The organism is Paracoccus sphaerophysae, assembly GCF_000763805.1.
Lineage (GTDB): Bacteria > Pseudomonadota > Alphaproteobacteria > Rhodobacterales > Rhodobacteraceae > Paracoccus > Paracoccus sphaerophysae.
Genome location: NZ_JRKS01000005.1, coordinates 1 through 56969 on the forward strand (window position 1 = coordinate 1; position 56969 = coordinate 56969).

A 56969-nucleotide genomic window follows, 5' to 3' on the forward strand; every position below is an offset into this window, starting at 1 on the left:
GGGCAGGGCCGGCTCAGCGCGGAATCGTGATCTCGGCCCGCAGCCCGCCCAGCCGCGCGCCGTCGCCCAGCCGCAGCTGGCCGCCATGCGCGCGGGCGATGTCGGCGGCGATGGCCAGACCCAGCCCGGTGCCCTGGCCGCGGTCCTGGTTGCGGGCCGCGTCCAGCCGCACGAATGGGCGCAGCGCCTCGTCGCGCCGCTCTGCCGGGATGCCGGGGCCGTCATCCTCGACGGCGATCCGCAGCGCGCGGGCGGTCAGCGCCGCGTCGATCTCGGCGCGGGTGCCATAGCGCACGGCATTGCCGACCAGGTTCTCGACCGCCCGGCGCAGCGCCTGCGGCCGCAGCCAGACGGTGGCGTCGCCGCCGTCCTGGGAAAACGCGGTCAGTTCGACGTCCTGGCCGCCGCGCTGCGCATCGGCGACGATCTCGTCGAGGAAGCCGCGGATATCGACCTGCTCGGCCCCGGCCTCCTGGGTTTCGGCCCGCACGTGGTCCAGGAAGGCGTCGATCATCGCGCCCATCTCGGCCACGTCCCGTTCCATGTCGGCGATCTCGGCGCGCTCGGGGGGCAGGTCGGGCGACAGCATCGACAGCCCCAGGCGCAGCCGGGTCAGCGGCGTCCGCAGGTCGTGGCTGATCCCCGACAGCATCACCTTGCGCTGCTCGTTCTGGCGCTCGATCCGGCCGCGCATCTCGACGAAAGCGCGGCCGGCGCTGCGCACCTCGGTGGCGCCGGCGGGGCGATAGGGCAGGATCTGGCCACGCCCATAGGCCTCGGCCACGTCGGCCAGCCGGCGGATCGGCCGCAGCTGGTTGCGCAGGAAGATCGCGGCGATGGCGGTCATCAGCAGCGAGGTCCCGATCATCAGCACCAGCAGCTGGTGCGGGTTCGAGGCGGTCAGCCGGCCGCGCGGAAAATCCAGCGCAAGGGGCCGCACCCCGCCGACCAGCACCCGCACCCGGCGCAGGTCCTGCAGGTCCACCGCCTGGACCGCCGGCAGCGCCGCGTGCAGTTCGGAAATCACGATCCGCCCCGAGAAATCATAGAACCGCCGGCGTTCGGAGATGTCCCCCGGGGGCGGCATGGTCAGCGTCAGCCCCAGCGGCACGGCAATGTCGCGCCCGGCCTCGAACGCCGCCGCGTCGCTGTCGGGGCTGGCCACGCGGTCCGCGATCAGCGCGATCTCGGCCGAGGCCGAGCGCGCCATCTGCCGGGTCACGTCCTCGAAATGGCGCTGCAGGAACATGACGGTCACGACCAGGGTGACGACCACCACCGGCAGGAACAGGATCAGCGCCGCCCGCCCGTAAAGCCCCCGCGGCATCAGGCGCTTGAGCCAGCCCCATTCCATCTGCGCCGCCCTCCTGCAGCTGCTTGCGTCTCGTCTGAAGCCGGTCCAGCCTAGCCCCATGAACACGGCGGCGAAAGTGCGCGTGATCCGCGCAGACAACCCCTCGGCCCTGACCGGGCCGGGCACGAACAGCTTTCTGATCGGTGAATCCGAGGTCGCCGTCATCGACCCCGGCCCCGACGATCCCGCGCATGTGCAGGCGATCCTGGACGCGGCCGAGGGGCGGATCTCGCATATCCTCGTGACCCATCCGCATCTGGATCACTCGGCCGGCGTACCCCGGCTGGCGGCGGCGACCGGCGCGCCGGTCTTCGGCTTCGGCCCTGCCGATGCCGGGCGGTCCCCGATCATGCGGCGTTTGGCCGAAACCGGGCTGGTCGCCGGCGGCGAGGGCGCCGACCGCGCGTTCATCCCCGACGTCACCCTCGCGGACGGCGACCGGCTGAGCGGCGCGGGCTGGAAGATCGAGGCCCTGCACACCCCTGGCCACATGGGAAGCCACCTGGCCTTTCGGCTGGGCGAGGCGGTGTTCTGCGGCGACCTGGTGATGGGGTGGTCGACCACGCTCATCTCGCCCCCGGACGGCGACCTGGTGGACTATTTCCGCAGCCTCGACCGCCTGGCTGGCCTTGCGCCCGCGGTGCTGTATCCCGCGCATGGCGATCCGATCGACGCGCCCCTGCCGCGCTTGGCCGAGCTTGCCGCCCACCGGCGCCTGCGCAGCACGCAGATCCTGTCGGCGCTGGACGAGGCCCCCGGCACCGCGGCCGAGCTTGCCGCCCGTATCTACGATATCGCCCCGGGGCTGCTGCCCGCTGCGACCCGCAACGTGCTGACACACCTGATCGCGCTGTCCGACCTGGGCGCCGTCGCGCCGCTGGGCGTTCTGTCCGCAGACGCACGCTGGCAGAGGTCGCTGGCACCGCCGGACGTGACGACCGGATGAAATTTTCACCGCCGGCCCTCTGGACGCCCCCGAGATCCGCTGCTACATCGCCCCCGTGTTCCGGCGTAGCTCAGCGGTAGAGCAGTTGACTGTTAATCAATTGGTCGTAGGTTCGATCCCTACCGCCGGAGCCAATATCACCGCATCCTCCTGAAATCGTTGCTGTTGGCCCCCCTGCTGCTGACCGGCTGAGTATCTTCATGGCTGCCGGCGACGATCGTCGCGCGGCGGGGTAGGCTTTGGCCTGACACCGCCCGCCACAGGGCCCGGCGGCTTGCGTCACCGGGGCCTTGCTGCCGCAAGCCCGGCCGGCGCCGCGGACGGCCTCCGCAGCCGCACGACAGCACATGATGTTCTTGAATCGTTCCGGCATTCCCCGTACAGTTGTCCCATGAAACCGGACCTCGCCCGCAAGCTCGCGATTCTGTCGGACGCCGCGAAATATGACGCCTCCTGCGCGTCCAGCGGCACCACCAAGCGCAATGCCGCCAGGGGCGGGATCGGCTCGACCGAAGGCTCGGGCATCTGCCACGCCTATACCCCGGACGGGCGCTGCATCAGCCTGCTCAAGATCCTGATGACCAATTTCTGCATCTTCGACTGCGCCTATTGCGTGAACCGGGTCAGCTCGAATGTCGAGCGGGCTCGGTTCTCGGTCGAGGAGGTCGTCTCGCTGACGCTGGAATTCTATCGCCGCAACTATATCGAGGGGCTCTTCCTCAGCTCGGGCATCATCCGCAGTCCCGATCAGACGATGGGCGACATGGTCCGGATTGCCCGCACGCTGCGGCAGGATCACGGCTTCAAGGGGTATATCCACCTCAAGACCATCCCCGACGCGGCGCCGGAATTGCTGGACGAGGCGGGGCTTTACGCCGACCGGCTGTCGATCAACATCGAACTGCCGCGGGACGACTCGATCCGCCGTCTCGCCCCCGAAAAGCGGCCGGAAACGATCCGCACCGCGATGGCGCGCGTCAGGGGCGCGCGCGAGGCGAGCCGCGATCGCAGCCATACCGGCAAGCGGCCCGCGCGCTTCGCCCCGGCCGGACAGTCGACGCAGATGATCGTCGGCGCGGACGGGGCCAGCGATGCGGCGATCCTGTCGACCTCGGCCCGGCTGTATACGGGCTATGGGCTCAAGCGGGTCTATTACTCGGCGTTCTCGCCGATCCCCGACAGCTCGGCGATGCTGCCCCTGGTCAAGCCGCCGCTGATCCGGGAACACCGGCTGTACCAGGCCGACTGGCTGATGCGGTTCTACGGCTTCGAGGCCGACGAGATCGCCTCGGCCACGCCCGAGGGCATGCTGGATCTGGCCATCGATCCCAAGCTGGCTTGGGCGCTGGGCCATCGCGCGCAGTTTCCCGTCGACGTGAACCGCGCCCCGCGTGAGCTTCTGCTGCGGGTGCCGGGGTTCGGGACACGCACGGTGGACCGGATCCTCGCCGCGCGGCGGCAACGATGCCTCGGCTGGGACGACCTGGTGCGGATCGGGGCGCCGATGGCCAAGGCGCAGCCCTTCGTCACCGTGCCGGGCTGGTCGCCGGGCGCACTGACCGACAGCGCCGACCTGCGCGCCCGCTATGCGCCCCCGCCCGAACAGCTGAGCCTGTTCTGACCATGCACCGCATCGCCCTGCCGGAACGCGGCACGTTCGAGGCCTGGCGCGACGCCGCCCGCACGCTGGCCGGCCACGACATCCCGCCCGAGGCGGTCGAGTGGACCCTGGGCGACGCGGGGGCAGGGCTGTTCGGCAGCGATCCGCTGCCGCCCGGTCCGGGCCACCCGCCGGCGGTGCCGCGGGCGTTCCTGGACCTTGCGGAAACGGTGATCCTGCACCGCGATCCGGAGGCGCCGGCGCTGCTGTATCAGGCGCTGACCGGGCTGCAGCGGCGGCCACGGCTGCTGGCCGACGCCGCCGATCCGCTGGTCCGACGCTTGCGGCTGCTGGAAAAGTCGGTGCGCCGCGACATCCACAAGATGCGCGCCTTCGTCCGGTTCCGCGAATTGCCCTCGGCCGGCGCGCGGCGCCGTTTTGCCGCCTGGTTCGAACCCGAACACCGGATCGTCGAGGCGAATGCCGGCTTCTTCACCCGCCGCTTTGCCGACATGGACTGGGCGATCCACACCCCCGACCTGTCGGCGCTGTGGACCGACGGCGCGCTGAGCTTCGCCCCCGGCGCGCCGCGCCCCGACCTGCCCGACGACGCTGCCGAGGAACTGTGGGCGACCTATTTCGCCAACATCTTCAACCCGGCGCGGATCAAGCTGGGGTCGATGCGCCTGCACATGCCGCGCAAATACTGGAAGAACATGCCCGAGACCGCGCAGATCCCGGCGATGCTCGCCGCCGCCGAAGGCCGGGTCCAGGCGATGGCGGCCGCTGCCGCGACCGAAAGCCCCGCCCGCGCCGCGGCGATCACCGCCCGCTACCGCGCCGCCATGCCGCGCGCGCCCGAGCGCATCGGCTCGCTGGAGGAAGCTCGCGCCGCCTGCGCGCTGTGCACGCGCTGCGGGCTGTGCGAGACGGCGACCCAGGCGGTGTTCGGCGAGGGGCCGGCCCAGGCCGCGCTGATGCTGGTCGGCGAGCAGCCGGGCGATCACGAGGACCTGCAGGGCCGCCCCTTCGTCGGCCCGGCGGGGCAGGTGCTGGACGCCGCGATGGCCGAGGCCGGTGTCGCCCGCGACCGGGTCTGGCTGACCAATGCCGTGAAGCATTTCAAGTTCGTCCCCCGCGGCAAGCGCCGCCTCCACCAGCGCCCGGACCAGCACGAGGTGAGCCATTGCCGCTGGTGGCTGGATCTTGAACGCGAGCTGGTGCGGCCCCGGCTGACCGTGGCGCTGGGGGCGACGGCGGCGCTGGCGCTCACCGGCAGCGGCGCGGACCTGACCCGCCGCCGCGGGCAGGTCGAACAGACCCTGGCGGGGCCGGTCCTGCCCAGCTGGCACCCCTCGGCGATCCTGCGCCAGCCCGACCGCGACCGTGCCGCGATCATGCGCCGGGACCTGGTCGAGGACCTCGCGCTGGCCCTGTCGCTGGCTGCGGCGCCTGCGGGGGGGTAGTCCGCCGGGCCTCGGCAAGGCCGCCCGGGCGGCTGCCGTCGCCACCGTCGCCCTTGACCTGCGCCGTCTCTCGGGCCATCGCGCGCGGCATGAGCGATTTCGATCCCAACCCGACGCACCGCAATTTCTACGGCCGCCGCCACGGCAAGACGCTGCGGCAAAGCCAGAAGGGCTATCTCGCCGACGACCTCGGGACGCTGCGCCCGCGCGGCATCACCGTGCAGGACAACCCCGATCGCACCCCGATCGACCCCGCGGCGATCTTTGGCGATGACCGGCTGATCTGGCTGGAGATCGGCTTTGGCGGCGGCGAGCACATGGTGGCGATGGCGGCGCGCTATCCGCAGATCGGCATCATCGGCTGCGAGCCGTTCATCAACGGCGTCGCCATGCTGCTGGGCAAGATCCGCGCGGCGGGGGTGTCGAACGTCTCGGTCCATCCCGGAGATGCGCGCGATCTGATGGACGTGCTGCCGGACGGCGCGGTGGCAAGGGCGTTCCTCAACTATCCCGATCCGTGGCCCAAGGCCCGCCACCACCGCCGCCGCTTCGTGACGCCGGAACATCTGATCCCGCTGCACCGGGTGATGGCGCCCGGGGCCGAGTTCCGGGTGGCGACCGACATCCCGGACTATATGCGCCAGACGCTCGAGGAGGTCCCCAGGGCGGGCTTCTCGCTTGTCCATGAGGGGCCGGAGGCCTGGGACGACTGGCACTCGACCCGCTATGAGCAGAAGGCGCTGCGCGAGGGGCGGGTGCCGCATTACGCGACGTTTCGCCGATAGGGCCGACGCTGGACCGGCGCGGGCGCGCCGGTGCCTCCGGCGGGGATATTTCCGGCAAAGAAGAACGGGCGTGGCCTTGCTGCGGCGGGCGCGCTAAGCCTGCCGCAAACCAAGGAGTCCGCCATGTCCCATTCCGCCGCGCCCCAGCCGATGACCGCCCGCCGCTCGGGTCCGCTGAGAGGCGAGGCGCGGGTGCCCGGCGACAAGTCGGTCAGCCACCGCGCCCTGATCCTGGGCGCGCTGTCGGTGGGCGAGACCCGGATCACCGGGCTGCTGGAAGGGCAGGATGTGCTGGATACCGGCAAGGCGATGCAGGCGTTTGGCGCCCAGGTGGATCGGGTAGGTGAGGGCGAATGGGTCGTCCACGGCGTCGGCGTCGGCGGCTTTGCCGAGCCGGCGGGGGTGATCGATTGCGGGAACTCGGGGACCGGGGTGCGGCTGATCATGGGGGCGATGGCGACCACCCCCATCACCGCGACCTTCACCGGCGATGCCAGCCTGTCGCGCCGGCCGATGCGGCGGATCACCGATCCGCTGGCCGAGTTTGGCGCCCAGGTCACCGACCGCGAGGGCGGGCTGCTGCCGGTCACCATCCGCGGCGCGGCCGACCCGGTCCCGGTCCGCTACCGCACCCCCGTCGCCAGCGCCCAGATCAAGTCGGCGGTGCTGCTGGCCGGGCTGAACGCCCCCGGCGAGACGGTGGTGATCGAGGCCGAACCGACCCGCGACCATACCGAGCGGATGCTCGCAGGCTTCGGCGCCACGATCCGCACCGACATCACCGACGAGGGCCGCGTCATCACCCTGCAGGGCCGCCCCGAGCTGCAGGCGCAGCCGGTGGCGGTGCCGCGCGATCCGTCCTCGGCCGCGTTCCCGGTCGCCGCGGCGCTGCTGGTGCCGGGGTCCGAGATCACCGTGCCCGGCGTCAGCCGCAACCCGACCCGCGACGGGTTCTACGTCACCCTGGCCGATATGGGCGCCGACCTGACCTGGACCAACGACCGTATCGAGGGCGGCGAGCCGGTGGCCGACCTGACCGTCCGCCACGGCCCGCTGCGCGGCGTGACCGTCCCGGCCGAGCGCGCGGCCAGCATGATCGACGAGTTCCCGATCCTGTCGGTGGTTGCAGCGCTGGCCGAGGGCCCCACGGTGATGAACGGGGTCGCCGAGCTGCGGGTCAAGGAAAGCGACCGCATTGCCGCGATGGCCGACGGCCTGCGCGCCAATGGCGTGACGGTCGAGGACACCCGCGACAGCATGACCGTCCACGGCATGGCCTCGGTCCCGGGCGGCGCGACGGTTGCCACCCATTTGGACCACCGGATTGCGATGAGCTTTCTCGTGCTCGGGCTGGTGTCCGAGGCGCCGGTCGACGTCGATGATGGCGGGCCGATCGCCACCAGCTTCCCGGACTTCCTGCCGCTGATGCGGGGGCTGGGCGCGCAGATCGGCTAGCGGGTCGCCGTGGCCATCCACAGATCGGTGCGGCTGCCCGGGATCGCGCGGCGTTCGGTGATCTCGACCAGCCGCAGGCCCTGCGCCTCGATCTCCGCGCGCAGATCGGCGGTGGTGCCGTGGGCGGCATCGGGATCGACCGCGCGGCCCTCGGCCAGCGGCCACAGGTCGTCGCTGCCGGGCACGACATCGACCGTCAGCAGCAGCGTCCCGCCCGGCCGCAGCAGCCTGGCGATCCGGGCCAGAGCCGCGCGGCGCGCCGCGGCCGGGATATGTTCGACGACGCTGACAGAATAGATCGCGTCGAACCCCTCCTGGTCCTCGACCGCCTCGACCGGCAGGTTCAGCGAGGCGATCCGCGGGTCCAGTGCCGCGTAGTCCAGAAATCCCCATTCGTTCCAGCCGCTGCGGTGGGCCGGATCGCGGATCATGTCGTGGGGATCGCAGGTCACCACCTGCGCGCCCTGCTCGGCCAGCCACAGCGGCATGACCGACACGCCCGCCCCCACGTCCAGCACCCGGCGGCCGGCGAAACCGCGCATCCGCGTCGCCATCCAGGGGTATTCCAGCGTGCGGATGATGGTCTGCGGAAAGAACCCCAGCTGCCGGCGGCTGAGCGTCACCAGCTCGGCCAGCAGCCTCGGGGTCGCGCAGTGGGCCATGCCCCAGGCCAGCCCCGCGGCGCCGATGTCGCTGGGGTTGCGGCCGGCGGCGGGACGGCGCTCGGCCAGGAACAGGTCGACGTCGCGCCAGCTGCCCAGATGGTTCACCCGCGCGATGTCGGGATGCGCGGCCAGCGTCTGCGACAGCTTGTCGTGGAAGAAGACGATGCCCTCGCCCTCGGGCGGGCGCTCATACCCGCTGACCAGCACCGCATCGCGAGACGCCGCCACGACGCCGTCGATCAGGGCGCGATAGGACGCCGCATCGGGCTGGTGGATCGCGACGTCGAGGCAGATCGCCAGGTCCGCCATGCCGGGCTGGGCCGCCGCCGCGTCGCCGTGGACGAAGCGCCAGTCCGGCCGCTTGCCGCGCGCGATCTCCAGCGCCGCGGCAGAGCCGTCGATGCCGGTGACGTCGCTCAGGTCAAAGCCCCGCAGCGTTTCCAGGTCGCCGCAGCCGATATCGACCACCGGGCGGTCGCGATAGCCTGCCAGCACCGGGGCCAGCAGCGCCTGCTTCATCGCCAGCACCTCGCCCCGCGACCCCAGCCCCGAGCCGAGTTCCGGGTTCGTCGCATAGCGATTGTCCCAGAAGGCGCGGTTGTCGAAGCCGCCGCGGCGCAGCGACCTGAGCCGGGCCACCGCCGGGACCAGCGCCCGGTCGATCCACGCCACCCGCGTCGGCGCCGGCATGCCGTCCGCGGCGACATGGCCATGGTAATGCAGGACCTGCGGCTCGACCGGCGCGATCAGCGCATAGCTGGCCGGGTCGCGGTGGGTGGGCAGGTTCTGCCCGGCCGCAAGCGGCGACAGCGCCAGCCCGGTCTCCTGCATGGCGAGCGCGAAGCCCAGCTGGTCGGCATGCATCGCCCAGCGGTCGAGCAGCGCCGCGCGATCCAGGCAGAACCGGGTCCAGCGCGCCCAGGGCTCGGCCAGTGTCGCGGCCGCGCCGTGCTGGAACAGGTACAGCCCGCCATTGCAGTTCGCCGGATGGGTCCGGTCGTCCGGAAAGAACGGCATCGGCACCAGGTCGGGCAGGGCCATCCCGGCCGCATCCCACAGCGCGCGCAGGATCGGTTCCGGCGGGTTCGGCCCGTCGACGATCCGCGCCCGCACCGGCGCCGCGTCGAAGAAGCCGCGCGGATCGGCCAGCATCAGCAGGTCGGCGTCGCAGAGGATCACCCGGTCCGCGGCCAGCAGATCGGGGTTTTCCAGCTGCCGCAGCTTGTTGGACCACGCCGCCGGCCCGTCGCCGAAGGGGGCGATGTGGGCGATTTCGGCCCCCAGCGCCCGCAGGACGTCAAAGCGGGGGTCGGCGGGGTCCTGGCCTGCGGCATGGACGACGATCCGGGTGTCGGCGTCGGGCCGGACGCCCGCATCCTGCAGCGACAGCAGCAGCGTCCAGGCCTGCATCAGGAATCGGGGGTCGCGGTCGACGACGCAGGACAGGATCAGGGACATGCAGCGCTCCGCTTGGTGGCGAGGCTGTCGTCGCACGAACCGCGCGGGCGGGCAATGCAACCCTGCAGCGACCGGGCGCGGCGGCTTATCCCAGCAGCGGCACCGCGACCAGCGCCACCAGCGGGATCAGGGCGGCGGCGAGCAGCGTTTCCAGCGCGATGATCGAGGCCATCAGCCGCGCGTCGCCGCCCATCTGCCGCGACAGGATATAGCTGGACGAGGCGGTCGGTAGGGCGTGAAACAGCACCGCGACCATCGCCGCCCGGCCCGACAGCCCGGCCGCGAGGCAGCCGGCGAGCGTCACGGCGGGCAGCACGGCGAACTTGATCGCCGCCGCGCGCAGCGCCACGCCGGCGTCGCCGCGCACGGTCCCCAGGTCCAGCGCTGCCCCGACGCACAGCAACCCCAGCGCCAGCGAGGCCTGCCCCAGCGAGCGCAGCGTGCCGGCAAGCGCCGGGTGCAGCCCCAGCCCGCCGGCCTGCAGAAGCCCTCCGATCACGCAGGCCAGCACCAGCGGGTTCGTGGCCACCTGCCGGACCACCCCGGCCCAACTCGGCCGCGCCGCGCCATAGCGCGAGAAGACCAGCACCGACAGGACGTTGACCGTGGGCACGATGGCGGCGTTGGCGACCGCGGCCAGGGCCGTGCCCTCGGCCCCGTAAAGCCCGGTCGCCAGCATCACGCCGACATAGTTGTTGAACCGGATCGCCCCCTGAAAGACCGAGGTGAAGCCGGCGTCGTCCACCGGAAACCACCGCCGCGCGGCGACCGTCAGCGCCGCGGTCAGCATCACCGACCCGATCAGCACGGCGAACATGCCCCCGACCGGCACGGCGCCCAGGTCCGCCGTCGCCAGCCCGTGGATGAACAGCGCCGGCAGCAGGACATGGTAGCTGAGCCACTCGGCCGGGCCCCAGAACGTGTCCGGCAGCATCTGCCGGTGCCGCAGCACCCAGCCCAGGGCGATCAGCAGGGCGGCGGGCGCCAGCGCGACGATCACCTGGGCGGTCATGGACGGTCCTCGGGCTGTCGCGTCCCGACGGGGACGCCACGCCCTCGATAGGGGGCCTCCCACCGGCCCGCAAGCCGGGGCGCGAAACGGAAAGGGCGGGCCAGGTGGCCCGCCCATCCGTCCGGTCCCGCCTGGCTGAGCCCCCCTGCTCAGCCCCCGGCGTAGCCCGAACCCTGCAGCGCCGTGCGGATCTCGTCCAGCACGGCGGCATCCTCGATCGTCGCGGGCATGCGGAAGTCCTCGCCATCGGCGATCTTGACCATCGTCGCGCGCAGGATCTTGCCGGACCGCGTCTTGGGCAGCCGGTCGACCACGACCGCCTCCTTGAAGGCCGCGACCGGGCCGATCCGGTCGCGGACCATCTTGACCACGTCCTTGCGGACCGCCTCTGCCTGGTCCTCCATCCCCTTCTTGAGAACGAGGAAACCCAGCGGCGTCTGCCCTTTCAGGCTGTCGGCCACCCCGATCACCGCGCACTCGGCGACCGCGGGATGGTCGGACAGCACCTCCTCCATCGCGCCGGTGGACAGGCGGTGGCCGGCGACGTTGATGACGTCATCGGTGCGGGCCATGATGTAAAGATAGCCGTCCTCGTCCAGCATCCCGGCGTCGCCGGTCTCGTAATAGCCGGGGAAGGTGGTGAGGTAAGACTTGCGGAACCGGTCCTCGGCGTTCCACAGCGTCGGCAGGGTGCCGGGGGGCAGGGGCAGCTTGACGGTGACCGCGCCCAGCGTGCCGGGCGGGACCGGGTTGCCGCCCTCGTCCAGCACCTGCACGTCATAGCCCGGCATCGGCACCGATGGCGAGCCGTGTTTCACCGGCAGGGTCTCGATCCCGAAGGGGTTGGCGGCGATGGCCCAGCCGGTCTCGGTCTGCCACCAGTGGTCGATCACCGGAACGTTCAGGTGCTGTTCGACCCATTTCACCGTCTCGGGGTCGGCGCGTTCGCCGGCCAGGAACACCGCCTTGAGCGACTTGAGGCTGTAGACGCGGATGTATTCGCACGCCGGGTCCTCGCGCTTGACGGCGCGGATCGCGGTCGGCGCGGTGAAGAACGTCTTGACCTTGTGGTTCTGGATCACCCGTCCGAAGGTGCCGGGGTCGGGGGTGCCGACGGGCTTGCCCTCGAACACGATGGTCGTCGCCCCGGCCAGCAGCGGGCCATAGCAGATATAGCTGTGGCCGACGACCCAGCCCACGTCCGAGGCGGCCCAGAACACCTCGCCGGGGTCGATCCCGTAGATGTTCTTCATCGTCCAGTTCAGCGCGACGATGTGGCCCGCGGTATGGCGCACGACGCCCTTGGGCTGGCCGGTGGTGCCCGAGGTATACAGGATATAGTGCGGGTGGTTGCCCTCGACCGGGACGCATTCGGCCGGCTCGACCCCGTACTGGAAGGTGTGCCAGGCCACGTCGCGGCCCTCGATCAGCTTGGCAACCTCCTGTTCGCGCTGGAAGATCACGCAGAAATCGGGCTTGTGCGAGGCCAGCTCGATGGCCTTGTCCAGCAGCGGCTTGTAATGCACCACCCGCCCGGGTTCGAGCCCGCATGACGCCGCGATGATCGCCTTGGGCTGGCAGTCGTCGATGCGCACGGCGAGTTCGTTCGCCGCAAAGCCGCCGAACACGACCGAATGGATCGCCCCCAGCCGCGAACAGGCCAGCATCGCCTCCAATGCCTCGGGGACCATCGGCATGTAGATGATGACCCGGTCGCCATTCTCGATGCCCTTGGCGCGCAGCGCGCCGGCCAGGCTGGCCACGCGGGTCTGCAGGTCCTTGTAGGTGATGCCGCGATAGGAATGGGTGATGGGGCTGTCGTGGATGATCGCCAGCTGATCGCCGCGGCCGGCCTCGACATGGCGGTCCACGGCGTTCCAGCAGGCGTTGACGATCCCGTCCGAGAACCATTCGTAGAGCGGCGCCCGGTCGTCGAACAGCGCCTTGCTGGGCGGCCTGATCCAGTCGATGCTGCTGGCCGCCTGCATCCAGAACGCCTCGGGGTCGTTCTGCCACGCCGCATACACGTCCTGATAGGTCATTCCGGCCTCCCCTGCCGATGATGGAACGGTGGTAAGCACGGCGCGGACCCGGATCAAGTTTGTTACCGGAAACATCACGGGCCAAGACAGGATATATCGCGGGCCCGTCGGGTTCTGTTTGCAAAGCAATGAAACGGTTTGCCAAATAGCGGCGGCCGACGCGGCCGTTTGCAAAAAGTCTCCCGATGCCGTGCGGAAACAGGGGGTTGCGATTCGCTGCGGTCAGCCGAATGCTTCCACCCGTAGCGCCCCGCGATCTGGCCGCGGCACCGGATGGTCGGTGCGCACCGAAGCAAGCCGCCAGTCGGGCGCGCCCGCCGCTAACTCTCTCCGCCGCAGCGGTCGCCGACCTCAGCCGTAATGCGCGACCGGGGTCCCCGCCAGGGCCGAGATGTTCAGCAGCCCCCGCGTGGTGATCGAGGGCGTCACGATATGGGCCTTGTTGCCCATCCCCATCAGGATCGGCCCGACCTCGAGCCCCCCGGCGCGCGTCTTCAGCACGTTGCGCACCGCCGAGGCCGCGTCGGTCCCGGCAAAGACAAGCACGTTCGCCGGCTCGTCCCCCAGCCGGGACGACGGCAGCAGCCGGGCCCGCACCTCGGGGTCCAGCGCCGCATCGACATGCATCTCGCCGTCAAAGATGAAATCGGCCTCGCGCGCGAACAGCAGGTCCATCGCCTCGCGCATCTTGCGCCCCGAGGGCGTGTCGAGGTTGCCGAACTGCGAATGGCTGCACAGCGCGATGCGCGGGGTCAGGCCAAAGCGGCGCACGTGGCGGGCGCAGCCGACGACGGTCTCATAGACCTCCTCGGGGATCGGGTCGTGGTGGACCTGGGTGTCGGCAATGAACAGCGCGCCCTGGTCCTGGATCAGCATCGACAGCGCCGCGACCGGGTGCAGCCCCCCGCGGGCGAGGATCTCGCGGACATATTTCAGATGCCAGGAATACTGCCCGAAGCAGCCGCAGATCAGGCTGTCGGCCTCGGTCCGGTGGACCATGATGGCGCCGATGGCGGTGGTGTTGGTGCGCATGATCGCCCGCGCGATGTCGGGGGTGACGCCGCGCCGGGCCATCAGCCCGGCATAGGTTTCCCAGTAATCGCGATAGCGGGCGTCGCTTTCGGGGTTCACGATCTCGAAATCGACCTCGGGGCGGATCGGCAGCCCGGCGCGTTCGGCGCGGCGGGCGATCACCTCGGGACGGCCGATCAGGATCGGCACGTCGTCGCCTTCCTCGAGCATCGCGTTGGCGGCGCGCAGCACCCGTTCGTCTTCGCCCTCGGCAAAGACGATCCGGCGGCTGGACAGCTTCGAGGCCTCGAAGACCGGCCGCATGATCAGGGCCGAGCGGAAGACCGACCCGTCCAGCGCCCGCTTGTAGGCGTTGATGTCGTCCAGCGGCCGCGTGGCGACGCCCGATTCCATCGCCGCCTTGGCAACGGCGGTGGCGACGACGCCCATCAGCCGCGGATCGAACGGCTTGGGGATCAGGTATTCCGGGCCAAAGGACAGCCGCTCGCCGCGATAGGCGGCCGCCGCCTCGGCGCTTGATGTGGCGCGGGCCAGCGCGGCGATGCCGTCGATGCAGGCCAACTGCATGGCGTCGTTGATCTCGGTCGCGCCAACGTCCAGCGCGCCGCGGAAGATGAAGGGGAAACACAGGACGTTGTTGACCTGGTTGGGATAATCGCTGCGCCCGGTGGCGATGATCGCGTCGGGGGCGACGGCGCGGACCTCCTCGGGCAGGATCTCGGGCGTCGGGTTGGCCAAGGCGAAGACGATGGGGCGGGCGGCCATGCGGGCGACCATCTCGGGCTTCAGCACGCCGGGCCCCGACAGGCCCAGGAACAGGTCGGCGCCGTCGATCACCTGGTCCAGCGTGCGCAGGTCGGTCGCCTGCGCATAGGCGGCCTTTTGCGGTGTCATGTCCTCGGCCCGCCCCTCGTGGACGAGCCCGTGAATGTCGCACAGCCACACGTTCTCGCGCCGCACGCCCAGCTTCAGCAGCATGTTGAGGCAGGCGATCCCCGCCGCCCCGCCGCCGGTCGAGACGACCTTGATCTCCTCGAACCGCCGCCCGGTGACCCGCAGCGCGTTGGTCGCGGCGGCGCCGACCACGATCGCGGTGCCGTGCTGGTCGTCGTGGAAGACCGGAATGTTCATCCGCTCGCGGCACAGCCTTTCGACGATGAAGCAGTCGGGCGCCTTGATGTCTTCCAGGTTGATCGCGCCGAAGGTCGGTTCCAGCGCGCAGACGATCTGCGCCAGCCGTTCGGGGTCAGGCTCGTTCACCTCGATGTCGAAACAGTCGATATTGGCGAATTTCTTGAACAAGACCGCCTTGCCTTCCATCACCGGCTTGGATGCGGCGGCGCCGATGTTGCCCAGCCCCAGGACGGCGGTGCCGTTCGAGACCACGGCGACAAGGTTCCCCCGCGCCGTATAGCGCGCCGCGGTGGCCGGATCGGCCTTGATTTCCAGGCAGGCCTCGGCCACGCCGGGCGAATAGGCGAGGCTCAGGTCGCGGCCGTTGGCCAGCGGCTTGGTGGCCCGGATCTCGAGCTTACCGGGGCGGGGAAATTCGTGGTAGTTCAGCGCCGCCTGCCGTGCCGTGTCCTGCCGCCGCTCTTCCATCGCACCCTCGCTGACCTGCTCGTCGTCTTGTCCTAGCCCTCGCGACGTGACGTCACAAGCGGCGACGTCGGGGTTTCCGGCTGCCGGGACGGCGGCGCTTGCAGAACCGGCCGGGCGCGGGAATGATGCGGGAAACCGGACCGGAGGAGCCCATGTCCCTCATCGACGCCGCCCGCGCCGTGCGCGAGACCGCCTATGCGCCCTATTCGCACTTCAAGGTCGGCGCCGCCGTCCGCGGTCCCTCGGGGCGCATCCATGTCGGCTGCAACGTGGAAAACGTCGCCTATCCCGAGGGCACCTGCGCCGAGGCCGGCGCCATCGCCGCGATGGTGGCGGCGGGCGAGACCGAGATCACCGAGGTCTGCGTCATCGCCGACAGCACCCAGCCGACGCCACCCTGCGGCGGCTGCCGCCAGAAGCTGGCCGAGTTCGCCCGCCACGACACGCCGGTGCTGCTGGCGACGGTGGACGGGGCGACGCTGGCCACCACGGTGGGCCAGTTGCTGCCCGGCCGCTTCGACGTCGGCCACATGAACCGCGCCGGAGGGGCATGAGGGACCGCGCATGAGCCTCGACCCGCGGCCCATCATCGCCCGCATCCGCGACGGCGGGGGGCTGTCCGATGCCGACGCGACTCTGATCGCCCGCGGCCTCGCCGACGGCTCGGTCAGCGACGCGCAGGCCGGTGCCTTCGCCATGGCGGTGCTGCTGCGCGGCATCGGCGCCGCGGGCCGCCGGGCGCTGACTCGCGCGATGCGCGACAGCGGCAAGGTGCTGGGCTGGGACCTGCCGGGGCCGGCGGTGGACAAGCATTCGACCGGCGGCATCGGCGACGTGACCTCGCTGATCGTGGCGCCGCTGGTGGCGGCCTGCGGGGGCTACGTGCCGATGATCTCGGGCCGCGGCCTCGGCCATACCGGCGGCACCCTCGACAAGCTCGAGGCGATCCCCGGCTTCCGCACCGATCTCGACGAGGATGCCTTCCGCCGGGTCGTGACCGACACAGGCTGCGCCATCGTCGCGGCCTCCGCCGACCTCGCCCCGGCCGACCGCCGGCTCTATGCGATCCGGGACGAGGCGGCGGCGGTCGAGAGCATCGACCTCATCACCCCCTCGATCCTGTCCAAGAAGCTCGCCGCCGGGCTGGACGGGCTGGTGCTGGACGTGAAATCCGGCTCGGGCGCGTTCCTGACCGACCCGCAGGCGGTGCGCGACCTGGCCCGGGCGCTGGTGGATACGGCCACCGCCGCCGGCTGCCGGACCGTGGCGCTGATCACCGACATGGACCAGCCGCTGGCCCGCGCCGCCGGCAACGCGGTCGAGGTCGCCGCCGCGCTGACCGTCCTGCGCAACGAACCGGGCGAGCAGGCCCTGCGCGACCTGTCGCTGGCGCTGGCCGCCGAATGCCTCGCCACCGGCGGCATCGCCGACGCCAAGCCCCGCCTCCGCGCCGCCCTCGCCTCGGGCGCGGCCGCCGAGCGCTTCGCGCGCATGGTCGCCGCACAAGGCGGCCCCGCCGACATCCTGACCGCGCCGCTGCCGCAGGCCCCCGTCATCCGCGACATCCCCGCCCCGCAAGGCGGCGCCCATGTCGCCCGCATCGACGCGACCGCGCTGGGCCGGGCTGTCGTGGCCCTCGGCGGCGGCCGCATCCGCGCCGGCGCGCCGGTGGACCCCGCCGTCGGCCTCACCGACCTGCCGCGCCTGGGCGAGCCCGCCCACACGCTCGGCCGCGTCCACGCCGCCTCCGGGACCGCCGCGGCCGCCGCCATCGCCGCCGTCCAGTCCGCCTACACGCTGGGCCCGCCGCCCGACCCGACGCCGCTCATCAAAGACCGCATCGCATGACGCTTCTTCTTTGCCCAAATATCCTGGGGGAGCCGGCCGCAGGCCGGCGGCGGCAACGCCCCCTGGCGCCGGTGCAACCATGACCCGCGCCTTCCTGATCGTCCTCGACTCGGCCGGCATCGGCGGCGCCCCCGACGCGGGCGGGTTCTTTTCCGGCGGCGTCCCCGACACCGGCGCCAACACAATCGGCCACATCATCCGCGACCGCGGCCTGACCACCCCCACGCTCGATGCGCTCGGCCTGCGGGCGGCCATCGCGCTCGCCAACGGCCAGCCCGTCACCGGCCCCGCGCCGCAAGGACTGTGGGGCGCGGCGACCGAAATATCACCCGGCAAGGACACCCCCTCGGGCCACTGGGAACTGGCCGGCGTCCCCGTCCCCTGGGACTGGCACTATTTCCCCGACACCACCCCCAGCTTTCCGCCCGACCTCACCGCCCGCATCTGCCAGCTGGCGGGCACCGAGGGCATCCTCGGCAACTGCCACGCCTCGGGGACCGAGATCATCGACCGCCTCGGCGCCGATCACCTGCGCACCGGCTGGCCGATCTGTTACAGCTCGGTCGACAGCGTGCTGCAGATCGCCGCGCATGAGGAAGCCTTCGGCCTCGACCGCCTGATCCGCCTCTGCGAGGACCTCGCCCCGCATGTCCACGCGCTGCGCGTCGGCCGGGTCATCGCGCGCCCCTTCACCGGCCCCGAGGGTGCCTTCCAGCGCACCCCCAACCGCCGCGATTTCGCCATCGCGCCGCCCGCCGACACGATCCTCGACCTCGCCGCCGGGGCAGGGCGGGCGACCCACGCGATCGGCAAGATCGGCGACATCTTCAGCCATCGCGGCATCGACCGGCTGCACAAGGGCAAGTCCGACGCCGACCTCGCCGACCACCTGATCCGGCTGGGGGCCGAGGCCGAACCGGGCAGCCTCACCTTTGCCAATTTCGTCGAGTTCGACAGCCTCTACGGCCACCGCCGCGACGTTCAGGGTTATGGCGCGCAGCTGGACTGGTTCGACGGCGTGGCGGCGGCGTTCCTGCGCACCCTGCGCGCCGAGGACCTCGCCATCTTCACCGCCGATCACGGCAACGACCCGACCTGGGCCGGCACCGACCACACGCGCGAACGCGTGCCGGTGCTGGGCTGGGGCTACGGCGCCCACGCCGCGGGGCTGGTCGGCTTCGCCGATGTCGGCGCCTCCGTGGCGGCGCACCTTGGCATCCCCGCTCCGGCCCACGGGACCAGCTTCCTGCCATGACATCCGTCCCCAGGATCGAACTGCACCTGCACTTGGAGGGCGCCGCGCCGCCCGCCTTCATCCGCAGCCTCGCCGCGGAAAAGCGCCGCGACCTGTCCGGCGTGTTCGACGCGGCCGGCAACTATCGCTGGACCGTTTTCCGCGACTTCCTGCGCGTCTACGAGGCCGCGACCTCGGTCCTGGCCGGCCCCGAGGACTACGCCCGCCTGCTGCGCCTCGTGCTGGAATCCTGCGCCGAGCAGGGCGCGATCTATGTGGAAACCTTCGTCTCGCCCGAGTTCTGCGGCGGCGCCGACCTGCCGGCATGGCGCGAGCACGTCGCCGCCTGGTCCGAGGTCGCCGCCGACATGGACCGCCAGGGCATCGCCAGCCGCGGCATCGTCACCCCGATCCGCCATTTCGGCCCCGAGAAAGCCCGCCGCTCGGCCATCTGCGCGGCCGAGACCGCGGGCGGCTGGATCGCGGGCCTCGGCCTCGCCGGCGCCGAAACCGCGGGCAAGCCGCAGGATTTCGCTTGGAGCTTCGATTGCGCGCGCGAGGCCGGCCTCGGCCTCACCTGCCACGCCGGCGAGTGGTGCGGGCCGCAATCGGTCCGCGACGCGCTGGGCCTCGGCGTCACCCGCATCGGCCACGGCGTCCGCGCCATCGATGACCCGGCGCTGGTCCGCGACCTCGCCGAGCAGGGCGTGACGCTGGAAGTCTGCCCCGGATCGAACGTCGCGCTGGGGCTCTATCCCGACTGGCCATCCCACCCGATCGCGCGGCTCGCGGACGCCGGCTGCCGCGTCACCGTCTCGACCGACGACCCGCCGTTCTTCGACACCACCCTGTCGCGCGAATACGACCGCCTCGCCGATGCCTTCGGCTGGGGCGAGCCCGACTTCGCCCGCCTCAACCACTGGGCGCTGGACGCCGCCTTCTGCGACGCCGCGACCCGCGACCGGTTGCGCAAACAGCTTCCGCCGCCCTGATTCCGTACGCATCCCGTATGCATGAACCGTGCATGAACATCAGACGAACGTCGCCCGAACATCAGACGCCCGCATCCCAGCCCAGAGGTCCAGATGACGCCGCAGCATCTCACCATCGTCACCCACCCGCTGGTCCAGCACAAGCTGACCCTGATGCGCGACAAATCGACCTCGACGGCGGGTTTCCGGCGGCTCCTGCGCGAGATCAGCCTGCTGCTCGCCTATGAGGTCACGCGCGAACTGGACCTGACCCAGACTACCATCGAGACCCCGCTCTGCGAGATGCAGGCCCCTGTTCTGGAAGGCAAAAAGCTCGCTCTGATTTCGATCCTGCGGGCCGGGAACGGGCTCTTGGACGGGATCCTCGAGCTGATCCCGGCCGCCCGCGTCGGCTTCATCGGCCTGTATCGCGACCCCGAGACGCTGCAGCCGGTGCAGTATTATTCCAAGGTGCCGGCCGAGCTGGACGCGCGCATGGTGATCGTCGTCGATCCGATGCTGGCGACGGGGAACTCCTCGGCCGCGGCGATCGACCTGCTCAAGGAAAAAGGCGCCAGAAACATACGCTTCCTGTGCCTTCTTGCCGCGCCCGAGGGGGTCGAGCGGATGCGCCAGGCCCATCCGGACGTGCCCATCGTGACCGCGGCGCTGGATGAGCGGCTTAACGATCACGGCTATATCGTCCCCGGCCTCGGCGATGCGGGGGACCGAATGTTCGGGACGAAATAGGCCCCGTTAACCGGGCCTTAGCCCCGAGCGGGTAACCCTTGCCGCATCAGTCGAATCGGCGGCAAGGGGGCGGCCATGGGGATCAGGATCATTCCGGCGATGCTGTCATGGCTAGCCGCGGCGTGGCTGCTGGCGCCACCCGCGCACGCGGCCGGCGCACCGGCCGAGGAACCGCCCCCGGAAACGGCGCAATTGCTGCCCGCCGCGCCTGAACGGGTGCTGGACGTGCCGGCCGACGAGATTTCCGACAGTTTCTCGCCGGCCGAAGCGCCGCCGCCGGATTTCACCGCCGCGCAATATATCGATTCTCAGGGCTGCGTCTTTGTCCGGGTGGCGGAGGGATGGCGCGCGCGCATCGCCCGCGACGGGTCGGCCATCTGCGGCTATCCGCCAACGTTCTCGGCCCGCCGCACGGGCCCCGAGGATGTCGCGGCGCTGTTTGCCGAACCCGAGGAACCGCGCGCCCAGCGGATCGAGCGGGTGCTGACGGAAACCATCCTGCCGAACCTGCAGGAGGGTGAACTGGCCCCGCTGCAGGCAGGTGAGGCCGAGCGCCATGAGCCGGCTCCGGCGAGCCCTCCGGTGACGCACGCCCCGGCGCCCGCTGCCGCTGCGCCCGCTGCCGCGCCCGCAGCCGCCGGACAGACGGCCTCGCCGACCGCAACCGCGGCGCTGGAATCGCCGCCCAAGGCGGCCGACCCGCTGGGCTTTGCAGCGGCAGTCTCGCATGCCTCGGCGATCGCCGCCGCGCAGCCCGAGCGTCAGGACAGGCTGTGCGACCTGATCGGGGCGAAAGCGACGCCGGCGGCGGGGGTAGGGGGCAGCAGCGCCTTGGGCCTGTGCGGGGGGGCGGCCACCGCGTTGCCGACGATCACGACCAGAGCGATGGGCGAGCCGCGGTCTGCGCCTGCCCATGAAGCAGAGGATGACGCCGCCTCGGGACGGGCGCGGGCGTTTGCAGCGGCATCCGACGCGGCGGACCATCCCGACGCCGCCGAGGCGAAAACCGCCAGGAGCCGGCTGGCCGGAACCGGCGGTTCCCGGAAAGCCGAGACTGCCGCCGCCAGCCGGACCAAGGCGACCGCTGGGAAATCGGCCAAGCCGGCCAAGGGGAAGACTGCGCGCCGCGGCGCGGAGACCGCGAAAGCGACCGCCGGCGGGCCGATGATGATCCCGCCGGGGGCCCGCTTCGTGCAGATCGGGGCGTTCCGGGATGCCGGCAACGCTGCCCGGACCGCCACGCGGCTCAGCGGCATGGGCCTGCCCGTCGTGCGTTCGCAACAGCGGGACACGCAGCTCATCATGGTCGGCCCGCTCTCGGGCCGCGAGGCGATCGTCCGCACGATCGACCGGGTCCGCCAGGCCGGCTACCGGGACGCCTATGCGCGGCGCTGAACGCGGCCGACCGCGACCCCGTGAGGCTCGCGGAGTTTAACGCCCCAGCTTGGCGAACCCCCGAGCCCAGACTGCGCGGGAGCCCAGACTCCCGCAGCGACCAAAGCTGCCGCGGGGCGATGCGCGAGCCCGCGCTCAGCGCGCAGATCGGCTGCGGTCCAATGCATGCGCTCAGCGAAGCGCGAGCCCAGACTTTCGCCGGCACCAAATCTGCCGCATGTCAATGCGGCCTCCCACGCCTCAGCGCGCAGCGCGGCTGTGGTCCAGTGCGTGCGCTCAGCGAAGCGCGAGCCCAGACCGCCGCGGGCACCAAATCTGCCGCATGGCGATGCGGCCTCCCACGCAGTGCGTAGCTCGGCTGTGGTGAACGCGACCGCCTGGCGTACCCGCGAGCTCACGCTGCCGCCAGCGCCAGGCTGCTGCGGGGGCGCCCCAGCCACGCCACGCGCTCAACGCGTAGCTCGGCCGGGGTCAACGCCGCCGGATGTCGGACCGGCGAGACCGCGCTGCCGCCAGCGCCAGGCGGCCGCGGGGGCACCCCCCGCGCCCCCGGCGCTCAGCGCGCGCAGATCTGCTGCAACTGCACCCACTCGCCGGCGCTCAGCAACGGCTGCGGCGGGGCGCTCGCGCGGTAGGGGTCGGCCTCGATCAGGGTCAGCACCGTTTCGCCGGTCGGGTCGATCGACCGCGCATAGGGCTGGCTCGAGACCCCGGCCTCGCGCATGCGTTCCAGCAGCGCCTCGTCGTCGGGCCGTGGCGCCGGGCCCAACAGCAGCGCGCTGCCCTGGCCGGCCACGGCCTCGGCCGGCAGGTTGCCCGACACCAGCATCCGCAGCGCGGCCGAGATGCCGGCCCGGCGGACCACCCCCGCCAGCGGATCGGCCGCGGCGGCGGACAGATCGGCGGCCAGGACGTGACCTGCGGCGACCTCCGGTCCCGGCTGGCCGGCGATCATGTCGTCGCCGATGATGACCATCCGGCCGGGCAGGGCCCGCGCGCCGCGGATCGTCGCCGGCAGCACCACGATGCGACCATCGGGCCCCAGCAGCCGCGCCGACAGCCGGTCGAGTACCGCGGCGCCCGAGGCGCGGTCACAGGGGGCGCCGGTGGTCTGCCGCAGATCGCCGAGGATCGCCAGGCCGACCGCGTTGCGCTGCGCGGGCGGAGCGATGCGCGCGGCGTGGCTCATCACCGCACCGGGCAGCCACAGCAGCGCGGCCAGCGCCGCCAGCCCGGCCACCGACCAGATCAGCCCGCCGCGCAGCCGGCCGCGGCGGGGGCGGCTGGCGGCGATGGCGGTGTGGATCTTCTCGATCGCCTGCACCATCAAGCGGTCCTCGATTTCCAGCACCTCGTCCTGCGCCGCGTCGCCGGGGGCAAAGATCGCCGGGGTCTGGCCGGGGTTCAGCCGGGTGACGGCCGGCAGCGACCAGTGCGAGAGCGGCTCGTCCGACCGCGGATCGCGCAGGATCAGCGTCGCGTCGCCAAAGGCGACCACGACATCGCGCAACCGGGCGCCGGGCGCGGGCCGCCAGACGCCGGGGGCCTCGAGTCGGTCGAACTGTGTAAGGGCCGTCACGGTGGCGTTGCGTCTCCGCTGCGGGTTCCGGGCCAGTGTTGGCGATGTTGGGCGGCGCGTCCAGACCTCGCGCGACGGGGGCGGGCCTCCGCGTCGTCGGGCACTTCGAGAGGAACCGCACGGCAGGGCGGCGGGCCGCCGCGCGCGCCATTCCCGCGGGGGACTGTCCATCACTGGAATGGTTCGCTCCCGCCGCTGCGGCCGGCGGTCCGCATGTCCCGGCAAATGCGCCTCCGCGACCCGCGCCCGCGCCATGAGCGAGGGGGACCGACAGCTGCCAGCGCGGCGCGTGAGCACCGGCTGATCGACGACATGGTGGCCAGCGCGCTGACATGGTCGGGCGGCTATGTCTGGGGCTGCAACGACCATGACGGCGACGTGGAATCCGACATTGCGGCGTGGATGGCGATCACCATCAGCTGCGGGACCAGCGGCAACAGCCAGCGCGCGTCAGCCGTTGCCCTGCGGAAACTGTCGGTCAACTGTCCGGAAGGACCACGCCGGGCACGATGTCGGGGATCATCCAACGCTGCAACGCGCCCTGCGTCGGGGGCGGTGTCCATCAAGCGGGCCCAAGCCGATCCGGTGGCTGATGCCGGGCGCGTTCGGCAAGGCGCGCGGCCGGGGTGGGGGCGCGGCTCGCCTCCGAGAGGTCCGAGGCTAAGGCGGCGATGCAAGACGAACGCGCCGCCGCTTTGCGGGACCGGAGCAAGGCGCTGACTGCGGTCCAGTCCGTACCGTCCCGCCTCAGAGGACCAGGCCCGACCGCCGGCGCCCGGCCTTGGCCCACAACTGCGGCCCAGCAGGGGACACTTGCACCCCCCAACCCTGCCTACCTCACCACCACCTCGACAATCCGGAACTGCGTCACGTCGACCAGCCCCAGATCTGAAATCCGCAGTTCGGGGATCACCACCAGCGCCAGCAGCACATGCTGCATGATCGCGTTGTTCATGGTGCAGCCGCAGTCGCGGATCGCGGCGTTGACCGCCTCGGCCGCGGCTGCGATCTCGCTCGCGGGGGCCTCGGACATCAGCCCGGCCACCGGCAGGGCCACATGCGCCAGCTCGGCGCCGTCGCGAAAGACCGTGATGCCGCCCTGCAATCCGTCCAGCCGCGCCACCGCGGCGGCCATGTTGTCGGCGCAGGTGCCGACGACGATCATGTGGTGGCTGTCATGGGCGACCGTCGAGGCGACCGCCATCCGCCCCTGATAGCCGAACCCCGACACGAAGCCGTTGGTCACGCCGCCGGTCCCGCGGTGCCGCTCGACCAGCGCGATCCGCGCCACCTCGCCGTGGGGCTGCACCAACCCCTCGCGCACGGGCAGGCGCGCCGTCAGGGCCCGGGTCGGGGCCTGGTTTTCGATGACGCCGATCACCCGGACCGTCGACTCGAGGCCCTCGGCCGGCACCCGGAAATCCGCCGCCGCCAGGCGCCGCCCGAGATGGACCGAGCTCCGCGCCGCCGCGGGCCATTCGATCCGCGGGCAGTCGACCAGCAGCCGCCCGCCCTCGGCCACCACGCGGCCCTGGGCGATCACCAACTCGACCGGCAGCGCCCGCAGGTCCGAGGTCAGGATCACGTCCGCCCGCCGCCCCGGGGTGATCGAGCCCAGCTCGCGCTCCATCCCGAAATGCCGGGCCGAATTCAGCGTCGCCATGCGGATCGCCACCACCGGATCGCAGCCGCAGTCGATGGCGTGACGCACCACCCGGTCCATGTGCCCCTCGTGGACCAGCGTGCCGGCATGGCAGTCGTCGGTGCACAGCATGAAGCCCGAGGCGTCCAGCCCTGCCTGCGTCACCGCGGTGATCTGCGCCGCCACGTCATGCCACGCCGATCCCAGCCGCAGCATCGCGCCCATCCCTTGGCGGACCCGGGCGATCGCCTGATCCTCGGTCACCGTCTCGTGATCGTCCGCCGGGCCGCCGGCGACATAGGCGGCAAAGGCCCGGCCCAGATCGGGCGAGGCGTAATGCCCGCCCACCGTCTTGCCCGCCGCCCGCGTCGCCGCGATCTCGGCCAGCATCGCCGGGTCGCCCGCTGCCACGGCGGGGAAGTTCATCATCTCGCCCAGCCCCACGATGCCGTCCCAGCCCATCGCCTGCGCGACCTCGCCGGCGGTGATCGGGTGGCCGGTGGTCTCCAGCCCCGGCGCCGAGGGCGCGCAGCTGGGCATCTGGGTCAGCATGGTGATCGGCTGGATCACGCTTTCGTCGCGCATCAGCCTCACGCCGTCCAGCCCCAGCACGTTGGCGATCTCGTGGGGGTCGTGAAAGATCGTGGTCGTGCCGTGCGGGATTACCGCCTCGGCGAAGCGGGCGGGGGTCAGCATCCCGGATTCGACGTGCATGTGCGCGTCGATCAGCCCCGGGACCATATAGCGGCCCGCGGCTTCGATCACCTGTGTCTCCGGGCCGATATTGGCCGCGGCATCGGGCAGCACGCAGGCAACCCGTCCATCGGCGATCGCCACGTCATGGCCGGGCAGCAGCTCGCCGGTGTGGACGTTCACCCACACCCCGCCGCGGATCACCAGATCGGCGGGGGCGCGGCCTGCTGCGACCTCGACCAGCCTCGCCTGCGCCTCGGTCCATGTCTGCATCCGCCGCTCCTGTTCATTTCCGCCGCCGTGGGGCAGCCTAGCCGGGAACGGAGGCGGGATGGAATGGGCAGGCGAGGCGACCGTGATCGCGCGGCGCAAGCATGGGGAAAACGCGGTGATCCTGACCGCCCTGACCCGCGAGGCAGGGCTGATCCGCGGCGTCGTGCCAGGCGGCGCCAGCGTCCGGCGCGCGGCAATGCTGCAGCCGGGCAACCGCGTGGCGCTGCGCTGGCGGGCGCGGCTGGACGACCAGTTGGGCAGCTTTGCCGCCGAGCCCGCCCGGGCGCGGCCGGGGCTGATGGCCGATGCCGATGCGCTGGCCGGGCTGAACGCGGTCGCCGCGCTGCTGCCCTGGGCGCTGCCCGAGCGGGACCCTCACCCGCGGCTTGCCGACGCGACGGAAGCCCTGTTGGACGACATCGACGCGGGCGCGCCCTGGGCCGAGCGCTATCTGCGGTGGGAGCTGGTGCTGCTGGACGAGCTGGGCTTCGGCCTGGCGCTGGACCGCTGCGCGGTCAGCGGGGCGCACGAGGGGCTCGCCTATGTGTCGCCCAAGACCGGCCACGCCGTCACCGCCGCGGCTGCCGGGGACTGGGCGCCGCGGCTCATTCCGCTGCCGGGCCCCCTGGGCGGCACGACCGGCGGCCTGGCCGAGGCGCTGGCCCTGACCAGCCATTTCCTCGACCGCATGGCCGCGGCCCATATCGGCAAGCCGATGCCGGCCGCCCGCGCCCGGCTCAGCCAGCGCCTGACCCGCGGCCTCGGGCGGTCCGAAATATCCCGGGGCCCGGGGTAGCGCCCTGATCCGGCCGCGCCATGAAAAAGGGCCGCCCCCGCAGGGACGGCCCGCAGGACCCGAACCGGACCGATCAGTTGCCCGAGCGTTCGGCAGTGATCCAGCCCAGCGGGCTCTGGATCTTCAGCACGCCGCCTTCCCACTGGACCAGCGTCGCCTGAGTGATCGCGTTGATGAACCGCCCCTCGAAGCCCTTGTGGCCGCAGGGATTGTCGGTCCAGTTCATCGTCGTGACCTGGAAGTTGGGCAGCGCGGCCGCGTTCACGCCGCTGAAGGTGTTGCAGGGGCCGTTGCCCGAAAACGCGTTTTGGGTCAGGCGGATGGTGGCATCGCGGGTCGGCACGGCCTCCTTGCCGAAGCCGACGACGGTGTAGGTGCCGAAGGGGATGCCCCCCTCGAAGCCCGTCCCATCGGTCCCGGCGGCGGGCGCGGTGGGTTCACACGCGGCCAGTGCGGCCAAGGCAGCCGCGGCGGCAGCAACGCGGGCAAGAGTTGTCATGACGAGATTCCCCCAAGGAAACATGGTACTGCGGATCGGCCCGCCCTGCCATTCCACGCCGCCAGAGTCCATGCACGCATGCGCGAGCGGCTTTCCGCCGACCGCCGCCGTGCCATTCCGGCAACGCCCGCGCGGCCGTATTGCCACAAGCCGGCCGGTTCAGCCCAGCAGCCGCCGCGCGATCACCTGCGCCTGGATCTCGGCGGCGCCCTCGAAGATGTTCAGGATGCGCGCGTCGCACAGCACCCGGCTGATCGCGTATTCCAGCGCGAAGCCGTTGCCGCCGTGGATCTGCAGCGCGTTGTCGGCCGCCGACCACGCCACCCGCGCGCCCAGCAGCTTGGCCATCCCGGCCTCGAGGTCGCAGCGCTTGTCGTGGTCCTTCTGCCAAGCCGAATGATAGGTCAGCTGGCGGGCGACCATGATTTCCACCGCCATCAGCGCCAGCTTGTCGGCGACGCGGGGGAACGCGATCAGCGGCTTGCCGAACTGCTTGCGGTCCAGCGCATACTGCATCCCGATCTCGAGCGCCGACTGGGCCACGCCGATGGCGCGGGCGGCGGTCTGGATGCGCGCCGATTCAAAGGTCTGCATCAGCTGCTTGAAGCCCTGGCCGGGCTGCCCGCCCAGCAGGTTGTCCGAGCTGACCTTGAAGCCGTCAAAGCCCAGCTCGTATTCCTTCATGCCGCGATAGCCCAGCACCTCGATCTCGCCGCCGGTCATGCCGGGGGTGGGGAAGGGCTCGGCCTCGGTGCCCGGAGTCTTCTCGGCCAGGAACATCGACAACCCGCGCCAGTCGGTCGTCTCGGGGTCGGTGCGGGCCAGCAGGGTCATCACATGGGTGCGGGCGGCGTGGGTGATCCAGGTCTTGTTGCCGGTGATCTCCCACCCGTCCCCGGTCCTGACCGCGCGGGTCCGCAGCGAGCCGAGGTCCGAGCCGGTGTTGGGTTCGGTGAAGACAGCGGTGGGCAGGATCTCGCCCGAGGCCAGCGCCGGCAGCCATTTCGCCTTCTGTTCCTCGGTGCCGCCGCAGATGATCAGCTCCGCCGCGATCTCGCTGCGGGTGCCCAGGGAGCCTACGCCGATATAGCCGCGCGAGAGTTCCTCGGAGACGACCACCATGGACGCCTTGGACAGGCCCAGCCCGCCGAATTCCTCGGGGATGGTCAGGCCGAAGACGCCCAGCTCGGCCAGTTCGTGGATGATCTCCATCGGGATCAGCTCGTCCCGCAGGTGCCAGCCATGCGCGTTCGGGATCACCTTGTCATCCGCGTAGCGGCGGAACTGGTCGCGGATCATCTCCAGATCCTCGTCGAGCCCGGTGGCGCCAAAGGTCGCGCGGCCGTGGTTGTCCTGCATCAGCAGGACCAGCCGCGCCCGCGCCGCGGGGCTGTTGCCGCCCATCGCCGCGCGCGCCGCGTCCGAGGGCTGCCAGTCCACGCCCAGGTCCGACAGCCGGGCGAACTCGGTCTGGCTCATCGGGATGCCGCCGGCGATCTGGGTCAGGTATTCGCCAAAGGCGATCTGCAGGATCAGCTGCTCGATCTCGCCGAACCCGCCTTCCAGCCGTTCCGCCCAGGCCGCCATCTGCTGCAGCGATTCGACATAGGTGGCCAGCCACGACAGCGCGTGCGCGGCGTGCTGTTCCTCCTCGAGCGCGGCGCCGTCGATCTTGCCGCCGCCGACGCGGGCGCGCAGCGCCTCGGTAGCGCGGGTCAGCAGCGTCTCGAGTTCCGGCAGGACGGCGCGGGCGGCGGCGGGGGTCAGCGGAGCGGCGGCGGTGTCGAGCATGAGGCGAATCCCTTGGCAGGCGGGGCGAAAGCACTGGCAGCGGTCCTAGCCCTTTCGCAGGTGCAGCGCAATGATGCTGCGCCGCAACGCCCCGGCGCGCAGGATAGTTTCGCGCCGGGCTCCGGCAGGCTGGCGCGCCCCCCAAGCCGCCTTGCGGCCGCCACCGCCTCGGCTAGGTTCGCGCGGATGTTCGGTCTCGACCTCCAGCTCGTCGCGCTCGCCGCCGCCGTGACCTTCTTCGCGGGCTTCGTGAAGGGCGCGATCGGCTTTGCCATGCCGATGATCATGATGTCGGCCTTCGGGTCGTTCCTGCCCGCGCCGGTGGCGCTGGCGCTGCTGATCCTGCCGACGCTGGTCACCAACGTGCAGCAGGCGACCCGGCAGGGGTTCGGCGCAGCGTGGGAGTCGGCCCGCCGCTACCAGTGGCACATCGGGATGGTGGTGCTGTTCATCTTCGTCTCGGCCCCCTTCGCCAGGGCGCTGCCGGCCTGGGTGATGTATCTGGCGCTGGGTGTCCCGATCGTGGCCTTCGCGCTGTGGCAGCTGTCCGGCCGGCCGCTGACCCTGCCGATCCACCACCGCCGCCGGGCCGAGATCGTCAGCGGCATCATCGGCGGGCTGTATGGCGGCATCTCGGGGATCTGGGGGCCGCCGCTCATCGTCTATCTGCTGTCGGTCGGGGCGACCAAGCTGGACCAGATCCGGGTGCAAGGGGTGGTGTTCCTGCTGGGTGCGGTAGCGCTGACCGCGGCGCATCTGACCTCGGGCGTGCTGAACGCGCAGACGCTGCCCCTGTCGGCGCTGATGGTGATCCCGGCGCTGGCCGGGATGCAGCTGGGCTTTGCCTTGCAGGACCGCATGGATGTGACGCAGTTTCGGCGCTGGACGCTGATCCTGCTGGTCCTGACCGGGGCCAACCTGATCCGCCGCGCCCTGACCATGGGGCCCTGACACGGGGAAACGACATGACCACCGACGCCGCCGACCTCACCGCCCGCCTGATCCGCTGCCCCTCGGTCACGCCCGAGGACGGCGGCGCGCTGGTTCTGCTGGAAACCCTGCTGTCCCAGGCCGGGTTTACCTGCACCCGCGTGGACCGCGACGGCACCCCGAACCTGTTCGCGCGCTGGGGCGAGAAGGGCGCGGCGCGGTCCTTCGGCTTCAACGGCCACACCGATGTCGTGCCCCCGGGCGACCCGGCCAGCTGGACCCATCCGCCATTTTCGGGCGCCGAGATCGACGGCGTGATCTGGGGCCGAGGCGCCACCGACATGAAATCCGGCGTCGCGGCCTTCGTCGCCGCCGCCATCGACTTCGTCCACGACACCCCGCCCGACGGCGCCGTGATCCTGACCATCACCGGCGACGAAGAGGGCACTTCGCGCGACGGCACCATCGCGCTGCTGGACTGGATGCGCGAGACCGGCGAGACGATGCAGGTCTGCATCGTGGGCGAGCCCTCGAACCCCGAGATCATGGGCGAGATGATCAAGATCGGCCGCCGCGGCAGCCTGACCGCGACGATCACCGCGACCGGCAAGCAGGGCCACGCCGCCTATCCGCACCGCGCCAACAACCCGCTGCACGCGCTGGTGCGGCTGCTGGCCGGGCTGACCGCCGCGCCGCTGGATCGGGGGACGGAACATTTCGACCCCTCGGGCCTGCAGATCACCACCATCGACTGCGGCAACCCCGCGTCCAACGTGATCCCGGAAAAGGCCACCGCGGTGGTCAACATCCGCTTCAACGACGCCCATTCCGGCGACAGCCTGACCGCGATGTTGCGCGAACGCGCCGCCGCCCTCGAGGCCGAAACCGGCGTCAGGTTCGGCGTCGAGGTCTTCGTGTCCGGCGAAAGTTTCCTGACCCAGCCCGGGCCTTTCGTGGACCTCGTGCGCGACGTGGTCGCCGGGCAGACCGGCGTGACCCCGGTGCTGTCAACCTCGGGCGGGACCTCGGACGCGCGCTTCGTCAAGGACATGTGCCCGGTGCTGGAGTTCGGCCTCGTCGGCGCCTTCATGCACCAGGTCGACGAGCGCGTGCCAGCCGCCCAGGTCCGCCAGCTCAAGGACATCTACCAGGCGATCCTGCAGCGGTATTTCGCATGAAGATCGCCGTCACCGACGATGTCGACGCCTGCATGGCGATCCGCCGCAAGGTCTTCGTCGAGGAACAGGCCGTCCCCGAAGAGCTTGAGCTGGACGCCCACGACGCCACCGCCGTGCATCTGCTGGCCGTCGCCCACGGTCGCCCGGTCGGGACGGCGCGGCTGCTGATCGACGGCAATCACGCCAAGATCGGCCGCGTCGCGGTGCTGGCCGAGACCCGCGGCACCGGCGCCGGCGCCGCGCTGATGCGAGCCGCGCTGGACGAGCTGCGCGCCCGCGGCGTGCGCGAGGTCACCCTGGGCTCGCAGACCCACGCCATCGGCTTTTACGAAAGGCTGGGTTTTCGGGTGCATGGTCCGGAATATGACGATGCCGGCATCCCGCACCGCGACATGACGCTGCTTCTGTGAGCCTGATCCGCCCGGAACTCGCCGCCCGACTGCGCTCCTGGCGCGAGGTGATCGCCGCAGGCATCACCGCTGCGGCCGGGCTGTGGGTGTTTTCGCTGGGCGGGCTGGTGTTGCAGCCGCTGGGCTTGGCGGTCCTCGCCGTCGCGTCGCTGTGGGGCCTGGGCGCCTGGCGCCGCCGTCGCTTTGCGCAAGACATCGCCGCGCCCGGCGTGGTCGAGGTCGAGGAGGGCGCGATCCGCTATTTCGGCGCCCGGGTGCTGGGCGGCGAGATCGCCCTGCGCGACCTGACCGAGATCCGCCTGCTGCGGCTGGACGGCGACCCGCATTGGCGTCTGCGCAGCACCGCGGGCGAGGCGCTGCTGATCCCGGTCGAGGCTCTGGGCGCGCCGGCGCTCGCCGACGCCTTCGCCGCGCTTCCGGGGTTCGACCTGGGCGCTGCCGCCGCGGCCCTCGCCGGCCGCGCGGCGTTCACGACCGTCTGGAAACGCCCCTGACAGATAAAGGGCCGCAGGGTAATCCCGCGGCCCCTTCGGGCGGTCCTCGAATATCCCGGGGTCCGGGGCAGAGCCCCGGTCCGGCATTTCAGTCCGGCCGCTCAGTTCCGCGCCAGCAGATCGGTGATCCGGCGTACCGCGGCGCGGCGGTTGGCGCGCACGTCGCCTTCGCGGCCGACCTTCAGGAACTGCTCACCGTAGCCCTGCACGACCATGTTTTCCGGCGGCACCTGGAAGAACTCGGTCAGCGCCAGCGCCACCGATTCCGCCCGCCGGTCGGACAGCGCGAGGTTCATGGCGTCGGCGCCCACGGTGTCGGTGTGGCCCTCGATCAGGAACACCTCGCCGGGGTTCTGGCGGATCTGGTCGGCGATCACGCGGCCCAGCGAGGCCAGCGCCTGCGCCTGGTCCGGCTTGATCGCGGCCGAGCCCGTGTCGAAGGTGATCGCCTGGATGTCGACCGGGGCGACGAGGGCGCGGACCTCGGGGATGCTGCGCACCTGGCCCAGCGTAAAGCTGCGGTTCACCGCCGTTTCGCGGCGCAGCGCCTCGCGCAGCGCCTCGTCCGAGATCGGCTGGCCCGGCATCACGACCACCGGCTCGGCCGGGGCGGGCAGTTGCGCGACGTCCACCGGCTGGACGGCCGCGGTTTCGTCGATCAGCGCCGTCGAGGTGCCATCGGGATGGACCACCGTGCGGCGCAGGATGCGCAGGTCGGCGTCGCGGATGGTGATGACCTGGCTGCCATCCTCGCGCGTGACGATGGTGCGTGACGAGCCGTCGGCATATTCCTCGGTCTGCACGGTCGACCCGGGGCGCAGCAGCAAGGCGTTGTCATCCTTGATGATTTCCTGGCTGCCATCGGCTCGCGTCACGACCACCCGGTCGCCGGTGTTCAGCGCCACCTCGCGGTCGTTGGACAGCATCTGCCCCACCGCCATCCCGGCCAGGGCGGGCAGGATCGCCTGCTTCAGCGCCGTTTCCAGGTCGCTGTCGCGGTTCTTCCCGGTGTCGGCGGTCTGCGTCCCGGTCACGACCGGGGCGGTGCCCGGCGCCGGGGTGACGACAACCGTCTGCCCGGCCGCGTTCGCGGCGGCTTCCGCGGCAGCCGCCGCGGCGGCATCGGCGGCGCGGGCCTGGCCGCGCAGATCGGTCGCGAAGTCCTCGGTGGCGGCGCGGCTGTTGGCCTCGGTCACCGCGGTCTTTTCGCCGGTGACGACCGGAGCCGACGAATCGGCCAGCGCTGCCGCGGCCGGCGCGGTGGCTGCCGCCGCGGCCTCGCGGGCCGCGTCGGTCGCCTTGGCCGTCGCCTCGGGGATCGCCTTGGCGGCGGCCAGCGCCTCGGCCAGGGCATCGTCCTGCGGCACAGGCGTCGTCGCCTGCTGGGCGGCGGTCGGCGGAGTGACCACGACGGGCGCGGCGTCGGTCACCTGGGGCGCGGCGACGGGCTCTGCCTGCGGCGCCGTCACCACGACCGGCGCGGACGCTGCGGGGGCCGGCGCGATCGGAGCGGGCGCGTCCGCGGGGGCCGGGGCTGGCGTTACGACCGGCGCCGCCGCCGGCTTCGCCGCATCGCGTTCCGCGAGGGCGCGGGCGATGTCGGTGTCGGACGGGGCCTGCGCCGGCGCGGCCTCGGCCGGAGTTGCCTCGGCCCGAGCGGCCTCTCCCACGGGAGCGGCCTCTACCACAGGCGCCGCCTCGACCTGGGCCGGCTCGGGGCTTTCTGCCGCGACCTTGGCCGCCGCCCGCGCCGAATCCGCCGCGTCGGCCGCTGCCGCTGCCGCGCGGGCCGCCGCTTCGGCGTCGGCGGTCGCGGCCGTTGCCGCGTCGTCGGGCTGGTCTGCACTGTCCGGCGCCGGTTGTGCCGGGACCACGACCGGCGCGCCTGCGTCAGCTGCGGCCGCCGCATCGGCCTGCGCCACGACAACGCTGCCGGCGGCGCCCGCGGCTGCCGCCTCGGGCGCGCCATACATCCGCTCGGGGTTGATCGGCACCAGGTTGCCGTCCCCATCGACACGCATGATCTGCTGCGGCGCGGGGGCGAGGATGAAGCTGCCGTCATCGACCATCTGCACCGCCACGCCTTCCGGCGTGAACAGGGCCGAGCCCTCGGCGCAGGGCTTGGGCGCGTTCATCAGGCATTTCAGGTCGGCTTCGGTGACGCCGGCCTTGACCTCGTCGGCAAGCGTCCGGGCCAGGTCCGGCATGTTCTGCGCCCTGTCCGCGGCGATGCGCGCCGCGTCGGCCGCGGCCAGGGTCTGGGCCGAGGCCAACTGGGGCAGCCCGAGGCTGAGGCCAAGGGCAATGGCGGTCGAGTTTCGGAAGATGCGGCGCATGTCGGTTCCTCGGGTTGCTGGCGCGGTCGGCGCGTGAAGGCGTCCCCGCGCGACGCGGTGGCGGCAGCGGGCGTGATGCCTAGTGAACCACATCGCGCCGAAGCCGTTCCCCCAAAATCCGCGTGATTTTAGCCAAAGCCTTGTGAAGATTGCGTGATCCGCGTGCGGCTCCCCGACGGGCGCTGCCCCGGCCGCATACGGCGGTGCGGCAGCGTGACCCCTTGAAAAACCCGGTGTTTGCCCGCATATGGCATCGTCCGCGATCCGCGGTCCCCCGAACAGGAGAAGACATGGCCAAGGAAGAGATGCTCGAATTTCCCGGCGTCGTGAAGGAACTCCTGCCCAACGCGACGTTCAAGGTCGAGCTCGAAAACGGCCATGAGATCATCGCGCATATGGCAGGCAAGATGCGCAAGAACCGCATCCGGGTTCTGGCCGGCGACAAGGTGCAGGTCGAGATGAACACCTATGACCTGACCAAGGGGCGGATCAATTACCGCTTCAAGTAAAGACGATCGACGCGAGGACGGGCTGCAGGATGGATTGCGGCTGGTGCTGGCCTCGGCCAGCCCGCGGCGGCTGGAACTGCTGGCCCAGATCGGCGTCGTGCCCGATGCCATCCGGCCCGCCGGCATCGACGAAACCCCGCTGAGGGCCGAGGATGCCCGCGCCTATGTGGCCCGCGTCGCGGCCGAAAAGGCCGCCGCCGTCGCCGCGAATGAGCCCGGCGTCGTGCTGGCCGCCGACACCACGGTCGTCGCTGGCCGCCGCATCCTCGGCAAGCCCGCCGACGCGGCCGAGGCAGAGGCCTTCCTGCGCCTGCTGTCGGGCCGCCGCCACCACGTGCTGACCGCCGTGACGGTCATCGCCCGCGGCGCGGCGCGGCACCGGCTGGTCGACACCACGGTCCGCTTTCGCCAGCTGACCGCCGCCGACATCGCCGCCTATGTCGCCAGCGGGGACTGGCGCGGCAAGGCCGGCGGCTACGGCATCCAGGGCCCCGCCGGCGCCTTTGTGCCGTGGATGCAGGGGTCGTTCACCGCCGTCGTCGGGCTGCCGCTGGCCGAAACGGCGACGCTGCTGGCCGCCGCGGGCATCCGCGCGGGCTATAACTGCAAGGAGAAGGCATGAAGGGACGCCAGGTCGTTCTGGGCCGCCACTGGGGCGCCGAGGCCGCCGCGCTGATGGTCGATGGCCGGGTCGAGGACCTGCTGTTCGACCTGTCGCCGCTGACCCCGCTGCCGCCGGGCGCGATCTGCCGCGCGGTGGTGGACCGGCTGGTCAAGGGGCAGGGCGGCGTCTTCGTGCGCCTGCCCGAAGGCGAGCGCGGCTTTCTGCGCGACGCCCGCGGCCTGTCCGAGGGCCAGACGCTGATCGTGCAGGTCGCGGGCGCGGCCGAGGACGGAAAGGCGATCCCGGTGACCCAGCGGGTGCTGTTCCGCGGCCGCGCCGCGCTGGTCACGCCGGGGGCGCCGGGGGTGAACGTCTCGCGCCGGATCCGCGACGAGGGCGACCGTGCCCGCCTGACCGCCTTGGGCGAGACCGCGCTGCGGCAGGCAAAGGCGCCCGAGACGATGGGCCTGGTGATCCGCAGCGCCGCCGCGCTGCTGGACGCGGACGAGGTCGCCGGCGAGACCCGCCAGCTGGCCGAGCTGGCGGTCGAGGTGATGGCAGACACGACCGGCCGGCCCGAGTTGCTGGTCGACGCCGATCTGCCCTGGCACGGCGCCTGGATCGACTGGGCCGACCCGGCCCCGGATTCGATCGAGGAGGGCGACGACAGCTTCGACGCGCACGGTGTTTCGGCGGCGATCGACACGCTGCTGGATGACGAGCTGGACCTGCCCGGCGGCGGCTTCGCGGTGATCGAATCGACCCGCGCGCTGATCGCCGTCGATGTGAATACCGGCCGCGACACGACTCCGGCCGCGGCGCTCAAGGTCAACATCGCGCTGGCGCGCGAGCTGCCGCGGCAGCTGCGCCTGCGCGGGCTGGGCGGGCAGATCGTGATCGACTTCGCCCCCAGTGCGAAGCGCGACCGCGGCACGATCGAGCAAGTGCTGCGCGCCGCCTTCAAGGCCGAGGGCACCGAGACGACGCTGATCGGATGGACCGCGATGGGCCTGTTCGAACTGAACCGCAAGCGCGACCGCGTGCCCCTGGCCGCCATCGCCGCCGCCGGAGAGCTGCCGTGAGCTGCCCGATCTGCCAGGACCCGCCCGATCCGAAATACCGCCCGTTCTGTTCGCGGCGCTGCGCCGACGTCGACCTGGCCCACTGGCTGCGCGGCGACTACGCGATCCCCGGCGAGCCGGCTGCAGGTGCTTCGCTCCCGACCGACCGGGATGGCGACGAGGACTGACGTTTTGGCTCTGGACAGCCCCGCGGCGGTTGTCTAGGAACGCTCCACCCGCGGGCCTTTTGGCCCGCCGCGTGCCCGGATAGCTCAGTTGGTAGAGCAGCGGATTGAAAATCCGCGTGTCGGCGGTTCAAATCCGTCTCCGGGCACCAAAAATCAAGCACTTAGCAGGGTGTCCGGCGACGCGGTTTCGATGTTTCCCACTGCGCTTCCCACTTTCACGTTGCGTCGCCAGTTTGTTCCGTTGGGCAGTCATGGATTTCCGTCGCGCCTTTCGCGCGCCCGTTGCTCCAGCTTTGCGATGGCAAGCAGTGTCGGCTTGATTTCCGCCGGGGCTTGGTCATATGCAATCCCGTGCCGCCCGGACAGTCTCGGCAGCACCGAGCGCGGCAGCACTTCCCAGTTCGACGGGTCACAGTTTGTGCGATCCCCGTCGAGGCACTTCAGAACACAGTCCTTTGGGATCGGCCCATGAGTCTGTTCCCACAGCCAGACCTGCTTCATCTTGTAGCGGGATTTATGTCCGGTGTGCGGGTTGCGTTCTGGAACCTTCATCTCGACGTATCCATCCTGCGTCATGCGCTCGGTCCACATGGGGGTAACATTTGCCGGGACAGCGCCTTTCTTGAATCGGGTGGCGCGTGATGCTGGGTGGTCGTGGGGCATCCCCTTGTTGTGCGGGACCAAGCCCCGCTCGAAGCATCCCGTGCGCCCAGTCATCCAGCCTTTTCGTTTGCACAAGCCCTTGAACGCCGTGAAGGTCACGTCCTTCCGTTCCCAGAAGGCGCAGAACAAGGCATAGAGTTCGGCGCGCGGCATTTCCTTGCGCGCCTCGATCCATGCCAGTTCCTGTGGCATGTAATAGATCGGCCGTCCCTTCATTCTCCGCGCCCGTTGATTTGCGGCAGGAACGGCCTGACCGCCTCCCCGTGGTCGACATACATCCGCGCAACCTGAACACGCGCGGCAATCCCCTTGGTGATCTGATCTGCAACGCCGGTCATGGCGGCAGCCCGCTTGACCTCCTGCTCGATTTGGTCAGGCGTCAACGTCTCGTCGTTCAACCGTTCAAGCTGCATGAACAGGTGGTCGTTCAGGTCTTGCAGTTTGTTCCTCATCTTAATCTCCTATCCGTTCCGCTTCCCCTGGCCGGCCTTGGCGCGCACCTTCTGTCGCGCCGCCCCGGCGTATTTCCGCAGCATCGCGCTGGTCTTGTGCCCAGTCACCGCTGCAATCTCGTCGTCTGACGCCCCGGCCTCGGCCATCTCGACGGCGACAGTGTAGCGCCACCCGTGGACCGTCAGCCGCTCCATCAGCAGCGCGTCCGATTCGCGCCGCGCCTCGCGCAGCGCGCCAGCCGCAGCAGCCCGCGCCGCCCGGAACCGCTTGGCGAACCCGGAATAGCCCAGGGGCCCGCCGTCATCGGCGCTCACGATGGTCGTCCCGCGGCGGTCCAGGCCAGCAATGTAGTCGGCCAGCTCGCGCGTCGGCGGGATCAGCAGCGCCGTCGCGGTCTTGCTCTGAACGATCTCGAACCCGTCCGGCCCGAGCTGGTCCCAGCGCATCGCTAGCGTGTCTCCGATCCGCTGCGACACCCCAACGGCCAGCTCGAACCCGGTGCGCTCAGGCGATCCATACGCCGCAGCGGCGCGATAGGCGTCCTGCGCCCAGCGTGGCCACGGCCCGTGTAGATCGACCTCATGCTTGCCTCGCGGCAGCGGCTTCACGCCCCGCGCCGGGTTGTGCGTCATCCATCCGATCCTGATCGCGTGGGCGAACAGCAGTTTCAGCACCTGGACGATATAGTCCGCGAACCGGCGCCGGTGCGCGTTGGCGTCCCGCGCCCGGATCACGGTCGGCTGGTCCATGCGTGCTGGCTCAAGGCCGGGCATCGTGTCCAGCACCCATTCCATGACCTTGTCATAGTCGGCTCTGGTTCGAGGTGCGAGCGCGGCAAACTCAGGGCTGCGGCGATAGTCAGCGATTAGCGCGCGCCATGTCCTGCCAGCCTCGCGCGGGGCCGATCCGCCGCGGCGCGCCGCCTCATATCTGGCCAAGAAATCCGGCGCGGTCGGGTCGGGCAGCGCGACGTAAGACCCTGCCCGGCGAAAATACCAGTAGACCTTGCCGCGGCTGGTCTTGCGCGTGAGATATGGCAGGTCGGTCAGCTTCATCGGCTGAAGTCCACCAGTGAATAATCCCCGTCGCCGCTGCCCGTCCGTGGCGCGCTCGGCTGTGCGACTGCACGATGTGGGTGGCAGATTGGGTACTGTCGCAGTCGGGGGTCGACCCTGCTGCGGCGCTGCGCGGCAGCTACGCGAACGAGGACGAGGCAAAGGCGCTGATAGCTGGCGGCCTGGTCGCCGTCGTGGACGCGCAGGCGGTGCTGGACCGGACGGATGCCCCGCGGCCTGGGGACGTGGGGATCATCACGGTCAGCGGCAACGAGGTCGCGGCGATCCTGTCCGACAACGGATGGGCCTTTCGTCAATTCGACGGGATCGGCGTGATCCGCACCGACCCGGCGGCGGCATGGGCCTTGCCCGTCCAGGTTCAGCCCCGGATGGACGATGCGCCTGAGCATGTCCCGGCGCCGGTAGAGGACTGACCTCATGGCTGTCGTAGGTGCATGGGTGGCAACCGCGATCGGCGCGACGGGCGCGGCGGCGGCGCTGGTTTCGGCCGGCGTCCAGATGGCGATCAGCTATGCCATCCAGAAGGTCACGCAGCCCAAGGGGCCGCGGCCACAGGACGTGCAGACCGAGATCAAGGCCAGCAACGCGCAGCGCCTGCGCCACCTGGGCAAGGTCAAGGTGTCCGGGGCAACGATGTTCTGGGACTGGCAGAGGGTTGGCGGCCAGCGCACGCTGTTCAAGCTGCTGGCCGTTGGCCAGGGGGGCATCACCGCAATCGATCAGTTCTGGCTGAACGACAAGCCGGTCGTTCTGGCCGCCGACGGGGTGACAGTGACCAACGCGCCATATCAGGGCGGCAAGGTCCGGCTGCGGTGGCTGAAGGGCCGCGATGACGAGCCGTTCGGCGGGAATTACCCGACGCTGCGGGCGGCCTTTTCAGAGTGGACGGTTGACCACAAGCTGGGGTGGATCGGGACGATCCTGGGGGAGTTCGACGCCGTGAAGGCCGAGGACATCCAGGACACCTACCCCGGCGGCGATCCCGCGATCAGCGCGGTCATCCTTGGCGACAAGTGCCACAACCCGAACGGCTTGCCCGCGGGGTGGTCGCAGAACTGCGCCGTGCAGGCGCGGGACGTGCTGACGCATCCGGTCTATGGCTGCATGACTGGTGACGATCTGGACACGGCCAGCTGGCAGCAGGCCATCGCCGATTGCGACGACGAGCTGCCGAAGAAAGGCGGCGGCACGATCAGGCGATATTGGGGCGGCGGCAGCTATGCCTTGAACGCCCCAATGAAGGACGTCGTGCAGCCGATCCTGGATGCCTGCGGCGGCCAGCTGTTCCTGACCGCGCAAGGCAAGCTGGGGCTGCGTGTGGCGAAGTGGCGTGCCCCCGTGCATCGGATCACGGCCGACAAGATTACCCGGCTGTCGATCCGGCGCGGCACCGGCAACATGGAGCGGATAACCACGCTGCAGCCCAAATACACGTCGCCCGAACTGGACTACCAGACGACCGATGCCGACACGTGGGACGACCCGGCCGCGCTGGCCGCGGTTGGTGAGACGGCGCCGAAGGAACTTGACCTGCCGTGGGTGCAGCACCACGGGCAGGCAAGGCGACTGGCGAAGATCAAGATCGCCAAGCTGAACCCGCGCTGGACCGCGACCTTGCGGCTGCGCTGGTGGGGCCTGCTGCTGATGGAAGAGGAAGCGGTCTGGCTGGACCTGCCGCATCTGAATATCGTCAACGAGCCGTTCTGGATCGACAGCTGGGGCTTCGACAGCGAGGCCGAGGACGGGCCGGTCGTCGTCAGCCTAGTCCATGCCTCGCAGGCAAGTCTGACCTGGACGGCAGCCGAGGAAGGCGAGCCCCCTGCCGCGCCCGCGGCGGTTGGGAATGGCTATACCCCGTCGCCGCTGTCCATTTCTGACGTGACGGTAGTGACCGATGATGGGCCGCCCTTCATCCGGCTGCGCGTCACGGGGTTCGATGCCCTGCAGGGCGGCGCAGGCATTTACCGCCCGCAGGGTTCGACGATCTGGACGGCCATGACGGAGGAGCGGGTCTTCAACGTTAGCGGGGCGAAGTGGTTCCGCACAGGGCCGCTGGAAGATCGCCGGCAATACGATCTGCAGGTCAGGACGACCGGCGGGCTGTTCGCCGAGAAGGTCGGGGGCATGGCGGAGGTGACGGGGGTTGAGGTGTTTTCCAACACCACGCCGCCAAGCAACCCGGTCCTGGTCAGCCAAAGCGGTTCGGCCGGAGGTGCCCTGTTGGTGACGTTCCGACCTGATGTCGGCTTGAACTACCATCGCACCGGACTATACCGGGCAGAACCTGGCGCGACATTTGCCGAGGCATCAGTCGTCAAGTGGGATTATTCCACCGCTGCCGAGGTCACGGTTACGGCATCCGTCCCGGCTTCTGGCGCAAGGTTCTGGCTCCGGTCGGAGAACGAAAGCGGCGTGCAGAGCGCGGGCAGCGTGCTCGTCGGCGAATACGTTTAACATCAAGAGGGCGACATGGCGTTGCAGTTCAACCCGCTTCTGACGGCGGTATTTCAAAATGGCGTTCCGGTCAGCAAGAACGAGGTCTCGCAACTGTTCGGTCAGGTGCGCGACTGGCTTGAGACTGCCCTCTACAGAAACACACGGGTATACGCCTCTCGCGACGATGCGGTCACAGCAATTGTCAACGAGCCACCCGCCCCCGCCGTGGTCAGGGTCATCACCATAGAGAATGACGCTTTGGTCGTCAGAGGGCGAAATCATCCTTCCCCTGATCCCCTATTCAGCACCGGCGACCCTTGGGGAGAATTACTCCGTCTCGACAAGTCTGATTTGAGCCAACCGCAGCGCTTGGCGACCTTTTACTTCAACCGGGCTGATGCGGTTGCGGGGCTGCCGGCGGTACCTGCTGATGTGTACAGGGTGCTGTCGATCGAAGGGGGCGTTCTGACCATCCGCGCCCGCGAGTTGACGACGGATGATCCTCTGTTTTCCACCGGGGCACGATGGGGTGTACAGCAACGCATTAATGTCGCCGCGTTATCGACAGCCATAGCCGCCGAGGCGCAGGCGCGCCAATCGGCACTTCAAGATGAGGAGTCCGCTCGAAGTGCCGCGATAGCAGAAGCATCCGACCTGCTGCGGGCCGCTGACGCCGAATTGTCCCTGCGCATCGATGCTCTGTCAATTTCGGCATCCTTGGGGCTTTATGTTGCATCCTCCGTTCAAGATGGCCTCGATAACACTGAGGATGGCGATGTCTTCTTGCTGATTGACGCTGGGTCTGCCGCGTTCACCCGCAACCTGAGTGGACAGGCGGTGGAACTGTACCGCTTTGTCAGCGGGCGCGCCATTGATCTACGCCCGCTTCCTTTCGCAACGCGCGTCGATGCAGAAGGAGCGAGCATTCCGGTCGAGGTTGGTCAGATTGTCGTAGGCGGTCTGGAGTATCGCCGCGACCCAGAGGGCATGGCGCTGCAAACACAGGATGGCGCCAGATGGTCGCCCCGGGGAACCCCTACGACCGCACATTTCGCGACTGTTCAAGAGGCAATTGATTGGGTCGGCGGGCGAGGAGGAGACCTCTTAGTTCCCCCTGGTATAACGTCATCGCCAGCGCTCAATCTAACGAAGCTCGGGGCGGGGGGCCGGCGTGTCATTCTTAGGGGTGTGAGTGAGGAGTCCTGCCTCATGATTACCCCTGGCACTGACGGCAACCTGATCTACGCCGGATCATCTACTGTGTCAGGAGGGGCATTGGGTTGGACGTTTCGTGACATGACGATCGAGTGCGGCGTGGGGGCGGCAGGAACCACAGGCGTCTTCCTCGAGCGAGCCAATACGGCTGAGTTCAAGAACGTCCGCTTCGTCGGTGTGGCTGATGCAATTGCAGCTGCGAATACCTTCAGTGTTCTGGTCGAAAGCTGTTGGGGTCTAAATCTTGAGGGAGATTTTTTCCGGGCCGATACGCAGATCTATCATCTAAAAATGCGAGACAACAAAGTCTTCGGGATTGGTGGCTATCTGGCTCAGTTCAAGTCCACCGTGCCAAGTCGAAACGTCGTCATCGAAGGAAATGACACAGAGGTCTGTGGCGGAGCTGTAAAGTCGGCGGGCAAGATTTCGGCATTCCGCTATGTCGGGAACTACCTAGAGCAGGCTTCCGGTCAAATCTTCGACTTCGCTCAGCGGGTTCGCGGCAGCATTGTTGCCAACGACCTGCAGCTTTCGGTGCCGAACCACATCGAAAACTTCAGCGGGCGGATTGACGAAAACACGCTCTACGAACAGGTCATCTCCTACGCCGACACTTGTGAAATCCGGTCATCCGAGGACAACGAAGTCGGACCCGGGTCAAGCATCCCGCGCGTACCATCCGCTGCGGTCTAAAGGGACGGTCCCGTCAGTCGGCCGCCGCCCTCGTGTTGACCACCTCCGCTGCGCTAGCCATAACGCGCTGAAGATGGAGGTACTCAATGCACAACTTGGTCGTGGTAGGCGGCTCGAACAGTCTGATGGGAAAGGGTTGGTCGACCCGTTTTCGCGAATCATGCGGCAGCAGCACTGGTTTCAGGAACTTATCTATTGGCGCTGCTACCTCGCTCATGGGGATCTATCGTATGATGCGAAATGAAATCCCGGACGGCGCCACGGTGCTTTGGGAATACGCGCTGAATGAGTCAAACCACTTTAAAGCCGGGCAATCCTGCGAAAGCCTGATCCATCACCTCGACTGGTTCATGGAGACAGCGCGACGGAGAAATATCCGTGTTCTGCCGTTACAATTCTGGAACCGGCCAGAAGTTCTAGGCGATGCACCGAACGATTATCGCGTCGCCTTGCGCGAACGATTTGCGGCCTACGGCCTGCGCCAGATCGACACGCACGAACTATTACTGCGCTTTGCGAGCGAACAGCAGATGTCGTTGGAGAAGCTCTATCTAGACGACATGCACTATGCCATCGATACGGGTTTTCTGGACGACTTGGTTCGGATCGTAACTGAGCGACTTGACGATGCCGCCGTGCCGTGTGCCGTCGAACGGCTGCAGGATGCGGCATTGGAACTTTGTGTGCCGGACGGTGCTATGGAGCGATTTGAAAACAGTGTGTTCCAGGCGGACAGCTATCCGCTCGACGGCGACGAGCTGTCGATTGCAGCGCAAGGAGCCCTACTGGCCTCGTTCGTCATCGCGGGCAATGAAGCGGGTGCCGTGACTATTTCTGCCGACGGCTACCCGATAGGCACCTATTCCCTGCAAGCGGCTGGGCTGAAACCCGAAGGCCGCATCCTCAAGCACATTGTTCACTGGAAGGCGGCCGACGATCTTAGGAAGGTCCGCAGCGGACTAGTGCTGGCAGGCGCGCAACCGCATAGCCGGCCCATCGTCCAGAATATGTACAAATGGAACGTACATTGCGCCGAGGAGCCGCGGCGTGATGCGTATTTATGCGCGCTGCTCGAACACTGATCTGGTCTTGCCCGCGTCCAGCCGCTTTGGGGCCACAGGGAAGCGTCCGACGCGGTGCGGGGAAAACACCGTCATCAAGACCGCCTTTGTAGACGACCTCGATCAGTGCAATGGGAACTTCCTCATCGGCGCGCCGAATGGGTCGATATGCGCACGGACAACGACCACGCCGCGGAGTTGGCTGCGGCGCGCGAATTGGCTTCGCTGAGCAAGATCGAGTTCGTGATGTCCTGCATGGAGTTCGGGCTACTGTCCCCGCCCGAGGCGATCGCCGCTGCGCGCGGTGAAATCCCGGAAAGCTTCACGCATGTCGTGGAATCCCTGTCCCCCATGCAGCGCGACTATGCCTGCGTCTATTGGGCCGGGGCGCGGCAGATCAACCGCGCGGACCCGTTCATCGCCGCCGTGGCCGCCGCGGCGGGCATCAGCGACGACACGCTGGACGACCTGTTCCAGGAGCAGCGCGCCTGACCCACGCCTGACCCCGCTGACCACCCCCGCCGCCTGCGGGCGGATTTCTCATGGAGATCATCATGGCAACTCTACCGACGACGACACTGACCGGCGAGGTCCAGACATTTGAGGGCGACCCGATTGTTTCCGGGAGCATCACGTTCACCCCGACCGGGGTTGACGTGGACGCTGCGACCGGCGCCATCGTCGCCGCCCAGGCGGTCACGGCGGCGATCACGAATGGCGTGATGGAGCCGGTCAACCTGTATCCGAACAGCGCCGGGGTCAAGGGCACGACCTACAAGGTCGAGGTCACGCCCGGCAACGGGGCCAAGTTCGGGCTGGATGCGATTTTCGTCGGGGACGACGACACATCGCTGGGCGACCTGATCCTGGCCGGGTCTGCGGCCAAGGCGGCCGGCGCGGCGAAAACGGTCTTGACCACTGCCGCCAAATACCAGGCCGACCTGACTGCGGGGAAGCTCGCCCCCAACACGCTGTATCTCGTGAAAGGCTGATCCCATGCTCGCGGATTTCATCGCGCGGTTCACCGCCGCATACATCGTGGACAAGGCCGGCGCATCGCAGCAGGTGGATTTCCGCGATCACCTGGGGGATTCGCTGCTTACCGGCGAGACGACGCCTGTGATGGTCGCCCCGACCATCACGACGCAGCCCAGCATCACCGGCGGCACCACGACCGGCAGCGTGCTGACGCTGAACGAGGGGGCGGCGAGCGGGACGTCTGCGCCGACCGGCGCGATCCAGTGGCTGCGCAGAACGACCGCGATCAGCGGCGCGACCGGCGCGACCTATACGCTGGTCTCTGGCGACGTGGGGCAGGCGATCTCGGCGCGGGTGACGTGGACCAACAGCGCGGGCAGCGTGCAGGCAACCTCGAACGCGATCACCGGGCAGGCGCCTGCGGCAACGCCAGCTCCGGCGGCAACCACAGCCCCCAGCATCAACCCCGCCAGCGCCACGGTCGGCGACAGCGTGACCCTGACGCTTGGCATCTGGTCCAACGCGTCCAGCGTGAGCGGCGTCCTGATGCAAGGCGGCGTGGACCGGACCTCGGAAATCGTGGATCAGGTCTGGTCGCCGGGGGTTTCGGGGGCCTATACATGGACCGTGACGGCGACTGGTCCCGGCGGCACGACGACGCATCCGGCGATCAATGGCACCGTGGGGGCGACGGCGCCGGCTGGACCGGACGCGGCAAACTATCTGCTCTACGCTGACAACGACACGCCGCAGACCGTTGTCACCGAGGCAGACACGGCTATCAGCCCGAACGGCACCCGCGTGACGGCCGTGCAGTCCGAAGGCACCCTCGGCATCCCTCTGGCGCAGTCGGCTACCAACACCAACGTGGTCATGGACCATGCTACCGGGTGGGACTTCCAAGTCGGCAAATATCTTACCTCGGGCGCTGTCAACATCCCGATCGAGGACGGCCTGATCGCGCTGGCCGAGTTCACGGTCGAGGGCACGGGCGGCACCCAGCGCATTCTTGACCTTATCGGTCTTGGAGCTTTGCGGATCGCCACGGCAACCATGCAGTCTTACGTGCCGAGCGCCACGAACGGCGGCGCCGGGAACCTGAATAACGCCGCTGGCACCGCCGTTGTCGGGACAAAGTATCTTCTGGCGCTTGAACTGGATCGGGTCAACCAGCGGGTTCGTTACCGGGACGCTGTGACCGGGGAGATCAAAAGCGTCGCCGCCTCGCTGGCTGACACGCTGGCGGTCACTGAAATTCAGGTGGGGGGCTCGTCGAGCGCCATTATCCACAAGATCGGCCTGCGGCGCCGCACCTCGGCCACGACCCTTGAAGAGTCCATCGCGGATTTTCTGGCGGGGGCGTGACGGCCCCGGAACAGCAACCCGTCACGCTGATGCTACTTGAGGGCCAGTCCGAAGCCCTCGGCCCCAACGCGGGCGGGCTGACCGGCCCGGACGGCACGACCAAGCTGCGGGCCTTGTTCACCAGCCCGGATGTGCTGATGTTCGCGGGACTAAAGCGGGCGGACGGGGCAAGCATCTCGTCGGCGTCCATGCCGCTGCTGGGTGGATACGATCAGGCTGTGGACGCCACCGGGGTCATGCCATCGACCGGCGTCGGCAACATCCCGATGGGGCTGATCTCTGCCATCGCCTTGAAAGAGGCGGGGCTGATCACCGACAGCAAGGTGCTGTTCCACTTCGGCGGCGCGGGCGGGCAGGAAGTCCTGACCTTCGACGACGACCCGACAACGGGCCTGACCGACAGCCGGGCGATGGCACTGTGGGGAAATGCCGAGTTCATCGCCCGGCAGGCGGCGAAAGCCTATGGGGTGGGGAATATCCACCTGCCGTATTTCGGTTGGCACCAGGGGGCGGGGGACCGGCTGCTGGCGCGGAACGAATACAAGGCCCGCTTCGATGTGATGATAGAGGACCGCCTGGCGATGTATCGCTCGGTCTTGGGGCTGACCACCGATCCGCGGCTGATGATGTATCAGTCTGCCACTTCGCCGCAGCCGGGATCGCCGTGCGCGATGGTGTTCGACCAGTTGGACATCATCGGGGCGCGGGGCGGGGTGCTGGTCGCGCCCAGCTACGGGATCAAGTGGAACACCAGCGACGACCACCCGAGCGTCCAGGGGTGGCTGATCCAGTCCTTGCTGTTCGCATGGGCAGCCGAAACCCCGAACAACTGGAACCTGATGCCGCCGGTTTCGGCGCCCATGTCCAACGGGCAGATGGAAATCGCTATCAGCGTCCGCCCCGACGAGACGCTGCTGGCCGACGTCGGCCGGTTCGCTGACTACGGAGGCGACCCGGCGCACCTGGGGCTGAAAGCAGTCGGCGGTGGCAGCATCGGCGAGGTCACCGTGCAGGCAGATCGCCTGATCGTCGGCACCACCGGCACGATCACCGCGATCCAGTATGCCCACCACCTGATGAACGCTGGGCCGCACACAGTCACCCCAGACGCGGCTGGCGACTATTACCTCAATTCACGAGGCAACCTGCGGACCAGCCTGACCCGCGCGGTCAACTTCAGGGGCTACAACCTGACGCTGGAACGCTGGGTGCCGCGCTTTGAGGTGCTGGTGCAATGACAGCAGAGGACATGACGATGATCCCCCACACCACGCTCGACGCCTCGGCCGCTGATCTGCGCGCCATGGCTGACAAGCTGGCTGCGCTTGCCGACCAGATGCGCCCGCTGCCGCCGGAACCGGAACCTGCGCCCGAGCCGCCGCTGACCGCGTTTGGCGTCCGGTTCGGCTACGGCCCAGCCGCCGCGACCGTGCCCGAGGCCATCGCGGACGTGCAGGCCATCGCCGCCCTGCCGCCGCTGGTGACGCAGGCTGAGGCGCAGCAGTTCCATGTGGACTACAACGCCAACGCCGGCAGCGACACGCGGCTGTGGCGCGAGCGGGCGAGGGACTATCGCCGGGCCGAGGTCCGTGGGCGGATCTCGCGCGGGCTGACCGGGCTGGGCGTCGGCAACCGCCTACACAGCTTCTGGGCTGACCACTTCACCACGCTGCCGAAGAACTACCAGACCTATCCGATGCAGGTCAGCATGACCGAGGAAGCCGTCCGGCCGCACATCGCCGGGCGCTTTGCCGACATGCTGAAAGCGGCCGATCTGCACCCGGTGATGATGTTCTTCCTCGATCAGGTGGCGTCTGCCGGCGACAACTCGCCGTTCGCCCTGTCCCGTCCCGGCACCGGGCTGAACGAGAACCTGGGCCGCGAGCTGATCGAACTGCACACGATCGGCGTCGCCGGTCCCTACACGCAGGACGACGTGCGCGAGGCGTCGAACCTGCTGGCCGGGATGATCTACGGCGCCTATCAGGGCGTGCGCTATGACGTGAAGCGCGCCGAACCGGGCGTCGAGACGGTGCTGGGGGTCGAATACCCGGACGACAGCATCGCCGAAATCCACCGCATGATGGACGACCTGGCCCGGCGCCCGGAAACGGCGCGGCATCTGGCGACCAAGCTGGCGGTGCATTTCCTGGGCGACGAGCCGCTCGAGCTGATCGACGAGATGGCCGCAGCCTATCTCGCCAACGACACCGCGCTGGTGCCGGTCTACGAGGTTCTGTTCTCGCATCGGTCGTGGCCCGGCGCGAAACTTCGCAAGCCGCTGGACTGGATGATCGCGGGGCTGCGCGCCTTGGGCGTGACCCCGGCCGAAGCCGAGGCGCTGCCGGGCAGTTTCATCGACGCCTTCATCCTCGAGCCGCTGGGCATCATGGGGCAGCCGTGGGACGGCCAAGGCGGCCCGGACGGCTGGCCCGAGCAGGCCGAGGCGTGGTTGGCCCCGAACCAGCTGGCGGCGCGGCTGGACTGGGCCATGACGGCCCCGACTGCGCTGTTCACCCAGCTTGGCCGGATGCTGCCCGACCCGCGCCTGCCGGGCCTGACCGACAACACCGCGCTGTGGGTCGGCCGCGCGCAATCCGCAGAGGCGGGCATCGCCGCCATGCTCACCAGCCCTGAACTGCAAAGGAGCTGACCATGACCTGTATCTGTGGATGGGGAGGCCCTGGGCCGTGTCCTTGCCCCGGCAACCCGTATCGCGCCGTCAGCGCGCCAGCCGCTGACAGGGGGTGGCAATGCCCTTCCTGCGGTCGTGGCAACGCGCCGTTCGTCACGCAATGCCCGTGCTTCAGTGAACGAAAGCCGGCCGTGGTAAAATTCCATTGTGGCGATCCCATTGGCAGTGTCTCCAGCGGGGGGACCACCGGAAAAGGCTTTCCCTATGACTGACATTCACGATTGCGAAGGCGGGCACCAGCAAGACCCGGTGCGGCTGATCTCGACCCCCGGCCAGCGCCGCATGGTGGTGCTGATCCTGCGTGGCGCGATGGACGGGCTGGACGCGGTGCAGCCCTACGGCGACCCGGCGCTGCGGACCCTGCGCAGCACGCTGTCCGTGGGGCCGCAGGGCGGCGCGCATGACCTCGACGGGTTCTATGCCCTGCACCCCAAGCTGGGCGCGCTGCTGCCGCTGTGGCAGGCCGGGGAACTGGCCTTCGCCCATGCAGTCTCGACCCCCTACCGCGACAAGCGCAGCCACTTCGACGGGCAGGACATCCTCGAAGCCGGGACCACCAGCCGCGACCGGCCGGACCTGACCGTCAAGAGCGGCTGGCTGAACCGCCTCGCCGCGACCATCCCCGGCGCGATGGAGGTCGTGCCGTTCGCGTGTTCGACCATGACGCCGATCATCGCCCGCAGCGAGTCCCCGTTCCTGACCTGGACCCCTGCGACCGACCTGGGCCTGTCGCACGACGACGTGACGCTGATGCAGCACGTCTATGCGCCGGACGGGCAGCTTTCGGCCGCGCTGGATCAGGCCATCGCCGCAGACCTGCTGATCCCCCCGGTCAAGAGCGGCCGCGAGGACGCCTCGGCCATCGCCACGCATCTGGGCAAGAGCGGCGGCATCGCCGTCGCGTCCATCGGCGGCTGGGACACCCACGGCAGCCAGGCCGAGACGCTGGCCGGCAAGCTGCCCGAGGTCGCTGATTTCGTCCTGACCATCAAGGCGGGCATGGCGCCCGAGGCATGGGCCAGCACCGTGATCTGTGTCGTGACCGAGTTCGGCCGCACCGCGCGCCAGAACGGCACCGGCGGCACCGACCACGGGACCGGCAGCGTGGCGATGTTCGCTGGCGGCGCGGTCGCGGGCGGGAAGGTCTATGGTCAGTGGCCGGGGCTGGGCAACCTCTATGCCGACCGCGACCTGCTGCCCACCAGCGACGTACGGGCATGGCTGGGCGCGGTGGTCCACGCGCACATGGGCGTCAGCCGCAGCGCGGTCGAGGGGGTCGTGTTCCCCGGCGTGACGCTGGCAGGGTGTCCGGTGTGAACGAATGACAGCGACATGGGGGCAGGATGATGGGTTGGCCAGAGATCATCGCGGCGCTCGGCGGCGGTGCGCGGGGCGTTGCCGAGGCAGGGATGGCTTTCGTCGTCTGGCGGCTGTGGTCCCGGCTGGTCGAGGTGCAGGACAAGCTGTCGGACGTGCAACAGACCGCCAGCAAGGAACTGCGCGAGATGCAATCAGCCTCTCACACGGCGCTTGCAGCCAATACGTCGGCCATCGCCGCCCTCACAGCCGCCGTGCAGACGATGGGGAGGGATCGGGGATGATGCGGTTCCTGCGAAACCTGTTCGGATGCGGCCGCCGAGAAGCGGCCTTCGACGAGGATTGGCAGCGCGAGAAGGCTGCGCGCGCTGAATTGAGGTTGCAGATCAGCGACGAGCTAATGCGGCTTGAAAACCAGGCCAAGACTGCCTCGGCGGCGGCGCGCCTGATCCGGCGACTGGAAAGGGACGTGACTCAATGTTGATCGACTATCTGCTGGTGTCATCGTCGCTGTTTGCGATCACCGGGGTTGCCATGCTGGCCTATGGCTATCGCGCCAGCCTGTTCAGCGGGGACCCCGCGACCCGCTGGTTCGCATGGTCTATGGCTCTCCTGTGTGCTTCGATCTTCTGGCGCCGGGCGACGTGGGATTTGATCAACCCCATCGTGATCGCGGGGCAGGTCGATCAGCGGCACTGGAACATCGCGTTCAATGTCCTGTGCATCGCCGGGGTCTATGCCGGGTTGCAGGCGCGACTGCTGCTGATCCCGCAAGCCGAGCGCTGGCGCTGGCACTGGTTCACATGCTGGATGCACCCCGGCTTGCTGCGATTTCGGACCGACCGCCCAGTGGCGCCGCATGAGGACCGCCAGCGCTGATCCAACTTTCAGGCCGCAAAGTTTAGGCCCGCTCACCCTCAACCGCAGTTTGCCCCGCCTCGTGCGGGGCTTTTTCGTGGAGCCGCCATGCTGCCCATCACCAACATCCGGCCGATCGACGGCGCCAACGGCCGCAACTGGCCGGGGTTCGTCGTCATCAACCCGGCAGCCCGCTATCCGGCTGCGGTCTGGGCGCAAGAGGCATTCGAGGCCGAATACCGGCTGAACCCGATCAAATGGTGGCGGGTCCGCACCAGCAACGCGGCGTGGCAGGACATGCAGATCCTGTCGCACGAGATCGAGACGCTGGCCGCCGTGGCCGTCTGTGGCGTCAACGCCACCAGCTATCGGCTGGCCGAGGCCCGCGCGATGCACCGCGGCTATGGCGGCCGGCTGGCACACCTGACGCCCGAGGTCATCGCCGCCCGCATGTCGGACGTGAGCCCGCAGGCGGCGCGCTGGGTGAGCCGAAATCTCGACAGGATCAAGCGATACACGGAGGTGCGGTGATGAAGGCCAGTGACAAGGGAATCGCCTTCCTGGTGGCTCACGAGGGGATCGTTCCGGGGCCTTACTGGGACTCAGCCAATCCGCCTGTCCTCACGTTCGGGATCGGGCACACGAGTGCGGCTGGAGACCCGGACCCGGCCAAGATGCCGCGCGGTATGCCCGCCGATCTGGATGCCGCGCTGCGCGATGTGTTCCGCGTGTTCCGAACCGACCTCGCCAAATACGAGGCAGAGGTGCGGCGTGCCCTCAATGGCATGAAGGTGCAGCAGCACGAGTTCGACGCCGCCCTGGCCTTCCATTTCGACACCGGGGCCATCGCAAGGGCATCGTGGGTGAAAAGCTGGCGCGCGGGCAACCGCCGGGCGGCCGAGGTCGAGTTTATGAACTGGCGCAGCCCGGCAAGCATCATCCCGCGCCGCAAAGAGGAACGCAACCTGTGGGCGACCGGGCAATACGGGGCCAAGCGGGCGGCCGTCTGGCCGGTCAGCGCGGCCGGGAAGATCACATGGAAGGCCGTGCGCACGCTGTCGCAGTCGGAAGTTATCGCCATGCTGCGGCCCGATGAAGTGGCGCGCCCACCCGGCAAGCCGGCCGATGGCGGATGGACCGCGCCCGCCGCCCCTGTCCCCACCTCCGCGCAAGCCAGCGCCCCCAAGCTGGGTGCGCTTCTCATCGCCGCTCTTGCCGCCGCTCTGGCGGCCTATGTCAAATCGAAAGGTTGAGCCATGCTGAAAGGTGCCTTCGGGCTTATCATCCGCTACGTCCTCTATGCGATCGGTGCCGGCTTGGCGGGGGCCGGGCTGGCCACCATGGCTGCAGGTAGCGACACCCTCTGCATCAGCATCAACCAGGTGACGGAATACGTCGCAACCGGCCTGTCGATGCTGCTGGGCGGATCGGCGACTTTCGTCGGGACTGCCATCTGGTCCCGGATCGTGAAGCGCAAGGGTGGCGTGACCTGATGCTGGACCGCGACCAGATTGCCGACTGGAACTGCCCGGCTACCTATGCCGTCACCGACGCGGGCATGGTCGTGCAGCGCGGTCACGAGGTGCTGCTGACCATTCCGCGGGACAGGTTTCCGGACCTGATCCTGCGGATGGCGACGGTGCTGCGGAAGGGGTGACCTGCGGACGGGATGCCGGGCAAACCGGCCCGGTTCCCACTTTCCTGATTCGTGCACGGTCTGTCCGGCCCGTGTTTCTCACAGATGCTCTTGATATTGCACGGCGCGGCAGCGGATTAAAAATTCGCGTGTCGGCGGTTCAAATCCGTCTCCGGGCACCACTCCTTCTCGTTGATATTGCTGGTTCTTTTGACGACGGCTTTGGATGCTAGGCCGTTGGCCTACGCCACTTTCCCCGTGCGGGGCTGCACCGGGGCTTCAGATGGACCGCGGTTCTGTGGCCGATGTGATCAGCAGGGTTTAGCGAGTGAGCGGCTCATGAGGCCGGGATCACGGTTCAAGTTCGTTAACCAGTTCCGACGCACTTCGCCACTCGGACTGTAAGCCTCGACGAACTCCTCTGCCGCTGGTCCATCGTCTTCGACCCATGCTCCGTGGCCTCGGATCACGGCACTCCCCTCATCTTCGAACCATATGCGCACTCGACCACCGGGTGCCGAGATACGGCCTGGCAACGCCAGGCGTGTCATCAGGTGCCGGGCCCGGCGGATTAGCCCTCCGACGGTTCGGCCGGCGGCCCATCGAGCAACTGCCAGATCATGTTCATGCGCGCTTGCGTCATCAGTTGCGACTTGGTCAGCATGTCCTGTGTATCCAAGATTGTCTTGGTCTGTTCTTCGAGCTTGGCCACTGACACCTTCAGGAGATCGAGGGCTTCTTGTTGCCGCGTCAGAAGGGACACCAACCGTTGCCCCAAGCCCTCCTCGTCGTCCTCCGGACGCTCGAGAAGCTCCAGCAGACGGTGGAGAGGTTTGATCAATTCCTCCAGACGGACGAATTCCGTCGCCATGGGTGAAGGATTGGGCGCAGTTTCAATAGTTCCGAAGTGCCCATCTCACTGGCGTGCTCGATCTGAGTCGGCCAGTCCTGACCCCGGCATCCGCGGAACCACGTCCCTCCGGGGAACTGGAAGGCCACAGGCAATCAGGCTCGCGGAATCTCTCTATGTGTCAGGGATTCGCTTGTGACGCGGCATCCAGCCGGAAGTAGGCGTTGCGACCCACATCCGGTGCAGGATCACACCAATCCGCCGCGTGAGGGCCACCATCTTCCGCTTTGCACCGCCGCCGTGCAAGCTGAGCGCTGCCCATGTCCTCGGCCATGAAGCCCGCCCCCCGCAGCCTATGCTGCCCGACTCGCTGCAACGGGCGATCGGTTCTACAAAACGGAGGCGCTCCGCCGACCGCCTATTGCTCCCTCCGCGCAAGAGGGCTGCTGTCATCCGCCGGCTCTAGTTTCGAGTGGATGGGTGTCGGGGGTCCGCACGGGCGTGCCGGGTGATCGGCTAAGGCGATCCCCGGGGCGGGCTGGGGCTGGCCAGAGCGCAGGGCATCATCGGGCGGCTTGGCGGGCGGATCATCGTGGCCAACGGCGACCCGCGCGTGTTGGTGCAGACCGTCGAGCTGCCGCTGGGCTGAACGCGCCGAGGGCTTCTCAGGATCGCATCAGCCGCGCGCGTCAGGCCGGGAACGAAGCCCCTCGGTCATGCTCACGCCGCCCGGATGTCGCGGCCCATCTCGTCGTGCAGCGGGCCATCGACGATCAGCTGCGGACAGCCGCGCCGGCACGGCTCGATCCGGGCGCGGACGGCATAGGTGCCCGCCAGCATCGTCTCGGTGATGACCTCGGCCGTCGGGCCTGCGGCGCGCAGGCGCCCGTCCGCCAGCACCAGCGTCTGCGCGGCATAGCGCAGTGCCTGGTTCAGGTCGTGCAGCGCCACGATGGCGACCATGCCGCTGGCTGCGGCCGAGTCGCGCACCAGCTCCAGCACCTCGACCTGCCGGTGCAGATCCAGGGCCGAGGTCGGCTCGTCCATCAGCAGCACGTCTGGTTCGCGCACCAGCACCTGCGCCAGTGACACCAGCTGGCGCTGCCCGCCCGACAGCTCGCCCAGGTTGCGCGAGGCCAAGGGCGCGATGTTCAGCAGGTCCAGCACCGCGTCGCTGCGGGCCAGTTCCGCGTCAGTCACGCGCCAGCCGCCGCGCCCGCCGCGCCCGGCCAGCAGGATGCTTTCGAACACCGTCAGCACCGCGTTGGCGCCGGTGTCCTGCGGCATATAGCAGATGCCGCCGCGATGGGCGCCCGTGACGGTGACGGTCCCGGTGCCCTTCAGCACCCCGGCGATGCGGCGGAACAGCGTGGACTTGCCCGCCGCGTTGGGACCGACCAGCGCGGTCAGTTGGCCGCCCGCCAGCGCAGGGACGCTGACGCCGGACAGCACGTCGCGCCCGCCCAGCCGGGCGCCGAGGTCGGAAAGGGTCAGGGTCACCATGCGCGGCCTCGGTTCGAAAAGATCAGCACGACGAAAAACGGCACCCCCACCAGCGCGGTGACGACGCCCACCGGCAGGATCGCGCCGGGGATCAGCATCTTGGACAGGACCGAGGTCGCCGACAGCATCGCCGCCCCCGCCAGCGCAGAGGCGGGCAGGAAGAAGCGCTGGTCCTCGCCCACCAGCATCCGGGCGATATGCGGGCCGACCAGGCCGACAAAGCCGATGGTTCCGACGAAGGCGACCGGCACCGCCGCCAGCAGCGCGACCAGCATCATCACCCGCAGCCGCAGGCCGCGCACATCGATGCCCATCGCCGCCGCCTTGTCATCGCCCAGCCGCAGCGTGGTCAGCGCCCAAGCCTGCCGCATCATCAGCGGCAGGACCAGCGCCAGCACCCCCGCGATGATCGCCACCTTGGGCCAGGTCGCCTTGGTCAGGCTGCCCATGGTCCAGAACACCACCGCGCCAAGCGCCTGTTCGGACGCCAGGAACTGCATCAGCGCCAGCGCCGCGTTGAAGGTGAACACCAGCGCGATGCCCAGCAGCACGATGGTTTCCACCGCCACCCCGCGCATTCCCGAGGCAAAATGAATGATCATTGCCGCCGCCATGGCCATCACAAAGGCATTCAGCGGCACCGCCCATGACAGCGCGCCGGGCACGCCGATGCCGACCACGATCGCCAGCGCCGCACCAAAGCTGGCCGCGGCCGAGATGCCCAGCGTGAAGGGGCTGGCGAGCGGGTTGCCGAGGATCGTCTGCATCTGCGCCCCCGACACCGACAGCGCCGCGCCGGTGACGACTGCCAGCAGGGCGATGGGCATGCGGATCGACCAGATCACCACCCGCTGCTGCACATCGACGCCGCCCGCGTCGAACAGCGCCGCCAGCACCTGGGCGATGGTATAGTTCGCCGGCCCCAGCGCCATGTCGAAGCCGATCGACACGGCCAGCGCCAGCAGGATCAGCGCCAGCAGAACGATCCGCCGCGCCGCCCGCGCCCGATAAGCGGCGCCCCCCGAGGGGACCGCCGCAGCCGGGGCCATGTCGAGCGCCGTCATCACTCGCCCTTCAGCGACACGAACAGGCCCGGCTGATAGCCCACCGGCAGGAACTTTTCGTGGAACGCCTGCATGGTGGCGCTCGGGTCGACGTCCGCGAACGCCTCGGGGTGCAGCCATTTGCCCAGTTGCTGGACGGCGGCGAACTGATAGGGGCTGTTATAGAACTGGTGCCAGATGGCGTGGACGTTGCCGTCCTGAACCGCCTTGACGCCGGTAAAGGCCGGGCGCTGCATCAGCGCCGCCAGCTTGTCCCGCGCCTTGTCCATGTCGGACCCCGGCCCCATGCCGACCCAAGCGCCGCCGGGGGCGGAGCTTTCCCATTCGCCCCCCGTCACGACGATCTGCGCCGGGTCCGCCGCGATGATCTGTTCGGGGTTCACCGTGCCGAAGGTGGCCGGGATGATGTCCCTGGCCATGTTGGTGCCGCCCGCCATCTCGACCATGCGGCCGAAGTTCTCGTCCCCGAAGGACATGCAGCAGTCGTCGGAATAGCCGCCCGCACGTT

54 protein-coding genes, 2 tRNA genes and 1 pseudogene (1 of these 57 running past the window's edge) are annotated in these 56969 nt (G+C 69.5%); 40 read left to right on the top strand and 17 right to left on the bottom strand.

Features of this window, described 5'->3' with window-relative positions; translation table 11 throughout:
• Positions 1–13 precede the first annotated feature (13 nt).
• Positions 14–1354: an ATP-binding protein gene (locus tag IC63_RS02820; RefSeq protein ID WP_036716741.1), complete on the bottom strand. Its 1341-nt coding sequence runs from the start codon at positions 1352–1354 to the stop codon at positions 14–16.
• Between the two features lie 82 nt (positions 1355–1436).
• Here IC63_RS02820 and IC63_RS02825 point away from each other — a divergent pair, with 82 nt between their 5' ends.
• The 6 genes from IC63_RS02825 to aroA all read left to right on the top strand — a co-directional run bounded on the left by IC63_RS02825 (position 1437) and on the right by aroA (position 7606).
• Positions 1437–2300: an MBL fold metallo-hydrolase gene (locus IC63_RS02825; RefSeq protein ID WP_232222488.1), complete on the top strand. Its 864-nt coding sequence runs from the start codon at positions 1437–1439 to the stop codon at positions 2298–2300.
• A gap of 59 nt (positions 2301–2359) precedes the next feature.
• A tRNA-Asn gene (locus IC63_RS02830) sits at positions 2360–2434 on the top strand.
• Between the two features lie 257 nt (positions 2435–2691).
• Complete coding sequence (locus IC63_RS02835; RefSeq protein WP_036716746.1) at positions 2692–3921, top strand: putative DNA modification/repair radical SAM protein; 1230 nt, start codon at positions 2692–2694, stop codon at positions 3919–3921.
• 2 nt (positions 3922–3923) lie between these two features.
• Positions 3924–5366, top strand: coding sequence for a UdgX family uracil-DNA binding protein (locus tag IC63_RS02840; RefSeq protein WP_036716748.1), 1443 nt, complete (start codon positions 3924–3926; stop codon positions 5364–5366).
• An 89-nt stretch (positions 5367–5455) separates the two neighbouring features.
• Positions 5456–6151, top strand: a complete 696-nt coding sequence (trmB, locus tag IC63_RS02845; RefSeq protein ID WP_036716750.1) for a tRNA (guanine(46)-N(7))-methyltransferase TrmB — start codon at positions 5456–5458, stop codon at positions 6149–6151.
• 123 nt (positions 6152–6274) lie between these two features.
• Positions 6275–7606, top strand: a complete 1332-nt coding sequence (gene aroA, locus IC63_RS02850) for a 3-phosphoshikimate 1-carboxyvinyltransferase (protein WP_036716752.1) — start codon at positions 6275–6277, stop codon at positions 7604–7606.
• On the opposite strand, the gene IC63_RS02855 is transcribed toward aroA, so the two are convergent.
• The 4 genes from IC63_RS02855 to IC63_RS02870 form a co-directional block, all read right to left on the bottom strand.
• Positions 7603–9729 carry a class I SAM-dependent methyltransferase gene (locus IC63_RS02855; protein ID WP_036716755.1) on the bottom strand — a complete coding sequence of 709 codons (2127 nt, stop codon included), beginning with the start codon at positions 9727–9729 and terminating at the stop codon, positions 7603–7605. The two genes, aroA and IC63_RS02855, sit on opposite strands and share 4 nt — an antisense overlap.
• An 85-nt stretch (positions 9730–9814) precedes the next feature.
• Positions 9815–10741, bottom strand: coding sequence for an AEC family transporter (locus IC63_RS02860; protein ID WP_036716757.1), 927 nt, complete (start codon positions 10739–10741; stop codon positions 9815–9817).
• 149 nt (positions 10742–10890) lie between these two features.
• Positions 10891–12783 carry a propionyl-CoA synthetase gene (locus IC63_RS02865; protein ID WP_036716758.1) on the bottom strand — a complete coding sequence of 631 codons (1893 nt, stop codon included), beginning with the start codon at positions 12781–12783 and terminating at the stop codon, positions 10891–10893.
• A 351-nt stretch (positions 12784–13134) separates the two neighbouring features.
• Positions 13135–15417, bottom strand: coding sequence for an NADP-dependent malic enzyme (locus tag IC63_RS02870; RefSeq protein WP_036716759.1), 2283 nt, complete (start codon positions 15415–15417; stop codon positions 13135–13137).
• Between the two features lie 152 nt (positions 15418–15569).
• Here IC63_RS02870 and IC63_RS02875 point away from each other — a divergent pair, with 152 nt between their 5' ends.
• The 6 genes from IC63_RS02875 (at position 15570) to IC63_RS02900 (ending at position 21615) form a co-directional block, all read left to right on the top strand.
• Positions 15570–15971: a cytidine deaminase gene (locus IC63_RS02875; RefSeq protein ID WP_036716876.1), complete on the top strand. Its 402-nt coding sequence runs from the start codon at positions 15570–15572 to the stop codon at positions 15969–15971.
• Between the two features lie 10 nt (positions 15972–15981).
• Entirely contained in the window at positions 15982–17265 is a 1284-nt protein-coding gene (locus IC63_RS02880) for a thymidine phosphorylase (protein ID WP_036716761.1), read from the top strand.
• 79 nt (positions 17266–17344) lie between these two features.
• A complete protein-coding gene (locus IC63_RS02885; RefSeq protein WP_036716763.1) occupies positions 17345–18520 on the top strand; it encodes a phosphopentomutase in 1176 nt (391 codons plus the stop codon).
• A complete protein-coding gene (locus IC63_RS02890) occupies positions 18517–19491 on the top strand; it encodes an adenosine deaminase (protein ID WP_036716764.1) in 975 nt (324 codons plus the stop codon). Before IC63_RS02885 ends, IC63_RS02890 begins: the two co-directional genes overlap by 4 nt.
• A 93-nt stretch (positions 19492–19584) precedes the next feature.
• Positions 19585–20220: a uracil phosphoribosyltransferase gene (upp, locus tag IC63_RS02895; protein WP_036716768.1), complete on the top strand. Its 636-nt coding sequence runs from the start codon at positions 19585–19587 to the stop codon at positions 20218–20220.
• Positions 20221–20295: 75 nt separating this feature from the next.
• Positions 20296–21615 (top strand): SPOR domain-containing protein, encoded by a 1320-nt coding sequence (locus IC63_RS02900; RefSeq protein ID WP_036716769.1) that lies wholly within the window; start codon positions 20296–20298, stop codon positions 21613–21615.
• A 556-nt stretch (positions 21616–22171) separates the two neighbouring features.
• On the opposite strand, the gene IC63_RS02905 is transcribed toward IC63_RS02900, so the two are convergent.
• Positions 22172–23194 carry a hypothetical protein gene (locus IC63_RS02905; protein ID WP_036716773.1) on the bottom strand — a complete coding sequence of 341 codons (1023 nt, stop codon included), beginning with the start codon at positions 23192–23194 and terminating at the stop codon, positions 22172–22174.
• Positions 23195–23470: 276 nt separating this feature from the next.
• Between IC63_RS02905 and IC63_RS19215 the strand changes: the two are divergent.
• Positions 23471–23593 (top strand): annotated as a pseudogene (locus tag IC63_RS19215) (NADP-dependent isocitrate dehydrogenase); the annotation flags it as partial.
• Between the two features lie 433 nt (positions 23594–24026).
• Here IC63_RS19215 and IC63_RS02910 read toward each other — a convergent pair.
• Positions 24027–25802, bottom strand: coding sequence for an adenine deaminase (locus IC63_RS02910; RefSeq protein WP_036716774.1), 1776 nt, complete (start codon positions 25800–25802; stop codon positions 24027–24029).
• A 58-nt stretch (positions 25803–25860) separates the two neighbouring features.
• On the opposite strand from IC63_RS02910, the gene recO reads away from it, so the two are divergent.
• A complete protein-coding gene (recO, locus tag IC63_RS02915) occupies positions 25861–26598 on the top strand; it encodes a DNA repair protein RecO (RefSeq protein ID WP_036716775.1) in 738 nt (245 codons plus the stop codon).
• A 73-nt stretch (positions 26599–26671) separates the two neighbouring features.
• Here recO and IC63_RS02920 read toward each other — a convergent pair whose 3' ends face one another.
• Positions 26672–27097: an META domain-containing protein gene (locus IC63_RS02920; protein ID WP_198026227.1), complete on the bottom strand. Its 426-nt coding sequence runs from the start codon at positions 27095–27097 to the stop codon at positions 26672–26674.
• A 159-nt stretch (positions 27098–27256) separates the two neighbouring features.
• Positions 27257–28888 carry an acyl-CoA dehydrogenase family protein gene (locus IC63_RS02925; protein WP_036716779.1) on the bottom strand — a complete coding sequence of 544 codons (1632 nt, stop codon included), beginning with the start codon at positions 28886–28888 and terminating at the stop codon, positions 27257–27259.
• Positions 28889–29074: 186 nt separating this feature from the next.
• On the opposite strand from IC63_RS02925, the gene IC63_RS02930 reads away from it, so the two are divergent.
• Genes IC63_RS02930 through IC63_RS02945 form a run of 4 tightly spaced genes read left to right on the top strand, consistent with a single transcriptional unit; the run spans position 29075 to position 31900 of the window.
• Complete coding sequence (locus IC63_RS02930) at positions 29075–29839, top strand: sulfite exporter TauE/SafE family protein (RefSeq protein WP_036716782.1); 765 nt, start codon at positions 29075–29077, stop codon at positions 29837–29839.
• A gap of 14 nt (positions 29840–29853) precedes the next feature.
• Positions 29854–30996, top strand: coding sequence for a succinyl-diaminopimelate desuccinylase (gene dapE / locus IC63_RS02935; RefSeq protein WP_036716784.1), 1143 nt, complete (start codon positions 29854–29856; stop codon positions 30994–30996).
• A complete protein-coding gene (locus IC63_RS02940) occupies positions 30993–31406 on the top strand; it encodes a GNAT family N-acetyltransferase (RefSeq protein WP_036716786.1) in 414 nt (137 codons plus the stop codon). Before dapE ends, IC63_RS02940 begins: the two co-directional genes overlap by 4 nt.
• Positions 31403–31900 (top strand): hypothetical protein, encoded by a 498-nt coding sequence (locus IC63_RS02945; protein ID WP_232222489.1) that lies wholly within the window; start codon positions 31403–31405, stop codon positions 31898–31900. The genes IC63_RS02940 and IC63_RS02945 overlap by 4 nt, the downstream gene beginning before the upstream one ends.
• Positions 31901–32001: 101 nt before the next feature.
• Here the strand turns inward: IC63_RS02945 and IC63_RS02950 are convergent, their stop codons facing one another.
• On the bottom strand, positions 32002–34236 hold the full coding sequence (locus IC63_RS02950) for an OmpA family protein (RefSeq protein ID WP_036716788.1): 2235 nt from the start codon (positions 34234–34236) through the stop codon (positions 32002–32004).
• A 290-nt stretch (positions 34237–34526) separates the two neighbouring features.
• On the opposite strand from IC63_RS02950, the gene infA reads away from it, so the two are divergent.
• The 5 genes from infA (at position 34527) to IC63_RS02970 (ending at position 36747) form a co-directional block, all read left to right on the top strand.
• Positions 34527–34745 carry a translation initiation factor IF-1 gene (infA, locus tag IC63_RS02955; RefSeq protein ID WP_036716789.1) on the top strand — a complete coding sequence of 73 codons (219 nt, stop codon included), beginning with the start codon at positions 34527–34529 and terminating at the stop codon, positions 34743–34745.
• A gap of 34 nt (positions 34746–34779) precedes the next feature.
• Positions 34780–35367, top strand: a complete 588-nt coding sequence (locus IC63_RS02960; protein WP_036716792.1) for a Maf family protein — start codon at positions 34780–34782, stop codon at positions 35365–35367.
• The gene (locus IC63_RS02965) at positions 35364–36431 is read left to right on the top strand and encodes a ribonuclease E/G (RefSeq protein WP_036716793.1); all 1068 of its coding nucleotides are present in this window, start codon (positions 35364–35366) and stop codon (positions 36429–36431) included. Before IC63_RS02960 ends, IC63_RS02965 begins: the two co-directional genes overlap by 4 nt.
• Positions 36428–36598, top strand: a complete 171-nt coding sequence (locus IC63_RS17255; protein WP_084115421.1) for a DNA gyrase inhibitor YacG — start codon at positions 36428–36430, stop codon at positions 36596–36598. Before IC63_RS02965 ends, IC63_RS17255 begins: the two co-directional genes overlap by 4 nt.
• Before the next feature lie 73 nt (positions 36599–36671).
• A tRNA-Phe gene (locus IC63_RS02970) sits at positions 36672–36747 on the top strand.
• Positions 36748–36847: 100 nt separating this feature from the next.
• On the opposite strand, the gene IC63_RS02975 is transcribed toward IC63_RS02970, so the two are convergent.
• The 3 genes from IC63_RS02975 to IC63_RS02985 are packed head-to-tail and all read right to left on the bottom strand — an operon-like array spanning position 36848 to position 38769.
• Positions 36848–37477, bottom strand: coding sequence for an HNH endonuclease signature motif containing protein (locus tag IC63_RS02975; protein WP_036716796.1), 630 nt, complete (start codon positions 37475–37477; stop codon positions 36848–36850).
• Entirely contained in the window at positions 37474–37713 is a 240-nt protein-coding gene (locus IC63_RS02980; RefSeq protein ID WP_036716798.1) for a hypothetical protein, read from the bottom strand. The genes IC63_RS02975 and IC63_RS02980 overlap by 4 nt, the downstream gene beginning before the upstream one ends.
• Positions 37714–37722: 9 nt before the next feature.
• Entirely contained in the window at positions 37723–38769 is a 1047-nt protein-coding gene (locus IC63_RS02985; RefSeq protein WP_036716800.1) for a tyrosine-type recombinase/integrase, read from the bottom strand.
• A gap of 23 nt (positions 38770–38792) precedes the next feature.
• On the opposite strand from IC63_RS02985, the gene IC63_RS16800 reads away from it, so the two are divergent.
• The 17 genes from IC63_RS16800 (at position 38793) to IC63_RS17860 (ending at position 53065) form a co-directional block, all read left to right on the top strand.
• Positions 38793–39203 carry a DUF6950 family protein gene (locus IC63_RS16800; RefSeq protein WP_408633542.1) on the top strand — a complete coding sequence of 137 codons (411 nt, stop codon included), beginning with the start codon at positions 38793–38795 and terminating at the stop codon, positions 39201–39203.
• A gap of 4 nt (positions 39204–39207) precedes the next feature.
• A complete protein-coding gene (locus IC63_RS02995; RefSeq protein ID WP_156965323.1) occupies positions 39208–41244 on the top strand; it encodes a phage tail protein in 2037 nt (678 codons plus the stop codon).
• Positions 41245–41259: 15 nt separating this feature from the next.
• On the top strand, positions 41260–43134 hold the full coding sequence (locus tag IC63_RS17850) for a hypothetical protein (RefSeq protein ID WP_156965324.1): 1875 nt from the start codon (positions 41260–41262) through the stop codon (positions 43132–43134).
• Positions 43135–43220: 86 nt separating this feature from the next.
• Positions 43221–44216, top strand: a complete 996-nt coding sequence (locus IC63_RS17855; RefSeq protein WP_156965325.1) for a hypothetical protein — start codon at positions 43221–43223, stop codon at positions 44214–44216.
• 147 nt (positions 44217–44363) lie between these two features.
• Positions 44364–44687 (top strand): hypothetical protein, encoded by a 324-nt coding sequence (locus tag IC63_RS03015; RefSeq protein WP_036716812.1) that lies wholly within the window; start codon positions 44364–44366, stop codon positions 44685–44687.
• 50 nt (positions 44688–44737) lie between these two features.
• Entirely contained in the window at positions 44738–45187 is a 450-nt protein-coding gene (locus IC63_RS03020) for a hypothetical protein (protein WP_036716814.1), read from the top strand.
• Positions 45188–45191: 4 nt separating this feature from the next.
• A complete protein-coding gene (locus tag IC63_RS16805) occupies positions 45192–46538 on the top strand; it encodes a hypothetical protein (RefSeq protein WP_052041824.1) in 1347 nt (448 codons plus the stop codon).
• A complete protein-coding gene (locus tag IC63_RS03030) occupies positions 46535–47776 on the top strand; it encodes a hypothetical protein (protein ID WP_036716816.1) in 1242 nt (413 codons plus the stop codon). The genes IC63_RS16805 and IC63_RS03030 overlap by 4 nt, the downstream gene beginning before the upstream one ends.
• A gap of 17 nt (positions 47777–47793) precedes the next feature.
• Positions 47794–49191: a DUF1800 domain-containing protein gene (locus tag IC63_RS03035; protein ID WP_198026228.1), complete on the top strand. Its 1398-nt coding sequence runs from the start codon at positions 47794–47796 to the stop codon at positions 49189–49191.
• 246 nt (positions 49192–49437) lie between these two features.
• Positions 49438–50550, top strand: a complete 1113-nt coding sequence (locus tag IC63_RS03040) for a DUF1501 domain-containing protein (RefSeq protein WP_156965326.1) — start codon at positions 49438–49440, stop codon at positions 50548–50550.
• A gap of 26 nt (positions 50551–50576) precedes the next feature.
• A complete protein-coding gene (locus tag IC63_RS03045) occupies positions 50577–50834 on the top strand; it encodes a hypothetical protein (protein ID WP_036716818.1) in 258 nt (85 codons plus the stop codon).
• The gene (locus IC63_RS03050) at positions 50831–51034 is read left to right on the top strand and encodes a hypothetical protein (protein ID WP_036716821.1); all 204 of its coding nucleotides are present in this window, start codon (positions 50831–50833) and stop codon (positions 51032–51034) included. Before IC63_RS03045 ends, IC63_RS03050 begins: the two co-directional genes overlap by 4 nt.
• The gene (locus IC63_RS03055; protein ID WP_156965327.1) at positions 51031–51429 is read left to right on the top strand and encodes a hypothetical protein; all 399 of its coding nucleotides are present in this window, start codon (positions 51031–51033) and stop codon (positions 51427–51429) included. The genes IC63_RS03050 and IC63_RS03055 overlap by 4 nt, the downstream gene beginning before the upstream one ends.
• Before the next feature lie 87 nt (positions 51430–51516).
• Positions 51517–51939, top strand: a complete 423-nt coding sequence (locus IC63_RS03060; protein ID WP_036716826.1) for a hypothetical protein — start codon at positions 51517–51519, stop codon at positions 51937–51939.
• Positions 51939–52661 carry a lysozyme gene (locus tag IC63_RS03065; protein WP_156965328.1) on the top strand — a complete coding sequence of 241 codons (723 nt, stop codon included), beginning with the start codon at positions 51939–51941 and terminating at the stop codon, positions 52659–52661. The genes IC63_RS03060 and IC63_RS03065 overlap by 1 nt, the downstream gene beginning before the upstream one ends.
• A 3-nt stretch (positions 52662–52664) precedes the next feature.
• Complete coding sequence (locus tag IC63_RS03070) at positions 52665–52901, top strand: hypothetical protein (RefSeq protein WP_036716827.1); 237 nt, start codon at positions 52665–52667, stop codon at positions 52899–52901.
• Entirely contained in the window at positions 52901–53065 is a 165-nt protein-coding gene (locus IC63_RS17860) for a hypothetical protein (RefSeq protein WP_156965329.1), read from the top strand. The genes IC63_RS03070 and IC63_RS17860 overlap by 1 nt, the downstream gene beginning before the upstream one ends.
• A gap of 550 nt (positions 53066–53615) precedes the next feature.
• On the opposite strand, the gene IC63_RS03080 is transcribed toward IC63_RS17860, so the two are convergent.
• From IC63_RS03080 to IC63_RS03095, 4 genes are all read right to left on the bottom strand, one after another.
• Positions 53616–53915, bottom strand: coding sequence for a hypothetical protein (locus IC63_RS03080; RefSeq protein ID WP_036716830.1), 300 nt, complete (start codon positions 53913–53915; stop codon positions 53616–53618).
• A 699-nt stretch (positions 53916–54614) separates the two neighbouring features.
• Complete coding sequence (locus tag IC63_RS03085; RefSeq protein ID WP_052041828.1) at positions 54615–55397, bottom strand: ABC transporter ATP-binding protein; 783 nt, start codon at positions 55395–55397, stop codon at positions 54615–54617.
• A complete protein-coding gene (locus tag IC63_RS03090) occupies positions 55391–56461 on the bottom strand; it encodes a FecCD family ABC transporter permease (RefSeq protein ID WP_036716832.1) in 1071 nt (356 codons plus the stop codon). The genes IC63_RS03085 and IC63_RS03090 overlap by 7 nt, the downstream gene beginning before the upstream one ends.
• On the bottom strand, positions 56461–56969 hold the final stretch of the coding sequence (locus IC63_RS03095; RefSeq protein WP_036716835.1) for an ABC transporter substrate-binding protein. Its footprint extends 604 nt past the window's final position; only the last 509 of its 1113 coding nucleotides appear in the window; the start codon falls outside the window, past its right edge; its stop codon occupies positions 56461–56463. The genes IC63_RS03090 and IC63_RS03095 overlap by 1 nt, the downstream gene beginning before the upstream one ends.

Bases quoted from the DNA above. Each gene is read 5' to 3' on its own strand.
- IC63_RS02820 (WP_036716741.1), bottom strand. From the start codon at position 1,354: ATGGAATGGGGCTGGCTCAAGCGCCTGATGCCGCGGGGGCTTTACGGG.
- IC63_RS02835 (WP_036716746.1), top strand. From the start codon at position 2,692: ATGAAACCGGACCTCGCCCGCAAGCTCGCGATTCTGTCGGACGCCGCG.
- IC63_RS02840 (WP_036716748.1), top strand. From the start codon at position 3,924: ATGCACCGCATCGCCCTGCCGGAACGCGGCACGTTCGAGGCCTGGCGC.
- trmB (WP_036716750.1), top strand. From the start codon at position 5,456: ATGAGCGATTTCGATCCCAACCCGACGCACCGCAATTTCTACGGCCGC.
- aroA (WP_036716752.1), top strand. From the start codon at position 6,275: ATGTCCCATTCCGCCGCGCCCCAGCCGATGACCGCCCGCCGCTCGGGT.
- IC63_RS02855 (WP_036716755.1), bottom strand. From the start codon at position 9,729: ATGTCCCTGATCCTGTCCTGCGTCGTCGACCGCGACCCCCGATTCCTG.
- IC63_RS02860 (WP_036716757.1), bottom strand. From the start codon at position 10,741: ATGACCGCCCAGGTGATCGTCGCGCTGGCGCCCGCCGCCCTGCTGATC.
- IC63_RS02865 (WP_036716758.1), bottom strand. From the start codon at position 12,783: ATGACCTATCAGGACGTGTATGCGGCGTGGCAGAACGACCCCGAGGCG.
- IC63_RS02870 (WP_036716759.1), bottom strand. From the start codon at position 15,417: ATGGAAGAGCGGCGGCAGGACACGGCACGGCAGGCGGCGCTGAACTAC.
- IC63_RS02875 (WP_036716876.1), top strand. From the start codon at position 15,570: ATGTCCCTCATCGACGCCGCCCGCGCCGTGCGCGAGACCGCCTATGCG.
- IC63_RS02880 (WP_036716761.1), top strand. From the start codon at position 15,982: ATGAGCCTCGACCCGCGGCCCATCATCGCCCGCATCCGCGACGGCGGG.
- IC63_RS02885 (WP_036716763.1), top strand. From the start codon at position 17,345: ATGACCCGCGCCTTCCTGATCGTCCTCGACTCGGCCGGCATCGGCGGC.
- IC63_RS02890 (WP_036716764.1), top strand. From the start codon at position 18,517: ATGACATCCGTCCCCAGGATCGAACTGCACCTGCACTTGGAGGGCGCC.
- upp (WP_036716768.1), top strand. From the start codon at position 19,585: ATGACGCCGCAGCATCTCACCATCGTCACCCACCCGCTGGTCCAGCAC.
- IC63_RS02900 (WP_036716769.1), top strand. From the start codon at position 20,296: ATGGGGATCAGGATCATTCCGGCGATGCTGTCATGGCTAGCCGCGGCG.
- IC63_RS02910 (WP_036716774.1), bottom strand. From the start codon at position 25,802: ATGCAGACATGGACCGAGGCGCAGGCGAGGCTGGTCGAGGTCGCAGCA.
- recO (WP_036716775.1), top strand. From the start codon at position 25,861: ATGGAATGGGCAGGCGAGGCGACCGTGATCGCGCGGCGCAAGCATGGG.
- IC63_RS02920 (WP_198026227.1), bottom strand. From the start codon at position 27,097: ATGACAACTCTTGCCCGCGTTGCTGCCGCCGCGGCTGCCTTGGCCGCA.
- IC63_RS02925 (WP_036716779.1), bottom strand. From the start codon at position 28,888: ATGCTCGACACCGCCGCCGCTCCGCTGACCCCCGCCGCCGCCCGCGCC.
- IC63_RS02930 (WP_036716782.1), top strand. From the start codon at position 29,075: ATGTTCGGTCTCGACCTCCAGCTCGTCGCGCTCGCCGCCGCCGTGACC.
- dapE (WP_036716784.1), top strand. From the start codon at position 29,854: ATGACCACCGACGCCGCCGACCTCACCGCCCGCCTGATCCGCTGCCCC.
- IC63_RS02940 (WP_036716786.1), top strand. From the start codon at position 30,993: ATGAAGATCGCCGTCACCGACGATGTCGACGCCTGCATGGCGATCCGC.
- IC63_RS02950 (WP_036716788.1), bottom strand. From the start codon at position 34,236: ATGCGCCGCATCTTCCGAAACTCGACCGCCATTGCCCTTGGCCTCAGC.
- infA (WP_036716789.1), top strand. From the start codon at position 34,527: ATGGCCAAGGAAGAGATGCTCGAATTTCCCGGCGTCGTGAAGGAACTC.
- IC63_RS02965 (WP_036716793.1), top strand. From the start codon at position 35,364: ATGAAGGGACGCCAGGTCGTTCTGGGCCGCCACTGGGGCGCCGAGGCC.
- IC63_RS02975 (WP_036716796.1), bottom strand. From the start codon at position 37,477: ATGAAGGGACGGCCGATCTATTACATGCCACAGGAACTGGCATGGATC.
- IC63_RS02980 (WP_036716798.1), bottom strand. From the start codon at position 37,713: ATGAGGAACAAACTGCAAGACCTGAACGACCACCTGTTCATGCAGCTT.
- IC63_RS02985 (WP_036716800.1), bottom strand. From the start codon at position 38,769: ATGAAGCTGACCGACCTGCCATATCTCACGCGCAAGACCAGCCGCGGC.
- IC63_RS02995 (WP_156965323.1), top strand. From the start codon at position 39,208: ATGGCTGTCGTAGGTGCATGGGTGGCAACCGCGATCGGCGCGACGGGC.
- IC63_RS17850 (WP_156965324.1), top strand. From the start codon at position 41,260: ATGGCGTTGCAGTTCAACCCGCTTCTGACGGCGGTATTTCAAAATGGC.
- IC63_RS17855 (WP_156965325.1), top strand. From the start codon at position 43,221: ATGCACAACTTGGTCGTGGTAGGCGGCTCGAACAGTCTGATGGGAAAG.
- IC63_RS03015 (WP_036716812.1), top strand. From the start codon at position 44,364: ATGCGCACGGACAACGACCACGCCGCGGAGTTGGCTGCGGCGCGCGAA.
- IC63_RS03020 (WP_036716814.1), top strand. From the start codon at position 44,738: ATGGAGATCATCATGGCAACTCTACCGACGACGACACTGACCGGCGAG.
- IC63_RS16805 (WP_052041824.1), top strand. From the start codon at position 45,192: ATGCTCGCGGATTTCATCGCGCGGTTCACCGCCGCATACATCGTGGAC.
- IC63_RS03035 (WP_198026228.1), top strand. From the start codon at position 47,794: ATGATCCCCCACACCACGCTCGACGCCTCGGCCGCTGATCTGCGCGCC.
- IC63_RS03040 (WP_156965326.1), top strand. From the start codon at position 49,438: ATGACTGACATTCACGATTGCGAAGGCGGGCACCAGCAAGACCCGGTG.
- IC63_RS03045 (WP_036716818.1), top strand. From the start codon at position 50,577: ATGATGGGTTGGCCAGAGATCATCGCGGCGCTCGGCGGCGGTGCGCGG.
- IC63_RS03050 (WP_036716821.1), top strand. From the start codon at position 50,831: ATGATGCGGTTCCTGCGAAACCTGTTCGGATGCGGCCGCCGAGAAGCG.
- IC63_RS03060 (WP_036716826.1), top strand. From the start codon at position 51,517: ATGCTGCCCATCACCAACATCCGGCCGATCGACGGCGCCAACGGCCGC.
- IC63_RS03065 (WP_156965328.1), top strand. From the start codon at position 51,939: ATGAAGGCCAGTGACAAGGGAATCGCCTTCCTGGTGGCTCACGAGGGG.
- IC63_RS03070 (WP_036716827.1), top strand. From the start codon at position 52,665: ATGCTGAAAGGTGCCTTCGGGCTTATCATCCGCTACGTCCTCTATGCG.
- IC63_RS17860 (WP_156965329.1), top strand. From the start codon at position 52,901: ATGCTGGACCGCGACCAGATTGCCGACTGGAACTGCCCGGCTACCTAT.
- IC63_RS03080 (WP_036716830.1), bottom strand. From the start codon at position 53,915: ATGGCGACGGAATTCGTCCGTCTGGAGGAATTGATCAAACCTCTCCAC.
- IC63_RS03085 (WP_052041828.1), bottom strand. From the start codon at position 55,397: ATGGTGACCCTGACCCTTTCCGACCTCGGCGCCCGGCTGGGCGGGCGC.
- IC63_RS03090 (WP_036716832.1), bottom strand. From the start codon at position 56,461: ATGACGGCGCTCGACATGGCCCCGGCTGCGGCGGTCCCCTCGGGGGGC.